This window comes from Mesorhizobium sp. M1348 (assembly GCF_040317925.1).
Lineage (GTDB): Bacteria > Pseudomonadota > Alphaproteobacteria > Rhizobiales > Rhizobiaceae > Mesorhizobium.
This window is the reverse complement of sequence record NZ_JAMYLH010000025.1, coordinates 1-57,062: the sequence shown is the minus strand read 5'-3', so window position 1 is coordinate 57,062 and position 57,062 is coordinate 1. Positions and strand designations below refer to the sequence as shown.

General features: G+C 62.6%; 51 protein-coding genes and 1 pseudogene (1 of these 52 running past the window's edge). 28 read left to right on the top strand and 24 right to left on the bottom strand.

The features are described from left to right. Positions 1 to 492, bottom strand: the 5' portion of a protein-coding gene (locus tag NKH13_RS28010; protein WP_352719331.1) for a phosphotransferase. 393 nt of this gene lie to the left of the window's left edge; 492 of the gene's 885 nt are visible here — the first part of the coding sequence; the start codon lies at positions 490 to 492; its stop codon lies off the left edge, out of view. A gap of 434 nt (positions 493 to 926) precedes the next feature. On the opposite strand from NKH13_RS28010, the gene NKH13_RS28005 reads away from it, so the two are divergent. The 7 genes from NKH13_RS28005 to NKH13_RS27975 all read left to right on the top strand — a co-directional run bounded on the left by NKH13_RS28005 (position 927) and on the right by NKH13_RS27975 (position 8,464). Next, positions 927 to 1,703, top strand: a complete 777-nt coding sequence (locus tag NKH13_RS28005) for a DeoR/GlpR family DNA-binding transcription regulator (RefSeq protein ID WP_352915847.1) — start codon at positions 927 to 929, stop codon at positions 1,701 to 1,703. A gap of 67 nt (positions 1,704 to 1,770) precedes the next feature. After that, complete coding sequence (locus tag NKH13_RS28000; protein ID WP_352719288.1) at positions 1,771 to 2,697, top strand: LysR family transcriptional regulator; 927 nt, start codon at positions 1,771 to 1,773, stop codon at positions 2,695 to 2,697. Between the two features lie 201 nt (positions 2,698 to 2,898). Next, positions 2,899 to 4,053 (top strand): ABC transporter substrate-binding protein, encoded by a 1,155-nt coding sequence (locus NKH13_RS27995; protein WP_352719287.1) that lies wholly within the window; start codon positions 2,899 to 2,901, stop codon positions 4,051 to 4,053. Between the two features lie 189 nt (positions 4,054 to 4,242). After that, positions 4,243 to 5,241, top strand: a complete 999-nt coding sequence (locus tag NKH13_RS27990; protein ID WP_352719286.1) for an ABC transporter ATP-binding protein — start codon at positions 4,243 to 4,245, stop codon at positions 5,239 to 5,241. 14 nt (positions 5,242 to 5,255) lie between these two features. After that, positions 5,256 to 6,206 carry an ABC transporter permease gene (locus NKH13_RS27985; RefSeq protein WP_352719330.1) on the top strand — a complete coding sequence of 317 codons (951 nt, stop codon included), beginning with the start codon at positions 5,256 to 5,258 and terminating at the stop codon, positions 6,204 to 6,206. Further along, positions 6,196 to 7,011, top strand: a complete 816-nt coding sequence (locus NKH13_RS27980; RefSeq protein ID WP_352719285.1) for an ABC transporter permease — start codon at positions 6,196 to 6,198, stop codon at positions 7,009 to 7,011. Before NKH13_RS27985 ends, NKH13_RS27980 begins: the two co-directional genes overlap by 11 nt. A gap of 25 nt (positions 7,012 to 7,036) precedes the next feature. After that, positions 7,037 to 8,464, top strand: a complete 1,428-nt coding sequence (locus NKH13_RS27975) for a gamma-aminobutyraldehyde dehydrogenase (protein ID WP_352719284.1) — start codon at positions 7,037 to 7,039, stop codon at positions 8,462 to 8,464. Positions 8,465 to 8,513: 49 nt separating this feature from the next. Here the strand turns inward: NKH13_RS27975 and nhaA are convergent, their stop codons facing one another. The 5 genes from nhaA to NKH13_RS27950 form a co-directional block, all read right to left on the bottom strand. Further along, positions 8,514 to 9,707, bottom strand: coding sequence for a Na+/H+ antiporter NhaA (nhaA, locus tag NKH13_RS27970; protein ID WP_352517237.1), 1,194 nt, complete (start codon positions 9,705 to 9,707; stop codon positions 8,514 to 8,516). Between the two features lie 87 nt (positions 9,708 to 9,794). Further along, positions 9,795 to 10,358, bottom strand: a complete 564-nt coding sequence (locus NKH13_RS27965; protein WP_023676342.1) for an ActR/PrrA/RegA family redox response regulator transcription factor — start codon at positions 10,356 to 10,358, stop codon at positions 9,795 to 9,797. A gap of 63 nt (positions 10,359 to 10,421) precedes the next feature. Further along, positions 10,422 to 11,747, bottom strand: coding sequence for an ActS/PrrB/RegB family redox-sensitive histidine kinase (locus tag NKH13_RS27960; protein WP_352719283.1), 1,326 nt, complete (start codon positions 11,745 to 11,747; stop codon positions 10,422 to 10,424). Between the two features lie 89 nt (positions 11,748 to 11,836). Continuing rightward, positions 11,837 to 14,455 carry an ATP-dependent helicase HrpB gene (gene hrpB / locus NKH13_RS27955; protein ID WP_352719282.1) on the bottom strand — a complete coding sequence of 873 codons (2,619 nt, stop codon included), beginning with the start codon at positions 14,453 to 14,455 and terminating at the stop codon, positions 11,837 to 11,839. A 76-nt stretch (positions 14,456 to 14,531) separates the two neighbouring features. Continuing rightward, on the bottom strand, positions 14,532 to 15,422 hold the full coding sequence (locus NKH13_RS27950; protein ID WP_352915844.1) for a DMT family transporter: 891 nt from the start codon (positions 15,420 to 15,422) through the stop codon (positions 14,532 to 14,534). A 27-nt stretch (positions 15,423 to 15,449) separates the two neighbouring features. Here NKH13_RS27950 and NKH13_RS27945 point away from each other — a divergent pair, with 27 nt between their 5' ends. From NKH13_RS27945 to dhaK, 14 genes are all read left to right on the top strand, one after another. After that, positions 15,450 to 16,139, top strand: coding sequence for a PIG-L deacetylase family protein (locus NKH13_RS27945; protein WP_352719280.1), 690 nt, complete (start codon positions 15,450 to 15,452; stop codon positions 16,137 to 16,139). Positions 16,140 to 16,351: 212 nt separating this feature from the next. Further along, positions 16,352 to 17,683, top strand: a complete 1,332-nt coding sequence (locus NKH13_RS27940; RefSeq protein ID WP_352719279.1) for an ABC transporter substrate-binding protein — start codon at positions 16,352 to 16,354, stop codon at positions 17,681 to 17,683. A gap of 112 nt (positions 17,684 to 17,795) precedes the next feature. Continuing rightward, entirely contained in the window at positions 17,796 to 18,743 is a 948-nt protein-coding gene (locus NKH13_RS27935; protein WP_302893612.1) for a carbohydrate ABC transporter permease, read from the top strand. Beyond that, positions 18,740 to 19,690, top strand: coding sequence for a carbohydrate ABC transporter permease (locus NKH13_RS27930; RefSeq protein WP_352719278.1), 951 nt, complete (start codon positions 18,740 to 18,742; stop codon positions 19,688 to 19,690). Before NKH13_RS27935 ends, NKH13_RS27930 begins: the two co-directional genes overlap by 4 nt. Continuing rightward, positions 19,687 to 19,887, top strand: a complete 201-nt coding sequence (locus tag NKH13_RS27925; RefSeq protein WP_352665425.1) for a hypothetical protein — start codon at positions 19,687 to 19,689, stop codon at positions 19,885 to 19,887. The genes NKH13_RS27930 and NKH13_RS27925 overlap by 4 nt, the downstream gene beginning before the upstream one ends. A gap of 3 nt (positions 19,888 to 19,890) precedes the next feature. Then, on the top strand, positions 19,891 to 21,003 hold the full coding sequence (locus NKH13_RS27920) for an ABC transporter ATP-binding protein (protein ID WP_352719277.1): 1,113 nt from the start codon (positions 19,891 to 19,893) through the stop codon (positions 21,001 to 21,003). Then, a complete protein-coding gene (locus tag NKH13_RS27915; RefSeq protein WP_023717962.1) occupies positions 20,996 to 22,009 on the top strand; it encodes an ABC transporter ATP-binding protein in 1,014 nt (337 codons plus the stop codon). Before NKH13_RS27920 ends, NKH13_RS27915 begins: the two co-directional genes overlap by 8 nt. Positions 22,010 to 22,076: 67 nt before the next feature. Next, the gene (locus NKH13_RS27910; protein ID WP_352719275.1) at positions 22,077 to 23,720 is read left to right on the top strand and encodes a dihydroxyacetone kinase subunit DhaK; all 1,644 of its coding nucleotides are present in this window, start codon (positions 22,077 to 22,079) and stop codon (positions 23,718 to 23,720) included. A gap of 81 nt (positions 23,721 to 23,801) precedes the next feature. Then, entirely contained in the window at positions 23,802 to 24,404 is a 603-nt protein-coding gene (gene dhaL, locus NKH13_RS27905; protein WP_352719274.1) for a dihydroxyacetone kinase subunit DhaL, read from the top strand. Beyond that, positions 24,401 to 24,790 (top strand): dihydroxyacetone kinase phosphoryl donor subunit DhaM, encoded by a 390-nt coding sequence (gene dhaM / locus NKH13_RS27900; protein ID WP_292659370.1) that lies wholly within the window; start codon positions 24,401 to 24,403, stop codon positions 24,788 to 24,790. Before dhaL ends, dhaM begins: the two co-directional genes overlap by 4 nt. Positions 24,791 to 24,812: 22 nt before the next feature. Beyond that, on the top strand, positions 24,813 to 25,115 hold the full coding sequence (locus tag NKH13_RS27895) for an HPr family phosphocarrier protein (RefSeq protein WP_352719273.1): 303 nt from the start codon (positions 24,813 to 24,815) through the stop codon (positions 25,113 to 25,115). Continuing rightward, entirely contained in the window at positions 25,099 to 26,715 is a 1,617-nt protein-coding gene (ptsP, locus tag NKH13_RS27890; RefSeq protein WP_352719272.1) for a phosphoenolpyruvate--protein phosphotransferase, read from the top strand. Before NKH13_RS27895 ends, ptsP begins: the two co-directional genes overlap by 17 nt. Positions 26,716 to 26,723: 8 nt before the next feature. Next, complete coding sequence (locus NKH13_RS27885) at positions 26,724 to 27,146, top strand: hypothetical protein (RefSeq protein ID WP_352719271.1); 423 nt, start codon at positions 26,724 to 26,726, stop codon at positions 27,144 to 27,146. 26 nt (positions 27,147 to 27,172) lie between these two features. Then, positions 27,173 to 28,159 carry a dihydroxyacetone kinase subunit DhaK gene (gene dhaK / locus NKH13_RS27880; RefSeq protein WP_352719270.1) on the top strand — a complete coding sequence of 329 codons (987 nt, stop codon included), beginning with the start codon at positions 27,173 to 27,175 and terminating at the stop codon, positions 28,157 to 28,159. A 283-nt stretch (positions 28,160 to 28,442) separates the two neighbouring features. Here the strand turns inward: dhaK and NKH13_RS27875 are convergent, their stop codons facing one another. Next, on the bottom strand, positions 28,443 to 29,240 hold the full coding sequence (locus NKH13_RS27875) for a DUF2259 domain-containing protein (protein WP_352915838.1): 798 nt from the start codon (positions 29,238 to 29,240) through the stop codon (positions 28,443 to 28,445). A 170-nt stretch (positions 29,241 to 29,410) separates the two neighbouring features. On the opposite strand from NKH13_RS27875, the gene NKH13_RS27870 reads away from it, so the two are divergent. Both NKH13_RS27870 and NKH13_RS27865 read left to right on the top strand, forming a co-directional pair. After that, the gene (locus NKH13_RS27870; protein WP_352719269.1) at positions 29,411 to 31,318 is read left to right on the top strand and encodes a propionyl-CoA synthetase; all 1,908 of its coding nucleotides are present in this window, start codon (positions 29,411 to 29,413) and stop codon (positions 31,316 to 31,318) included. Positions 31,319 to 31,510: 192 nt separating this feature from the next. After that, complete coding sequence (locus tag NKH13_RS27865) at positions 31,511 to 32,212, top strand: metallophosphoesterase family protein (protein ID WP_352719268.1); 702 nt, start codon at positions 31,511 to 31,513, stop codon at positions 32,210 to 32,212. 101 nt (positions 32,213 to 32,313) lie between these two features. Here the strand turns inward: NKH13_RS27865 and NKH13_RS27860 are convergent, their stop codons facing one another. Continuing rightward, positions 32,314 to 32,481 (bottom strand): Thivi_2564 family membrane protein, encoded by a 168-nt coding sequence (locus tag NKH13_RS27860; RefSeq protein ID WP_192356189.1) that lies wholly within the window; start codon positions 32,479 to 32,481, stop codon positions 32,314 to 32,316. Between the two features lie 212 nt (positions 32,482 to 32,693). Here NKH13_RS27860 and NKH13_RS27855 point away from each other — a divergent pair, with 212 nt between their 5' ends. After that, entirely contained in the window at positions 32,694 to 33,146 is a 453-nt protein-coding gene (locus NKH13_RS27855; protein ID WP_352719267.1) for a BA14K family protein, read from the top strand. Between the two features lie 110 nt (positions 33,147 to 33,256). Here the strand turns inward: NKH13_RS27855 and NKH13_RS27850 are convergent, their stop codons facing one another. After that, the gene (locus NKH13_RS27850; RefSeq protein ID WP_352665441.1) at positions 33,257 to 33,445 is read right to left on the bottom strand and encodes a hypothetical protein; all 189 of its coding nucleotides are present in this window, start codon (positions 33,443 to 33,445) and stop codon (positions 33,257 to 33,259) included. Positions 33,446 to 33,607: 162 nt separating this feature from the next. After that, entirely contained in the window at positions 33,608 to 34,678 is a 1,071-nt protein-coding gene (locus tag NKH13_RS27845) for a sensor histidine kinase (protein ID WP_352719329.1), read from the bottom strand. Positions 34,679 to 34,845: 167 nt separating this feature from the next. Here NKH13_RS27845 and NKH13_RS27840 point away from each other — a divergent pair, with 167 nt between their 5' ends. Next, positions 34,846 to 36,129: a glucoamylase family protein gene (locus NKH13_RS27840; protein ID WP_352915834.1), complete on the top strand. Its 1,284-nt coding sequence runs from the start codon at positions 34,846 to 34,848 to the stop codon at positions 36,127 to 36,129. A 61-nt stretch (positions 36,130 to 36,190) separates the two neighbouring features. On the opposite strand, the gene NKH13_RS27835 is transcribed toward NKH13_RS27840, so the two are convergent. From NKH13_RS27835 to NKH13_RS27810, 6 genes are all read right to left on the bottom strand, one after another. Continuing rightward, the gene (locus tag NKH13_RS27835) at positions 36,191 to 38,611 is read right to left on the bottom strand and encodes a polysaccharide biosynthesis tyrosine autokinase (RefSeq protein WP_352915832.1); all 2,421 of its coding nucleotides are present in this window, start codon (positions 38,609 to 38,611) and stop codon (positions 36,191 to 36,193) included. Positions 38,612 to 38,760: 149 nt separating this feature from the next. Then, positions 38,761 to 39,657 (bottom strand): UTP--glucose-1-phosphate uridylyltransferase, encoded by an 897-nt coding sequence (locus tag NKH13_RS27830; protein WP_352719264.1) that lies wholly within the window; start codon positions 39,655 to 39,657, stop codon positions 38,761 to 38,763. A gap of 79 nt (positions 39,658 to 39,736) precedes the next feature. After that, on the bottom strand, positions 39,737 to 40,687 hold the full coding sequence (locus NKH13_RS27825; RefSeq protein ID WP_352719263.1) for a glycosyltransferase family 2 protein: 951 nt from the start codon (positions 40,685 to 40,687) through the stop codon (positions 39,737 to 39,739). Further along, positions 40,677 to 41,627: a glycosyltransferase family 2 protein gene (locus tag NKH13_RS27820; RefSeq protein WP_352719262.1), complete on the bottom strand. Its 951-nt coding sequence runs from the start codon at positions 41,625 to 41,627 to the stop codon at positions 40,677 to 40,679. The genes NKH13_RS27825 and NKH13_RS27820 overlap by 11 nt, the downstream gene beginning before the upstream one ends. Then, positions 41,627 to 42,622 carry a glycosyltransferase family 2 protein gene (locus NKH13_RS27815; protein WP_352719261.1) on the bottom strand — a complete coding sequence of 332 codons (996 nt, stop codon included), beginning with the start codon at positions 42,620 to 42,622 and terminating at the stop codon, positions 41,627 to 41,629. Before NKH13_RS27815 ends, NKH13_RS27820 begins: the two co-directional genes overlap by 1 nt. A gap of 11 nt (positions 42,623 to 42,633) precedes the next feature. Further along, a complete protein-coding gene (locus NKH13_RS27810) occupies positions 42,634 to 43,806 on the bottom strand; it encodes a glycosyltransferase family protein (protein WP_352915828.1) in 1,173 nt (390 codons plus the stop codon). 290 nt (positions 43,807 to 44,096) lie between these two features. Between NKH13_RS27810 and NKH13_RS27805 the strand changes: the two are divergent. Beyond that, positions 44,097 to 45,149: pseudogene (locus NKH13_RS27805) on the top strand (polysaccharide pyruvyl transferase family protein); the annotation flags it as partial. 222 nt (positions 45,150 to 45,371) lie between these two features. Here NKH13_RS27805 and NKH13_RS27800 read toward each other — a convergent pair. The 8 genes from NKH13_RS27800 to NKH13_RS35715 form a co-directional block, all read right to left on the bottom strand. Then, positions 45,372 to 46,835, bottom strand: a complete 1,464-nt coding sequence (locus tag NKH13_RS27800) for a lipopolysaccharide biosynthesis protein (protein WP_352719259.1) — start codon at positions 46,833 to 46,835, stop codon at positions 45,372 to 45,374. Next, the gene (locus NKH13_RS27795) at positions 46,832 to 48,001 is read right to left on the bottom strand and encodes a glycosyltransferase (RefSeq protein ID WP_352719258.1); all 1,170 of its coding nucleotides are present in this window, start codon (positions 47,999 to 48,001) and stop codon (positions 46,832 to 46,834) included. The genes NKH13_RS27800 and NKH13_RS27795 overlap by 4 nt, the downstream gene beginning before the upstream one ends. A 184-nt stretch (positions 48,002 to 48,185) precedes the next feature. Continuing rightward, positions 48,186 to 49,265, bottom strand: a complete 1,080-nt coding sequence (locus NKH13_RS27790) for a glycosyltransferase (RefSeq protein ID WP_352719257.1) — start codon at positions 49,263 to 49,265, stop codon at positions 48,186 to 48,188. Positions 49,266 to 49,296: 31 nt separating this feature from the next. Beyond that, a complete protein-coding gene (locus NKH13_RS27785; protein ID WP_352719256.1) occupies positions 49,297 to 50,628 on the bottom strand; it encodes a UDP-glucose dehydrogenase family protein in 1,332 nt (443 codons plus the stop codon). A gap of 85 nt (positions 50,629 to 50,713) precedes the next feature. After that, entirely contained in the window at positions 50,714 to 51,580 is an 867-nt protein-coding gene (gene exoK, locus NKH13_RS27780; protein ID WP_352719255.1) for an endo-1,3-1,4-beta-glycanase ExoK, read from the bottom strand. 132 nt (positions 51,581 to 51,712) lie between these two features. Further along, positions 51,713 to 52,114, bottom strand: coding sequence for a hypothetical protein (locus tag NKH13_RS27775; RefSeq protein ID WP_352464384.1), 402 nt, complete (start codon positions 52,112 to 52,114; stop codon positions 51,713 to 51,715). Positions 52,115 to 52,383: 269 nt separating this feature from the next. Then, entirely contained in the window at positions 52,384 to 53,406 is a 1,023-nt protein-coding gene (locus tag NKH13_RS27770; protein ID WP_352719254.1) for a glycosyltransferase family 2 protein, read from the bottom strand. Between the two features lie 452 nt (positions 53,407 to 53,858). Then, positions 53,859 to 54,104 (bottom strand): exopolysaccharide production repressor protein, encoded by a 246-nt coding sequence (locus NKH13_RS35715; protein WP_502908415.1) that lies wholly within the window; start codon positions 54,102 to 54,104, stop codon positions 53,859 to 53,861. Between the two features lie 632 nt (positions 54,105 to 54,736). Between NKH13_RS35715 and NKH13_RS27760 the strand changes: the two genes are divergently transcribed. After that, positions 54,737 to 55,414 carry a sugar transferase gene (locus NKH13_RS27760; protein WP_292659405.1) on the top strand — a complete coding sequence of 226 codons (678 nt, stop codon included), beginning with the start codon at positions 54,737 to 54,739 and terminating at the stop codon, positions 55,412 to 55,414. Positions 55,415 to 55,621: 207 nt separating this feature from the next. Next, entirely contained in the window at positions 55,622 to 56,833 is a 1,212-nt protein-coding gene (locus NKH13_RS27755) for a polysaccharide biosynthesis/export family protein (protein WP_292659420.1), read from the top strand. The last annotated feature ends 229 nt before the right edge of the window (positions 56,834 to 57,062 follow it).

The window sequence follows — 57,062 nt, the reverse complement described above, 5'->3', positions numbered from 1 at the left end:
TTGCGCGCGCTCGAGCTCGTCCGCCAGCGTCAAAAGGCGTGGCAATTCGCTCAGCTTGCGGCTGCCGCCTTCCTCCAGCGTGCGCGCATAGTCGCGAATGACGTGGAATACCCAGAACATGAAGCCGGCGCCGGAGACATGACTGGGCATTTCCCGGTGGAAGCCGCGCAGCAACGCGGCGACGCGGCCGAGATCGGCGCGCACGTCTTGCGCGACATAGGCCTTGGCGCCGAGATACTCCGTCACCATGACGCCGGGTCCGGTGTAGTGGACGGCCGGAGCGAAGCCTGCCGCGTGCGCTGCCCGCGCGGTCATCATCTCGCGCTCGCGAAAGACATGGTGGAACGGATAGTCCTGGCCGATGCGCACGACATGCCGCCCGGCCGCGTCCTTGACCAGATAATTGGCATTGCTCAGCCCGCCCGGCAGCGGCGCAATGTCGATGCTGCCGGTCCAGCAAGGCAGCGCGCGGATGCGGTCTTCGACAGTCACGATCTCGTCCAACATTGGGTCAATTTTCCACGCATGTCACGGCTGGCCAGCGATGACAATCGGACCGAGGAATGGAGGCAACGCGAAGATCTCGTCGGTGCAGATCTCGGGATCGGTATCCCGCACCGCACCGACGAGCCCCTTTGTGCCGGGTTCTTCGACGCCGGCATCCGCCCCCGCGGATCCTGAATTTCGGCACCCTTGCACCCGACAGTTTCCCGGGCGTTCGGGCAGGCGATTTTTCGTGCGGCTCAGCCCCGTCCTCCGTTCCGAGCCTGTCACAGCGATAATGTCGCGCCACGCTGGAGACGTTGTCAACGCGAAATTGTGGTGTTTTCTGGTTTTTCGCCCGAATTTTGCTAAATTCCTTGGAGTTAGTGGCATTTATGCCGTAGAAACGGTCAACAGTGCAACAATCCGACCGGATGGAACCGATGGTCCACTCGAAGCGGCATGGCGAAATCCTGCGCCTCCTCAAGGAGGAAGGCACTGTCACCATTGCCAGCCTGGCCGACCGGCTGGGCGTCTCGCTGGAGACGGTACGCCGCGACGTCAAGCCACTGACCAACGACGGTTCCATCCTCAAGATGCACGGCGCCGTCGGCCTGCCGTCGATTGCCGGCGAAGCGCCGTTCGAGCGGCGCATGCGCGAGAACGCCGACGCCAAGCGGGCAATAGCGCGCATGGTCGCCGCCACCATCCGCGACGGCGAATCGATCATGCTCGACACCGGCACCACCACCTCTTTCCTGGCCCGGGAACTGCTCGGCCACCGGCGGCTGACGGTCGTCACCAACTCCTCCGACATCGCCCGCACACTGGCCACCGTCAACGGCAACAAGGTCTATATGGCCGGCGGCGAGCTGCGCAGCGATTCCGGTGCTGCCTTCGGCGTCTCGGCCATCGAATTCGTCAGCCGCTTTTCCGTCAGCCATGCGGTGATATCGACCGGTGCGGTCGATGCCGTCACCGGCGTCATGGACTATGATTTGGAAGAGGCCGAGTTCGCCCGCATGGTGCTGTCGCGGGGCCAGCGTTCGCTTGTCGTCACCGACCACAGCAAATTCGGCCGCCAGGGTCTGGTTCAGGTCTGCGGATTCGACGGCTTTTCCGAACTCGCCACCGACCGGCCGCCACCGCACGACATCGCCGCTGCCCTTGCCCAGGCCGGCGCGCGGCTCAGCATTGCCGATGGCGGGAGCGAGGGCTGAGTTCTATCGGCAGATCGGCACCAGCATCCCACTTCCCAGCGCCGCCTCTGCCGTGTTTAGTCCAGCCATGGCTTTCACCATCCGCCAATTGCAGTTCTTCATCGCCGTCGCCGAGCAGGGCACGGTATCGGGCGCCGCCCAGAACCTGTCGATCTCGCAATCCTCGGTCACCGAGGCGATCAAGGAGCTGGAGCACGATCTCGGCGTCGAGTTGTTCGAGCGCCACCCGCGCGGACTGAACATCACCCACAAGGGCCATCAGTTCCTGCGCCATGCGAGGAAGATCCTCGCCGACGTTTCCGATGCGCGCCGCGCCTTCTTCGGCGAACAGATCGCGGCAAGCGGGCGGCTGCAACTTGGCGTCACCTCGCTGGTCGCCGGCTATGTGCTGTCCGATCTTCTTGCCCGCTACCGCCGCGCCTATCCCGGTGTCGAGGTCTCGGCGATCGAGGACAATGGCGACTATCTCGAGCACCTGTTGATCGGCGGCAAGCTCGACATTGCCGTCATGGTCACCTCGAACCTGCGCGACCGCACGGCACTGCAGTCCGAAATCCTCGAAGTCTCGGCTTACCGGCTGTGGCTGCCGCTCGGCCATCCCTTGGCCGGCGCCGACATTATCGGCATCGGTGACATCGCCTCGGAACCGCTGATCATGCTGACCGTCGACGAGATCGAGGAGAACACCGGAAAGCTGCTGACGGCGATCGGCGCCAAGCCGCATGTCGCCTTCCGCACCCGCTCGGTCGAAGCGGTGCGCAGCCTCGTCGCCACCGGCGCCGGCGTGGCGCTGCTGCCCGACCTCGTCTACCGGCCATGGTCGCTGGAAGGCGATCGCATCGAATCGCGCGATATTTCGGGGTCGTTGCCGGTCGTCCAGGTCGGCATGGTCTGGCGGCGCGGCTCCAGTCTGCCGCAGGCGGCGCGCGACTTCATCGGGCTTGCCCAGTCGCAGCGCATGGTGCGCCAACGGCCCGAGAAGATCGGCCGCTGACGTATCGGAAAAACCGATATCGGCTTTCTGATAAATGAATTTGCGAAACCGGAAATTTCGCAGCACTTTTCGGTCAGGGAACAAAGCTGCCGCCGGAGCACGGCCCTTCAGAGCCGCGCATCCAACGTTTTTGAACGGGCGCATGATCTTCTTCCGAAAACCGAAACCGGTTTCGGGGTCATGCAAAATGGGAGATCGACGATGAATTCATTGCTGAAATCATGCACTGCCTTGACGGTCGCGCTGACCTTCTCCGGCCAGGCCATCGCCCAGGTCAAGGAGCTCGGCAAGAGTGAAGGCGAGGTCAATATCGTCGCCTGGCCCGGCTATATCGAGCGCGGCGAAACCGACAAAGGCTACGATTGGGTCACTTCGTTCGAGAAGGAGACCGGCTGCAAGGTCAACGTCAAGACCGCCAACACCTCCGACGAGATGGTCTCGTTGATGAACGAAGGCGGTTTCGACCTTGTCACCGCCTCGGGGGACGCCTCGCTGCGCCTGGTTGCCGGCAAGCGCGTCCAGCCGATCAACACCGACCTCATACCGAGCTGGAAGACGGTCGACGACCGGCTGAAGGATGCGCCCTGGTTCACCGTCGGCGGTGTCCATTACGGCGTCCCCTATCAGTGGGGGCCGAACGTGCTGATGTACAACACCGAAGTGTTCAAGGAGGCACCGAAGAGCTGGAACATCGTGTTCGAGGAAATGAAGCTGCCCGACGGCAAGTCGAACAAGGGCCGCGTCCAGGCCTATGACGGGCCGATCCACATCGCCGACGCCGCCAATTACCTGATGGCTCACAAGCCGGAGCTCGGCATCAAGGATCCGTACGAACTGACCGAGGACCAGTACAAGGCCGCGCTCGACCTGCTGCGGGTCCAGCGTACACTGGTCGGACGCTATTGGCATGACGCCGCCATCCAGGTTGACGATTTCCAGAACGAAGGCGTCGTCGCCTCCGGTTCTTGGCCCTACCAAGTCAACACGCTGATCGCGGCCAAGAAGCCGGTCGCCTCGACCATCCCCGAGGAGGGCGTTACCGGCTGGGCCGATACCACGATGATGGAGGCCGATGCTGCCCACCCGAACTGCGCCTACATGTGGATGGAGCATTCGCTGTCGCCGAAAGTGCAGGGCGACGTCTCCGCCTGGTTCGGGTCGCTGCCGGTGGTGCCCGCCGCCTGCAAGGGCAACGAACTGCTCGGTGAAGAAGGATGCAAGACCAACGGCTACGACAATTTCGACAAGATCAAGTTCTGGAAGACGCCGGTCTCGAAATGCGCCACCCAGAACGACCAGTGCGTGCCCTATTACCGCTGGGTGTCGGACTATATCGGCGTCATCGGCGGGCGGTGAGTTCGCCTCACCTACGAAGCTCGGCGCTGCCCCTCACCCTTACCCTCTCCCCGTGAAGAACGGGGGGTCGCCAGCGTTGGAGCGCCTCCCTTCTCCCCGTCCACTATACGGGGAGAAGGTGCCGGCAGGCGGATGAGGGGCGGCGCAACTGCCTGAAATTTAATGAGCCTGACAGATCAGGACAGCCCCATGACCTCCGCCGTTTCCTTCCAAAACGTCTCCCGCCATTTCGGCAGCGTGCGTGCCGTCGACGCGGTCGATCTCGACATCGTGCCGGGCGAGTTCTTCGCCATGCTCGGGCCTTCCGGCTCGGGCAAGACGACGTGCCTGCGCCTCATCGCCGGGTTCGAGCAGCCGACGGCTGGGTCGATCTCGATCTTCGGCGAACGCGCCGAGGGCGTGCCGCCCTATCGCCGCAACGTCAACACCGTGTTCCAGGATTATGCGCTGTTCCCGCATCTCAACGTGCTCGACAACGTCGCCTATGGGCTGATGGTCAAGGGCGTCGGCAGACCGGAGCGGCAAAAGGCGGCGGAAGAAGCGCTGTCGCTGGTGCGGCTTCCCGGCTACGGGGCCCGTCGCCCTGGCCAGCTTTCCGGCGGCCAGCGCCAGCGCGTCGCGCTCGCCCGTGCGCTGGTCAACCAGCCCAAGGTGCTGTTGCTCGACGAGCCGCTCGGCGCGCTCGACCTCAAGTTGCGCGAAAACATGCAGGAGGAGTTGAAATCGCTGCAGAAGGCGCTCGGCATCACCTTCGTGTTCGTCACCCACGACCAGGGCGAAGCGCTGTCGATGGCCGACCGCGTCGCCGTCTTCAACGACGGCAAGATCATGCAGATCGGCACGCCGGAAGACATCTACCAGCGCCCCAAGACCCGCTTCGTCGCCGATTTTGTTGGCTCGTCCAACGTGCTGCCACCGGACTTCGTCCAGCGCTATGCCGGCCAGCATCGCTGGGGCAGCCTGCGGCCCGAATCCATCCGCATTGGCAGGGCGGCCAAGGGCGAAGGCGTTGCCGCCCGCCTGGTCTCGACCAATTATCTCGGCGCCACGACAAGACTGGCGCTCGATGCAGAGGGCTTGCGGCTACATGCCATCGTGCCGGCGGGTGCTGCCTTGCCCCGGGAAGGCGAGGCGGTGGTGCTCACCTTCAACCGCGAGCATTTGCATTTGATGGATGAGCTGGGATGAGCCTTGACGCTGCCATGCCGCGGGCCACGGCCCCCGCCATCCTGCCGGGCAGCGGCGGCGTACGCGGCGCGCTCTCCGACATCTTCTGGCGCCGGCCGCAACTGCTGCTTCTGCTCATGCTGCTGCCGCCGGTTCTGTGGCTCGGCATCGTCTATATCGGCTCGCTGTTCGCGCTGCTTTTGCAGAGCTTCTTCTCGATCGATGAATTCTCCGGCCTGATCAACCGCGAGTTCACGCTGAAGACTTATGGCGATCTGCTGCAGGCCGCTAATCTCGACATCATCCTGCGCACGGTGACGATGGCGGCGCTGGTGACGCTCGCGTCGGCGGTCATCGCCTTTCCCATCGCCTATTACGCGGCGCGCTATCCGCGTGGCCGTTGGAAGGCGTTGTTTTATCTCGGCGTCATGCTGCCGCTGTGGTCGAGCTACCTGGTCAAGATCTATGCCTGGAAGCTGATCCTCGCCAAGGAAGGCATCCTGACGTGGCTGCTGGCCAAATTGCATCTTCTGTGGCTGCTTGATGCCTGGCTATCGCTGCCGATCGTCGGCGGCAACTCGCTGTCGGTCTCCTCAACCGGCACCTTCATCGTCTTCGTCTATGTCTGGCTGCCCTTCATGATCCTGCCGGTACAGGCCGCACTCGAGCGCGTGCCGGGCAATTTGGTCGAGGCCTCGTCCGATCTCGGAGCCTCGCCCGGCCAGACCTTTCGCAACGTGCTGTTCCCGCTGGCGCTGCCCGGCATCGTCGCCGGCTCGATCTTCACCTTCTCGCTGACGCTCGGCGACTACATCATCCCGCAGATCATCGGCACCTCGCGGCTGTTCATCGGGCAGGCCGTCTATTCGCAGCAAGGCACCGCCGGCAACATCCCGCTCGCCGCCGCCTTTACCGTGGTGCCCATTGTCATCATGGGCTTCTACCTCTGGGGCGCCAAGCGCATGGGGGCTTTCGATGCGCTCTGACCGTGGCCCATCCGCGCCGATCAGCCTGAAGCTCGCTGCCACCGGCGGCCTGCTTTTCCTGCATTTGCCGATCCTGCTGATCTTCGTCTATGCCTTCACCACCGAGGAGAAGAGCTTCGTCTGGCCGCCGCCGGGCCTGACGACGCAATGGTTCGCCATCACCTGGAACCGGCCCGACGTCTGGCAGGCGCTATCGCTGTCTGTACGGGTCGCGGCGATCTCGACCGCCATCGCGCTCGTCCTCGGCACGCTGTGCGCCGCCGCCGTGTCCCGCACAAAATTCTTCGGCCGCGAAACCATCTCGCTGCTGGTCATCCTACCGATCGCGTTGCCCGGCATCATCACCGGCATTGCGCTGCGCTCGGCCTTCGCGCTGGCCGAAATCCCGTTCTCGTTCTGGACGATCGTGCTCGGCCACGCCACCTTCTGCGTGGTCGTCGTCTACAACAATGCGGTCGCCCGTTTCCGCCGCACGTCCGGCTCGATGATCGAGGCGTCGATGGACCTCGGCGCCGACGGTTTCCAGACCTTTCGGCATGTCGTGCTGCCCAACATCGCAACCGCGCTGCTGGCCGGCGGCATGCTTGCCTTTGCGCTGTCCTTCGACGAGGTCATCGTCACCACCTTCACCGCCGGCCAGCAGCAAACGGTGCCGATCTGGATGCTCGAAGAGTTGATCCGTCCGCGCCAGCGTCCGGTCACCAATGTCGTGGCAATGGTCGTGGTGCTGGTGACGCTGCTTCCCATCCTCGCTGCCTATTACCTGACCCGCGACGGCGACCAGATCGCCGGTTCGGGCAAATGATCTCGTTCATAAGGGAGAGACTTCCATGGACACGCAGATGCTGATCGGCTCGAAATTCGAAAAAGGCACCGAGACCGAGGAACCGATCCTCAACCCGAAGACCGGGGCGACCATCCTCAATCTGCCCGAGGCCAGCCCGGCGCAGATCGAGGCGGCAGTGCTTGCCGCCGAAAATGCCTTCGTCACCTGGTCCCGCACAACACCGGCGCAGCGCGCCGGCTATCTCCTGAAGATCGCCGATCGCATCGAAGCTGCTGCACAGGATTTCGCGGCGCTCGAGGCACTGAACTGCGGCAAGCCGATCAATGCCGTGCTCAATGACGAGATCCCGGCGATCGTCGACTGTTACCGCTTCTTCGCCGGCGCGGTCCGCTCGATGCCCGGACAGGTCGCCGGCGAATATATTCCCGGCCACACCTCGATGGTCCGCCGCGACGCCATCGGCGTCGTGGCGTCGATTGCGCCGTGGAACTATCCGCTGATGATGATGGCCTGGAAGCTGGCGCCGGCGATTGCCGGCGGCAACACCGTCGTCTTCAAGCCGTCGGAGCAGACGCCGCTGACTGCGCTGAAGCTGGCAAAAATCCTTGCCGAGATCCTGCCGGAAGGCGTCGTCAACGTCGTGCTCGGCCGCGGCGACAGCGTCGGCAACACGCTGATCAACCATCCGAAGGTCAACATGATCTCGATCACCGGCGACGTCGCCACCGGCAAGAAGGTGCTGCAGGCCGCCGCCAAATCGGTCAAGCGCACGCATCTCGAGCTCGGCGGCAAGGCGCCTGTCATCGTCTTCGATGACGCCGATCTCGGTGCGGTGGTCAACGGCCTGCGCGCCTTTGGCTATTACAACGCCGGCCAGGACTGCACCGCCGCCTGCCGCATCTACGCCGGCAAGAAGATCTACGACAAGCTCGTCGCCGACCTCTCCGCTGCGGTCTCGACCATCAAGTATGATCGCCCCGACGACACCGAGAACGAGATCGGGCCGCTGATCTCGCGCCGCCAGCGCGACCGCGTCTCGAGCTTCGTCGAGCGCGCCTCGGAGCTCAAGCACATCGAGATCACCACTGGCGGCAAGCCCGGCGAAGGCTCCGGCTTTTTCTATCAGCCGACCGTCGTCGCCGGCGCGCTGCAGGAGGACGAGATCGTGCGCCGCGAAGTGTTCGGTCCGGTGGTCTCGGTCACCCGCTTTTCCGAAGTCGACGAGGCCGTTAACTGGGCCAATGACTCTGACTACGGCCTGGCGTCATCGGTGTGGACCAAGGACGTTTCGCGCGCCATGGCGACGGCGGCCCGGCTGCAATATGGCTGCACCTGGATCAACACCCATTTCATGCTGACCAACGAGATGCCGCATGGCGGGTTGAAACAATCCGGCTACGGCAAGGACATGTCGCTCTACGCGCTGGAGGACTATACCGCCGTCCGCCACGTCATGGTTGCGCACGGGTAGGGTCCAGATGCGGGGGAAGGTGGCCTGAAGGCCGGAAGTGTTGGCGCGACTATTCTTCGGCCTCGTCCGTCCCGTCCGCGGCCGGCGCCACCAGCAGTACGGCGGCGCCGAGGATCGCGGAGATGAAGGAGCCGGCGAGGATGCCGACCTTGACCGCGTCCTGCAGAGCGACGTCGCTGGCGAAGGCGAGCAGGCCGATGAACAGGCTCATGGTGAAGCCGATGCCGCAGAGCAGCGAAATGCCGACCATGTGCAGCCAGCCAGCATTGACCGGCAAATCGGCGAAGCCGAGCCGGATGGCGAGTGCGGAAGACCCGAAGACGCCGACCAGCTTGCCGGCGACGAGACCGGCGGCGACGCCGAGCGTCAGCGGCTCGGCCAGCGCGGCAGCGCTGAGACCGCCGAGCGAGACGCCGGCGTTGGCAAAGCCGAAAATCGGGATGACGAAAAAGGCGACGATTTTGTGCAGGCCGTGTTCGAGCCGGTGCAGCGGCGAATGGTCGAGATCGTGGCCGCTGCCCGGCGATATCTTCAATGGGATGGTGAGGGCCAGCGCAACGCCAGCGAGCGTCGCATGGACGCCCGATTTGAGCACCAAAACCCACAGAACGATGCCGAGCACGATATAGGGCAGCAGCGTCAGCACCCGCATGCGGTTGAGCACCACCAGCAGCGCGATGACGGCGAAGGCGGCGCCGAGATAGGCGAGCGACAGGCCGCTGGTATAGAACACCGCGATGATGAGCACGGCGCCGAGATCGTCGATGATGGCGAGCGCGGTGAGGAATATCTTCAGCGAGCCCGGCACGCGGCTGCCGAGCAGCGACAGCACGCCGAGCGCAAAGGCGATGTCGGTGGCGGTCGGAATCGCCCAGCCGGACAGAGCGGCTGGATTGTTGCGGTTGATGGCGACGTAGACCAGTGCCGGCACTGCCATGCCGCCGGCGGCGGCGATGCCGGGCAGCACGCGGCGCGGCCAGGTCGAGAGCTGGCCGTCGAGCATCTCGCGCTTGATCTCGAGGCCGACCAGCAGGAAGAACACCGCCATCAGGCCGTCATTGATCCAGTGCGAGACGCTGAGCGGTCCGAGATAGGCATGGAGGGCGGAGAAATAAGCCTCGCCCAGCGGCGAATTGGCGACGATCAGGGCCAAGGCCGCCGCAGCCATCAGGATGAGGCCGCCGGCCGCCTCGCTGTCGAGGAATTCGCGCAGCATGGAGACCAGCCGCTTTTCGTCCTGCATGTCGCCTCCGTCGTATCAGCGGCAAGGTCCGACACCGCCAAGCGATGATGCGCAAACAGCGCTGGCCGGGCAAGCCTGTAGTCACCTTTAGCGCGGCGCGCGCTTGGCGAGGATGCGTTGCAGCGTGCGGCGATGCATGTTCAGGCGGCGTGCGGTTTCCGAGACGTTGCGGTCGCACATTTCGTAGACGCGCTGGATGTGCTCCCAGCGCACGCGATCGGCCGACATTGGATTTTCGGGCGGCGCTGCGCGTTCGCCCGCGGTGCGGGTCAGAGCCGCAAAAATGTCGTCGGCATCGGCAGGCTTCGACAGATAGTCGATGGCGCCGAGCTTTACCGCCGTCACGGCAGTGGCGATGTTGCCGTAGCCGGTGAGGATGATGGCACGGGCATCGTCGCGCTTCTCGCGAATGGCAGCGACGACGTCGAGGCCGTTGCCGTCGGCCAGCCGCATGTCGACCACCGCATAAGCCGGCGGATTGGCGCGCGCCTTGGCAACCGCCTCCTCGACGCTCTCCGCCGTCTCGACCACGAAACCCCTGGTTTCCATGGCGCGGGCAAGCCGCGTCAGGAACGGCTTGTCGTCGTCGACGATCAGCAGCGAGGTGTCCTCGCCTTCGACCATTGCGCCAATCGTTTCGTCAGTACTCATCGTGCTGAAAATCCTGCTGCCTGATTTTTACGCAAATATAGTTTCGCAACGGTATTGTCCAATTTAGGCCGTGTCGAACATGGTGGCCGAAGCCTGCTCGGGATTGAGGAAGACGCTGCGCGGCCACGATATCTGCACGATAGCGCCCTCGCCGGGCTCGCTTGAATTGCGGAAATCGAGGGTCGCGCCGGAGCGTTCGAGCAAGGTCTTGGCGATGAACAGGCCGAGGCCGAGGCCGCCGCCGGCTTCGGTGCCCTGGCGCGTCGACATATAAGGTTCGCCGATGCGGTCGATGATCTCCGGCGGAAAGCCCGGCCCGTCGTCGATGATCGAGAAGCTGACGGCGGCCTCATTCCATTTCCAGCGTATGGTGACGTTTTTGCGGGCAAAGTCGACGGCGTTCTCGACCAGATTGCCGAGGCCGTAAATGACGCCGGGATTGCGCCGGCCCACCGGTTCCGGGCCAATGCGCTCGCCCGGCCGAAGCTTGATCGAAATGCCGAAATCGCGGTGCGGCGCCGTCACTTCCTCGACCAGCGAGGTCAGCGGCAGACGCGAGAGGTGCACCTCGCTCTCGGAGGAAAGGCTGGTCAGGCGCTTCAGGATTTCGCGGCAGCGCTCGCTCTGCGAACGCAGCAGCTTCACGTCCTCGCCGTATTTCGGATCTTCGCCAAGCGCCTTCTCCATCTCCTTGGCGACAAGCGTGATGGTGGCGAGCGGCGTGCCGAGCTCGTGCGCGGCGGCCGCGGCGAGGCCGTCGAGGGCCGAGAGATGCTGCTCTCGCTGCAACACCAATTCCGTGGCGGCAAGCGCGTTGGCAAGCAGCCGCGCCTCCTCGGCCACCCGGAAGGCATAGATCGCGGTAAAGGCGATGGAGCAGAACACCGCCATCCACATGCCGGCGACATAGACGAACGGCATCGCCAATGGCGCGCCCTCATGCCAGGGCAGCGGCAGGTGGTAAAAAACCAGCAGCGTCGCCGCCACGATCACCAGCGCGCCGAGCATGGCGGTCAGCCGCAGCGGCAGCGACGTCGCCGAGACGACGACGGGCACGGTCATCAGCAGCGAAAACGGATTGGTGAGGCCGCCGGTCATGTAGAGCAGGCCGGCAAGCTGCAGGCTGTCGAAGGTCAGGATGGCGAAGGCCGAGAACGGTGTAAGCCGATGCGCCGCCGGATAGCGGAAGGTCAGCAAAAGGTTCATCCAGGCCGAACAGGCGATCAGCGCAAAACACATGCTGACCGGCAGCGGAAATTTCAGCCCGTAAGCGACGACAAGCACGGTCAGGCTCTGGCCGACGATGGCAAGCCAGCGCAACCTGATCAGCGTGTTGAGGCGCAGCCGCTGGCTTTGCTGGAAGTCGGGTGCGTGCAGGATGTTTATCATGGCCGACGATTATAGAGGGGAAACAGCCGGAGGTCTTTTCCGAAAACCGCCGAAGCTGGCCCTCGGTTCAGGATGACAGTCTGGAAGCATCAGGTACCGCGCGGCTTGGCTCGGCTGGTGGCGGCGGCGAGAAGCGGGTTCTCCGGCCATACGTGCCTGGGATAGCGGCCGCGCATCTCTGCCCGGACATCGGCCCAGGAGCCGCGCCAGAAGCCGGGCAGGTCGCGCGTCGTCTGGATCGGCCGATGTGCCGGCGACAGCAATTCGAGCGTCAGCGGCACAGTGCCGTTGGCGATCGCCGGATGCCGGTCGAGGCCGAACAGTTCCTGCACGCGGATCGCCAGCACCGGCCATTCACCGTCATAACGGATCGGCAGCCGGCTGCCCGACGGAGCGTCGAAGTGGGTCGGCGCCAATATGTCGATCTTGCGTTGCAATTCGTGCGGTACCAGCGTCATCAGGCCTTGCGAAAGCACGCTGGGATCGATTGCCGCAAAGGATTTGGCACCGGAAAGGAATGGCAGCAGCCAGTCGTCGAGGCGCTCGACGAGCGCGGCATCGGAGACATTGGGCCATGGTGCGCCAAGGCCGCGATGCAGCCAGCCGAGCCGCTGCCGCAACGTCTCCGCCTCCCTGTTCCACGGCAACAGGGACAGGCCGTGTTCGCGCAAGGCGCCGAGAATGGCGCTGTCTGCGTCGGCACCGGTCGGCGCCGGCAGCATGCGTTCGGACAACATGATGGCGCCGAGGCGAACCGTTTCGCGCACCCGCACCGCGCGCCTGTCGCGGTCGAAGCTCACCTCCCGGCGGGTCTCGATCTTTTCCGCCAGCGCGGCACGGATATCCGTCTCATCGATGGCTGCCGCTGCGGTGATGCGGGCGTTCTGCGCCTTGCCCTGCAGGTCGGCGACGACGAGCCAGATCTCGCCGGCCAGCGGATCGGAGGCGTCGAGCATGGCGCCCGAGCCGTTGGCAAGCACGAAGCGACCACGCTCGCCGCGCGCTTTGGCGACCCGATCCGGCCAGGCATGGATGAGGAGCGCCCCGGCGGTGCTGCCCTCCCCCTTGAGGGGGTCCGAAGGACGGGCGAGACCCGCGGCTCGCCCCGGCGCGTCGATGCGCGTAGCGGATCGGGGTGGGGTCGGTCCGGGCACGCCATCGGCGACCCCGCCCCGTCTCCCTCGCTTCGCTGCGCTCAACTCACTCGCCGACCCTCCCCTCGAGGGGGAGGGTGAAGCCTGCTTTGCCAACCTCTCGGCCAGCTGCCGGGCAGCGGTGGCACGCGGCGATTTTTCGGCGTGAAAGCGCATCAGTCGCCGTTCGAGATCGGCGCCGTCGCCGCCAAGGCCACGCTCAGTGAGCAGCACGGCGAGCATCGCCGCCTCGAGCGCCTGGCCGGTCCTTGCCGCCTCGGCGACCATGTGGGCGAGCCGAACCGGTAGCGCCAGCCTGCGCATCGCGGCACCGGCATCCGTCAGGCGTCCTGCCGCATCGACAGCATCGAGGGCGCGCAGCAGCGCCCTCGCCTCGGTGAGCGCCGGAGCCGGCGGGGGGTCGAGGAAGGACAGGCTGGTCGGATCGGCGACGCCGAAAGCGGCGCAATCGAGCAACAGGCCGGAAAGATCGGCCTCGAGGATTTCCGGCGGCGTGAAGGCCGGCAGGGCCGCCGTCTGCTCGGCCCGCCATAGCCGGATGGCGACGCCCGGCTGTGTGCGCCCGGCACGGCCGGCGCGCTGGTCGGCGGAAGCGCGGGAAGCACGCACCGTCTCCAGCCGCGTCAGGCCGCTCGCCGGCTCATAGCGCGGCAGCCGCGACAGGCCGGAATCGATGACGACGCGCACGCCGTCGATGGTGATGGAGGTTTCGGCGATCGATGTCGCCAGCACCACCTTGCGGCGGCCGGGCGGCGCCGGCTTGATCGCCGCGTCCTGCGCCTTGTTGTCGAGCATGCCGTAGAGCGGCACGATGTCGGTGTCGGCGCCTACCTTGCCCGCCAGCCGCTCGGCGGTGCGCTCGATCTCGCGCTGGCCGGGCAGGAAAGCGAGCACGCTGCCCTCCTCCCCGGCAAGCGCCGAGCGGATCGCCCTGGCCATCGCATCCTCGATGGTGACGCCGGCCGGCCGCTCGTCATAGCGGATGTCGACCGGGAAGGCGCGGCCTGCGCTCTCGATCACCGGCGCGCCGGACAGCAATTTTGCGACACGCGCGCCATCGAGCGTCGCCGACATCACCAGCAATCTGAGGTCGGGCCTCAGCGCACTTTGCACGTCGAGGGCCAGCGCCAGCCCGAAATCGCCGTCGAGCGAGCGCTCGTGGAACTCGTCGAATAGCACCGCCGAAACACCGGGCAGCTCGGGATCGTCGAGGATCATGCGGGACAGCACGCCTTCGGTGACGACGAGAATCCTGGTCTTTGCGGAAGTGCGGTTTTCCATGCGCATGGCATAGCCGACGGTTTCGCCGGGCTCTTGGCCAAGCAATTCGGCCATGCGGCGGGCGGCAGCGCGGGCGGCGAGGCGGCGCGGCTCGAGCAGAATGATTTTTCCGGCGCCGAGCCATTCAGCGTGGAGCAGCACCAGTGGAACCAGCGTCGTCTTGCCGGCACCGGGCGGCGCCACCAGCACGGCGCTATTGCCATGGCCGAGCGCTTCATTGAGCGCCGGCAAGACAGCGGAGACCGGCAGTTCCGGCAAAGGTTTTGTGGTCATTGTCCCAAGGATGTGCAGCCAGTTGGCAGCGACCGCATATCAGCGGTGGCGGTCGCGGCGCAACCTCCGCGCCGACTCAAAGCCTGGTCCGCGAAAACGGGTTCCAGCGCACGGTGCCGAGCCGCACCTCCTCGCGCACCATCGTCAGCAGACCGGAACCACCGACCACGGCCAAGCCGACCAGCGACAGAAAATCGGGATATTCCCTGAAGAACAGCGCACCTAGAATCACCGCCCAGACGATCTGCGAATAATGCGTTGGCGCGATGCGGTTGGCCGGTGCGTATTTGATCGCCAGCAGATGCAGCAGCTGACCGCCGGCGGTAAAGGCGCCGGCGAGCACCAGCCACGCCCATTGCCTGCCATCCGGCAGCGAGAACGAGGTGGCCGCCGCACCGACGCCGTTGAAGAGCAGGCCGTAGCCGATCAGCACGCCGAGCATCGTCGTGCGCTTTTCCTGCGCGGCCAGCGAACGCATCAGGATGACATTGGTGGCGGCCAGGAAGGCGATGATGAACGCCGCCAGATGACCAAGCTGCAACTCGCGAAACCCAGGCCTGACGACCAGCATGACCCCGGCAAAGCCGGCGACGACCGCCAGCCATCGCCATGGGCCGACCTTCTCCTTGAGGACCAGCGTAGCCAGGATGGTGACGAACAGCGGCGCCAGGAAGATGAGCGCATAGACTTCTGCCAGCGGGATGGTGGTGAAGGCATAGACGCTGAGCACGCCCGAGGCGATGCCGGCCCAGGCGCGGGCCTGTACCGCCCACGGCCGGGTCGTGCGCCAGAAATCGCGCCAGCGCTCGCTTGGCGGCCTGGCAAAGAGCAGAAAGCAGCCGGCAAACAATGTCGAGAAGAAGCCGATCTCGAAGACGTTGAACTGCCCGCCCAGGCTTTTGACAACGGCGTCGCTGCACGAATAGCTTGCATAGGCGATGAGAGCGAGCAGAATTCCGTTGGGCACGTTTTTCCGTTTCCGGGAGAGATGAGAGTGAAGATACTGGCGCTTGGCGCGCATCCGGACGACATCGAGATCTTCATGTTCGGTACGATGGCGGCCTATGCCGCGCAAGGCGCAGAACTCTTTTTTGCCATAGCCACGGATGGCGCCAGGGGCGGCTACGGCGATCCGGCCGCGCTTGCCCGCACGCGCCGCAAAGAGGCGACGGCGGCGGCCGGCCTGCTTGGCGTGACGCCGCGCTTCCTCGACTTTCCCGATGGCGCGCTGGTGGCGGATGCCGCGCTGATCGGGGCGCTGAAAGCACTGATTGGCGAGATGGGGCCGGATCTGGCGATCACCCATGCGCCGAACGATTATCATGGCGACCACCGCGCGCTGTCGGATGGCATGCGCATCGCGGCATCATTTTCCGTGCCGGTGCTGCATGCCGACACGTTCGCCGGCACCGGGTTTTCGCCAACGCACTACGTCGATACCTCCAGGTATTTCGATCTCAAGGCGGAGGCGATCCGGGCGCACCAGTCGCAGGATCCCGAGCGTTTCGTCGACGCGGCGCGCACGCAGAACGCCTTTCGCGCCGGCCAGTGCAACGGCCCAGCCGGATCGTTCGCCGAGGCCTTCCGCTTCGAGCCGGTCTTCCCCTTCGCCGATATCCGCGCGCTGGTGCCGCTGGCCCCGGTGATCCGTCCGGTGGCGGTCAGCAACAAGACGGTGACCTAGGCAGGTCGCCGCAACTTCTCACGTTGCTTTCCTATCCAGCATGCTGCGATGCAGCAACGAATTCGCTTGCCTTGTTTAGTAAAAATTGCATCACTAAACAAATTACTAAACATCCGGTGCGCCGCCGCGTCGTTGTGTTTGGGCCCCGGAGGAGGGGTTTAGCGGGCTCTTGAAACCGTCATCCGGACGCGTTTCGCAAATGGGAGGAAGGCATGAAATCGACCTTGAAACTGACGTTGGGACTGGCCTCGACACTCTTTGCGTCGACAGCCGTTTCGAACGTCGCGCAGGCAGAAGATCTGACGCTTTGCTGGGCAGCCTGGGACCCAGCCAACGCGCTTGTGGAATTGTCCAAGGACTTCACCAAGGAAACCGGCATCGGCATGAAATTCGAATTCGTGCCGTGGACCAACTATGCCGACCGCTTTCTCAACGAGCTGAATTCGCACGGCAAGCTGTGCGACCTCATCATCGGCGACAGCCAGTGGATCGGCGGTGCCGCCGAGAACGGCCATTACGTCAAGCTGAACGACTTCTTCGACAAGGAGAAGATCAGCATGGACGATTTCGTGCCGGCGACCGTCGTCGGCTACTCGGAATGGCCGAAGAACTCGCCGAATTACTGGGCGCTGCCGGCCATGGGCGACGTCGTCGGCTGGACTTACCGCAAGGACTGGTTCTCTAAGCCGGAGCTGCAGAAGGAATTCAAGGAAAAGTACGGCTGGGATCTTGGCCCGCCGACGACCTTCGACCAGCTGAAGCAGATCGCCGAATTCTTCCAGAAGCGCGACATCGACGGCAAGACCGTCTATGGCGCGTCGATCTACACCGAGCGCGGCTCGGAAGGCATCACCATGGGCGCCATGGACGTGCTCTACAGCTTCGGCTTCCAGTACGAAAACCCGAAAAAGCCCTACGAGATGGAAGGCTTCGTCAACTCCGATAAATCGGTGAAGGGCCTGGAGTTCTACAAAGCCCTCTACGATTGCTGCACCCCTCCCGGCGCCTCGAACAGCTACATGGGCGAAGGCGTCGATGCCTTCAAATCCGGCCAGGTGGCAATGCACATGAACTTCGCCTTCACCTGGCCAGGCCTGCAGAAGGACGAGAATGTCGGCGGCGACAAGATCGGCTATTTCGTCAATCCCAAAGGTCCGGACGGCGACCAGTTCGCCCAGCTCGGCGGCCAGGGCATCTCGGTGGTCTCCTATTCCGACAAGCAGGAAGCCGCGCTCAAATACATCAAATGGTTCGCCAACAAGGACGTGCAGTCCAAATGGTGGTCGCTCGGCGGCTATTCCTGCCTCAACGCGGTTGTCAAGGACCCGGGCTTCCCGGCCAGCCAGCCCTATGCGCAGACCTTCCTCGACTCGATGGCAATCGTGAAGGACTTCTGGGCCGAGCCGAGCTACGCGCCGCTGCTGCAGGCGTCGCAGAAGCGCTTCCACGACTATGTCGTCGCCGGGCAAGGCTCGGCCAAGGATGCCCTCGACGGCCTCGTCAAGGACTGGACCGAGGTCTTCCAGGACGACGGCAAAATGTAACCGGCTCCTCCCGAGCCCATGACCGAACCGTCCCGTGCCACCCTTGGCACGGGACACAGTTCAGATAAATTCCATTGTCGAGACGAACCAAGTGACCGAAGCGGGACTGACCATGCTCAATCGGACGGCGGACAGCGTTGCCCGGGCTACGCCCGAGCCGTTGGCCCGCAAGGTCCGGGGCATCAGCGACAAGGGCCTCGCCTGGCTGTTCATCTCGCCGACGATCCTGTTGCTTCTAGCCATCAACATCTTTCCGCTGTTCTGGGCAATCTATCTGTCCTTCACCAATTTTCGCGCCAATCGCCCCAACGAGGTTGTGAAGAATCTCGGGCTGGCCAACTACAAGCGCATCCTCGCCGACCAGGACATCTGGATCGCCATGCAGACGACGGCGCATTTCGTGTTCTGGACCATCCTGCTGCAGACGCTGATCGGCTTCACGCTGGCCTGGCTGATCGACCGTAAGTTTCGTGGCCACGCCTTCTGGACGACAATCATCCTGGTGCCGATGATGCTGTCGCCGGCGGTGGTCGGTAATTTCTGGCGCTTCCTCTACGAGCCGCAGATCGGGCTGTTCGCCTACGCCGTTTCGTTCGTCACCGGCATCCCGGCAACGCAGATCAGCATGCTCTCCAACGTGTCACTGGCGCCATGGTCGATCATCATCGTCGACACCTGGATGTGGACGCCTTACGTGATGCTGATCTGCCTCGCCGGCCTGCGCTCGATCCCCGAATACATCTACGAAGCGGCCGAGGTCGACCGCGCCTCCAACTGGCGGCAGTTCTGGTCGATCACACTGCCGATGGCGCTGCCCTTCATCATGCTGGCGGTGCTGTTTCGCGGCATCGAGAACTTCAAGATGTTCGACATGGTCAATTTGCTCACCGGCGGCGGGCCGGGATCGACCACCGAAGTGGCCTCGATCACGCTGAAGCGGCAGGCCTTCGAAAGCTGGCGGACGGGCTATTCCTCGGCCTTCGCAATCATCCTGTTCGTCGCGGTGTTCGGGCTGGCCAACATCTACGTCAAGGCGCTGAACAAGGTGAAGCAGAGATGAGCCTGACGTCAGCCCACTCCGTTGTCGCACCGTCGGCCACGTCGAAGCGCGTCGCCGGCACGATCATCGTCGTCTACGCGCTGATCTCGATCGTGCCGCTGCTGTGGATCTTCGCCACCAGCTTCAAGACGCCGCCGGATTCGATCGCCTACCCGCCGAAGATCCTGTTCCAGCCCAGCCTCGAAGGCTATTGCAACCTGTTCACGACGCGGACCAGGCAGACGCCGGAATACATCAACTCGCTGGGGCCAGCGGCCGGCCTCTGCGATGCGACGGTGCGCAAGCGCAATATGGTCATCGCCGGCCCGTCGAACTTCATGCCGCGCTTCGTCAATTCGCTGATCATCGCCTTCGGCTCGACCTTCTGCGCGGTGTTCCTCGGCACGCTGTCGGCCTACGGTTTTTCGCGCTTCAAAGTGCCGCTCGCCGACGACCTTTTGTTCTTCATCCTGTCGACGCGCATGATGCCGCCGATCGCGGTCGCGATTCCCATCTACCTGATGTATCGCGAGCTTGGCCTGTCGGACACGGCGCTCGGCATGATCCTGCTCTATACGGCCGTCAACGTGTCCTTGGCGGTGTGGCTGCTGAAAGGCTTCATCGACGAGATCCCGCGCGAATACGAAGAAGCGGCGATGATCGACGGCTACACCAGGCTGCAGGCGTTCTGGCGGACCGTGCTGCCGCAGGCGACCACCGGCATTGCCGCAACAGCCATCTTCTGCCTGATCTTTGCCTGGAACGAATATGCCTTCGCCGCGCTGCTGACTTCGGGCACGGCGCAGACCGCGCCGCCCTTCATCCCGACCATCATTGGCGAAGGCGGCCAGGACTGGCCGGCGGTAGCTGCCGGCACGACGATCTTCCTGGTGCCGATCCTGGTCTTCACCATCCTGCTTCGCAAGCAATTGTTGCGCGGCATCACCTTCGGCGCGGTGCGCAAATGAACCTGACCACTAAACGCAAATCGCGCTGGCCCGTCTGGGCCAGGCGCGGGCTGATGGAAAACGTCGCCACCGCGATCATCGCCATCGGCTTCCTGATGCTGTTCCAACCCTTCGCGCTGGCGCTCTACACCTATTCCTTCATCACCATGCTGGCCGGCACGGCGATGTTCATCATCGTCTCGAAATTTCCGGAGTAGACGATGGCCGAGATCAGGGTGGAACATCTGAGGAAGGCATTCGGCGATTTCGTCGCCGTGCAAGATTCCAACTTCGTCGTCGAGGACGGCGAATTCTTCGTCATGCTGGGGCCGTCGGGCTGCGGCAAGACGACGACGCTTCGCATGATCGCCGGGCTCGAACTGCCGACCGGCGGCAAGATCCTGCTTGGCGGCGAGGACGTCACCATGCGGCGTGCCCGCGAGCGCGACATCGCCTTCGTCTTCCAGCTGTTCGCGCTCTATCCGCACATGAATGTGCGGAAGAACATCGGCTTTCCACTGCTGGCGCAAGGCATGCCAGGCGCCGAAATCCGGGCCAGGGTGGAAGAGACGGCGAAGCTTTTGCGGATCGACCATCTGCTTAACAAATCCGTCTCCGGGCTTGCCGGCGGCGACCGCCAGCGCGTTGCGCTCGGCCGCGCCATCGTGCGGCGGCCAAAGTGTTTCCTGATGGACGAGCCGCTCGGCACGCTCGACACCGAATTCCGCGACCTGATGGTCCATGAGCTGCGCGAACTGCACAACCGCATCCACGCCACCACCGTCTATGTCACGCATGACCAGATGGAAGCGATGTCGATGGCCGACAAGATCGCGGTGATGAACCATGGCGTCATCGAGCAGTTCGGCACGCCGCGTGAGATCTACGATCGGCCGGCAACGATGTTCGTCGCCGACTTCATCGGCTCGCCGCCGATGAATTTCCTCAGCTTCGGCGGCGGGCTTTCAAAGGGTACCAGGGAAATTGTTGTGCAAGGCGCGAAGGTGGCCGTGCCGGAGGTGCGCGAGGATGTTGCGCCGGCCGAGATGGCGCTTGGCATCCGGCCGGAGCACATCCGTTTCGACGACGCTTCGAAGCTGCGCGGCGCCATTTATGGCACCGAATATCTCGGCACCACGCAGATTGTGGCGGTGGAGACGGCAGACGGCATCATCAAGGCCAGGGTGCCGGCCGAAATCCGGCTCAATCCGGGCGATCATGTCGGCCTGGCGCTGAGCAGCGCGCGGCTGTCGCTGTTCGCAAAAGGATCCGGCCGTGCGGTGCGCACCGAAATCCATGACTCGGCCTCCCAGGGGAGAGCGCATCATGGCTGACGTTCACATCAAAGGCGTGACCAAGGTTTTTGGCGAGCATGTCGCCGTCGACAATCTCGACCTGCATATCGCCGACGGCGAATTCGTCGTGCTGCTCGGGCCGACCGGCGCCGGCAAGACGACGACGCTCAGGCTGATCGCCGGGCTGGAGCGGCCCGAAGCGGGCTCGATCCATATTGCCGGCCACGACACGACGACGCTGTCGCCGGCCGAGCGCGACACCGCTTTCGTGTTCCAGCAATATTCGCTCTATCCGCATCTGTCGGTCTACGACAACCTCGCCTTTCCGCTGCGCTCGCCGGCGCGGAAAATGCCGGAGGACCAGATCCGCCGCCGCGTCGAGGATGTGGCCAAGATGGTGCGCATCCACCACAAGCTGAATAATCGCTCGACCAAACTCTCGGGCGGCGAGATGCAGCGCGTCGCCATCGGCCGCGCTTTGGTGCGCAAGCCGTCGATCTACCTGATGGACGAGCCGCTGTCGTCGCTCGACGCCAAGCTGCGCGCCGATCTCAGGCTCGAGCTGAAGCGCATCCAGGCCGAACTCGGCGCTACAATGCTCTACGTCACACACGACCAGATCGAAGCGATGACCATGGCCGACCGCATCGGCATCCTCGCCGACGGCGTGCTGGTGCAGATTGGTTCCCCGCGCACGATCTATTCTGAGCCGGCAAACCTTCACGTCGCGGCAAGGCTCGGCCAACCGGCCATCAATTTGTTGCCGGTCGGCTTGCTGCCGGATGGCGGCGCGCCGGCGGGAACCAAGACAATCGGTGCGCGTACCGAACATCTTTCGATCGAGAAGGCCGCGAACGGCCATGCCGACGGCGTCGTCGATTGGGTCGAGCATCTCGGCGACCAGAACCATCTGCACGTGACGGTGGGGACCAAGAAGCTGGTGACGCTGACCGACCCCGACACCGACCTGGCGCAGGGCGACAAGATCATGATCCGCTATCGCTCGCCGCTGTATTTCGGCGCCGATGGGCGACGGCTGATGTGAGCGCTGCGCGAGTGTTTTCCTGGCACCTTTCAACCGGCAATTTCGGGCACCGGACTGGACCAATTCGATGAAGCATTTTTTCAATCGCAGGGATACGATCGTAACTGAGGCCCTGGACGGCTTTCTCGGCACGACCGGCGCCGGCGATCTCGCTCGCCTCGACGGCTATCCCGAGATCAAGGTCATTCTCCGCGCGGACTGGGATAAGACCAAGGTCGCGGTCATTTCCGGCGGCGGGGCCGGGCACGAACCCGCGCATGCCGGTTTCGTCGGCATGGGCATGCTGACGGCGGCGGTTTCGGGCGAGATCTTTGCTTCGCCGAGCGTGGAAGCGGTATTGGCCGCCATCCGCACGGTGACCGGTCCCGCCGGATGCCTGCTGATCGTCAAGAACTATACCGGCGATCGCCTCAACTTCGGCTTGGCCGCCGAGAAGGCGCGCGCCGAAGGCTTCCGCGTCGAGATGGTGATCGTCGCCGACGACATTGCCCTCCCTGACATTGCCCAGCCGCGTGGCGTTGCCGGCACCTTGTTCGTTCACAAGATCGCCGGCCATCTGTCGGAAGCAGGCGTTGATCTGGCGGGGGTTGCCGCGGCGGCGCGGGCCGCGGCGGCGGACATCGTTTCCCTCGGCATATCGCTGTCATCCTGCTCGATCCCCGGCCAGAGCCATGACGAAAGATTTGGCGCCGAGGACGCTGAACTCGGCCTCGGCATCCATGGCGAACCGGGCGTTGAGCGGATTGCGGTGCAAAGTGCCGAAGCGCTGGTTGCGATCATGTCGGAGCGCCTTGCCGCGCGGCTCGATCCCGCCAGCGACTACGCCTTGCTGATCAATAATCTCGGTTCGGTGCCACCGCTGGAAATGTTGCTTGTCGCCAATGCGGTGTTGGCTTCACCGCTGGCACGAAAGGTGACGCTGACGATCGGGCCCGGGCAGCTTATGACCGCGCTCAACATGAACGGCTTTTCTCTGTCGCTGATCCGGCTCGATGCGCCGCGCGAAGCAGCCTTGCGGGCGCCGGTCGGCCCTCACGCCTGGCTGCCGGCAAGAGCCGTTCGCCCAACGAGCGTCGTGCCGGTGGCCAAAGCTGCCGGCCCGGACAACGCGTCGAAAGCCAGCCAGGACGCGCGCACCGAGCGGCTGGTGGTCGCGGTCTGCGAACGGCTGATCTCGCTTGAAGGCGCGTTGAACGGACTGGACGCCAAGGCTGGAGACGGCGACACCGGATCGACTGTGGCGGCCGGTGCGCGCAGCGTGCTTGGCCGCGTTGCGACACTGCCGCTCGCCGACCCTGCCGCAACGCTCGCCGCCGTCGGCGACATCCTGAGCGCCAGCATGGGCGGCTCTAGCGGCGTGCTGTTGTCGATCTTCTTCACCGCCGCCGCGCAGGCGCTGCAGTCTGGCGAAACGCCTCCCAAGGCACTTCTCGCCGGCCTGGATCGGATGTCCTTCTATGGCGGAGCGAGGATCGGCGATCGCACGATGATCGATGCCCTGGAACCCGCCTTGAGGGCGCTGGATAGGGGGAGTCTGGAAGATGCGGCGGTCGCGGCGCAACGCGGAGCCGAGGCCACCGCGGCCATGCGCAAGGCCAAGGCCGGGCGGTCCGCCTATATTGGCAGCCAGCTCGACGGCGTGGTCGACCCCGGCGCCTTTGCCGTCGCCGAGGTCTTCACTGCCCTCGCCGCGTTGCTCGAACCCGCTTGACTGGGGAAAAGAATGCTTCAATTGCCGGATATGCAATTTTCTCGTACTGCCGGCGGCGCAGGGGCCAGGAGCATGGGTGACATGGCGGTAGCGGATCTCTCCAGGCTGATCGAGGCGTCGGCAAACACCATCGCCGCCCATGCCGAAGAGCTGACCAGGCTCGACCAGGCGATCGGCGACGGCGACCATGGGCTCAACATGAAACGCGGCTTCGAGGCCGTGCGAGCCGAGGCCGGTGCGTTCGCGGCAAAGCCGTTGCCCGAGGCGCTGAAGGCGATCGGCACCAAGCTGGTGATGACCGTCGGCGGAGCCTCCGGTCCCTTGTTCGGCACGCTGTTCATGGCGCTCGGCAACGAGATTTCCGCCGCGCCGGATCGCGCCAATCTGGCGGCGGCCTTCGGCAAGGCTATCGAAGCGGTGGCCGCCAGAGGCAAGTCGCAGGCCGGGCAAAAGACCATGCTCGACGTGCTGCAGCCGGTGCATGAGGCCCTCCTGCAGGGAAAGACGGCAGCGGACATCGTCAACATTGCCGACAGTGCAGCCGAGGCGACCGTGCCGATGAAGGCGTTGCGTGGGCGCGCCTCATTCCTTGGCGACCGTTCGATCGGTCATATGGATGCCGGCGCACGCTCGACCGCGCTTCTGGTGCGGGCCGTAGCCGAAGCAATCGAGAGGCGCGCATGAGCAATGTCGGCATCGTCATCGTATCGCATTCGCCGCTGGTCGCCGAAGGCACCGCCGACATGGTGCGGCAGATGGTTGGCAACGAAGTGCCGCTTGCATGGTGCGGCGGAAACGGCCATGGCGGGCTGGGAACCAACGTCGAGGCGATCATGGGCGCCATCGACAAGGCTTGGTCGGAGGCGGGTGTCGCGATCCTCGTCGATCTCGGCGGTGCCGAGACCAATAGCGAGATGGCGGTCGAGATGATCGGCGAACCACGCGCCCAGAAGATCATCGTCTGCAATGCGCCGATCGTCGAAGGCGCGGTGATGGCGGCGACCGAGGCTTCCGGCGGCGCCTCGCTCAAGGAAGTGGTGGCGACGGCGCACGAATTGTCGCCGTCGTGAATGAACGGGAATTTTGACAAGCATGTCCGCAGCAGCCGAAGCCAGCGTCCTGATCACCCATGAGGTGGGACTGCATGCGCGTCCTTCGGTGAAGTTCACCAAGCTTGCCAAGACGTTTTCGGCCGACATCGAGATTGCGCTCGCCGCCAACGGACCGTGGCTCGACGCCAAGAGCATCGTTAAGGTAATGGCTGCGAAAGCGCCGAAAGGTACTGTCCTGCATATCAGAGCCAGAGGGGACGGCGCCGGTGAGGCGGTCGGCGCGCTGGTCGAGCTGGTGCGGCGCGATTTCGACGAAGGCAAGGACCATGCCCGAACCGCTTAGGCTGCAGGGCATTTCGGCATCGGCCGGCTATGCCGAGGGGCCGCTGTTCGATCTGGACCAGGCTACTGTGCGTTATGTCCGCAAGGCGACTGCCGCGGACGAGAAAGCGGCGCTTGAGGCCGCCATCTCCATTGCCGCAGGCCGGCTCGCGACATTGATCGAAACCAGCGACAGCGAGGCGGCCGGGATCCTCGAATTCCAGCTCGCCATACTGGAGGACGACGCGCTGACCGGCCCGGCTTTTTCGCACATCGCCGAGGGCATGGCTGCTGATGTGGCTTGGCGAACAGCGCTCGACGCCGAGATCGCCGGCTATGAAACATCCGACCAGGACTATTTCCGGGCGCGTGCGGCCGATATGCGCGATATACGCGACCAGGTGCTGCGCGCGCTGACCGGGGGCGGCGACATTGCCGCACCGGCGGGTGCGATCTTCTACGGCGAGGATATCGCACCGACGCGCTTCCTCGAAACCGACTGGAGTGCCGGCGGCGGCATAGCACTTACAGCCGGAAGTGCCGCAAGTCATGTCGCAATGCTGGCACGCTCGCGCGGCGTGCCAATGGTGGTGGGGCTTGGACTCGTGGCGCATGGGGTGGCCGGGCCCGGTGCTTCGCCGGCTCACCTTACCGGAATCGCACTGCTCGATGCCGAACATGGCGGCATCGTGTTGGCGCCTTCGAAAGCGGAGATCGCCATATTCCGGCGATCGTCGTTGTCTTTCGCAGCGCATCGCGGCAAAGCGGCAGCCTATCTGACAAGGCCGGCGGCAACGAAGACCGGCATAGCGGTCCGGATGCAGGTGAATATTGCCGATCCGTCCGATGTCGACACCATCGATGTCGCGACCTGCGACGGTGTCGGGCTGATGCGGACCGAATTCCTGTTCGGCAAGACACTGCCGGACGAGGAGACGCAATATCGCGCCTACCGCAAAGTGCTGGAATGGGCAGGCGACAGGCCGGTAACGATCCGTACCGTCGATGCGGGCGGCGATAAGCCTGTGCCGGGCCTGACCGTCGAGGAAGGTAATCCATTCCTTGGCCTGCGCGGGATCAGGCTGTCGCTGGCGCGCCCAGAGGTCTTTCGCGTGCAGATCCGCGCCTTGCTACGCGCCGCCATGCACGGCAATCTGAAGGTGATGTTCCCGATGATCGCCGTCCCGGAAGAGTATGGACGCGCCACCGCGCTGTTCGCAGAGGAGCAGGCTGACCTTTTGGCGTGCGGCATCGCGCAAAAAATGCCGCCGCTTGGTATCATGGTCGAGGTGCCGTCGGTGGCGATTGCGCCGGAGGCATTCGCCAGGGCCGCCTTCTTCTCGATCGGTTCGAATGATTTGACCCAATACGTGATGGCCGCCGCTCGCGACAACATTTCTGTCGCACATCTGAATTCCGTCAGGCACCCGGCCGTGCTCCGGCTGATCGCCTCCGTTGCCGCCTTCGGCCGCGAGCATAATATCCCGGTCAGCCTGTGTGGCGATGCCGGCGGCGACCCCGCCTCGATCCCGGCGCTGCTCGAAGCCGGCCTGCGTGACCTCTCCGTCGCTCCCGCCCAACTCGCGATGGCTAAGGCGGCCATCGCGGACGTTTCGATCTAGGCCCCGGCATGGCAGACAAGGCGTCGCAATCCGGCCCCGAAGAGGCGATCCGCGCCTACAAGACGATCCTGTCGCAGGTGATCGACCAGCGCCCATCCGGCATGCGCCAGCGCCTCGCCGACGCGCTGGGCAAGCACCGCAGCTTCGTCACGCAGATTTCCAGCCCGGCCTATTCGACGCCGATACCATCGAAGCATTTGCCGGCTATCTTCTCGGTCTGCCATTTCAGCTCGGCCGAACGCGATCATTTCCTTGACGCATATCATCGGGCGCATCCGGGAAAGATGTCGCTGGCTGCAGGCATGCGCAAGACACGCCATGTCTCGCTGATCGTTCCCGATTTCGGCGACGACAAGCAGAACGCGGCGCTCGACCGGGCGGTCAACGATTTCATCCAGAAGATCACCAGCATCGCCGGCAAGGGCAGCTGACGCTGGGCTATTTCGGGAGGACAGCCATGAAGAAATTTCTGAATTCGGTCGATACGGTGCTGACCGAGAGCCTCGACGGCTTCGTTGCCGCGCATGCCGACATCCTGGCGCTTGGCGAGGAGCACAAATTTGTCCGCCGCAAGGTGCTCAAGCCGGGCAAGGTGGCGCTGATCTCCGGTGGCGGCTCGGGTCACGAGCCGCTGCATGGCGGGTTCGTCGGGCATGGCATGCTGGATGCCGCCTGCCCCGGCCAGGTATTCACCTCGCCGACGCCTGACCAGATGATGGCGGCGGCCGAAGCCGTCAATACGGGCGCCGGCTGCCTGTTCATCGTCAAGAACTACGAGGGCGACGTGATGAATTTCGACATGGCCGCTGAAATGACGGAAGGCGTGATGCAAATCGTGACCAATGACGACGTCGCGGTCGAAAACTCGTCCTACACCACCGGCCGGCGCGGCGTCGCCGGTACGCTGGTGGTCGAGAAAATCGTCGGCGCGGCAGCCGAACAAGGCATGCCACTGGAGCCGTTGAAGGCGCTGGGCGAGCGCGTCAACGGCGCGACGCGCTCGATGGGCGTGGCGCTGACCAGTTGCACCGTGCCGGCGGCGGGCAAGCCGACCTTCGATATCGGCGACGGCGAGATGGAGTTCGGGGTTGGCATCCATGGCGAGCCCGGAAGGCGGCGCGACACATTGAAGAGCGCCGATGCTATCGCCGAGGAGATCTGTACCGCAATCCTGGGTGACCTGGGCGACGGTGCCAGAGGCCAGGCGCTACTCTTCGTCAACGGCTTTGGCGGCACACCGTTGATGGAGCTCTATCTGATGTACAACAGCGCCCGCAAAATCTTCGAGAAGCACGGCGTGACGGTGGCCCGTTCGCTGGTCGGATCCTATGTGACCTCGCTCGACATGGCCGGCTGTTCGATCACGCTGAGCATGCTCGACGACGAGGCGGCTGTTTGGTGGGATGCACCGGTACATACGGCCGCGCTGCGCTGGGGCATGTAGCGGCGCAGGATGTCCCAGAAATAGTCGGTGATAGGACCGACATCGGCAACGCCGCGCATCGTCAGACAGTTGCCCTCCTCACCCTGCGTAAGATAAAGGATCTGCGGGTTTGGGGAGTTCGAGGATGCGTTACAATTGGGATCGGGCGCCGACGGGTTTCGAGCGCCATGGAAAGATGCTGGCAGCCGCCTTGCTGATCGCCGGTGGGGTCGGCCTTATGCTCGCTGCCCTCCCGCTCTAGGGACAACAACTCGGGTAGCGGACTACTTCTCAGCGCGTTGCCTCAGCGCGCCTGGCCAGTCACGGCGATGAAACGGCGGTCGCGCCCTTCAAATCCCTGACTGAAGCGCTGCACGAGCACGACAAGCACGCCCGGTTTTCCATCCGGGGTGAATGCGTAAGATTCCGACAGGCTGTAGGAAGTCGGGCAATTCCTCGAACCGGGCACCGCCTTGTCCTCATGGAGCAGCTTGATCGGCTTGCCGTCCTGACCCTGCAGCGTCAGGCGAAAGCCGAGCGCCTTGCCGATCGTCTCGCCTTGCTGCGTCCCGTCGAAACTCGCTGAACAATCCGCAGTACTATCGGCAAGGATCTGCTCGAGCTGGATGGTCGAAATGCCAAGCTCGTCATAAGCCGGCGAAAGCCATTTCTGCGAAACCTGCTCGAGGCGCGCAATGTCGTTGTAGGCGACCAAGTCGTCGGGAAAGGTGAATTTGTCTAAGCCCGTCCGCTCGCCGCGCGGCGCTATGGCATATTTGGCCAGCAAGGGCGCCGCCTGCGCCGCGGCACGCTCCCGCGCCTGCGCAAGCGTCAGTGTCGCATCCTCCGTCTCGTCGACGATGACGATCGGCTTGCCGCCGACGAACTCATCGGTGCGCGTGTCGATGATGTCGATCTCCGACCAGCCCGAATCCGAAGCACCGGCATCGAGCGTGCCGTACTGTTCGAAGGCGAAGTAGTTGCCGTCGGGCGAAAAGCCGATGACGCGCCGGGCCGCCGCGTCGCCGGCCTGAGCAGATGAAGCGAGCACCAACGCCAGCATCGCAACCACGGAAAACCCAAGCTCGCATCGCAATTTCATCGCGCCCTGCCCCTAATGCCGAAAATTCGGCCGATACCGGCCCCCAGACCACCATGACCCGCACTTGCGGCCAAGTTAGAACGACGGCAAACGAAACGCACAAATACATGGTTACACAAACCAGCATACGCTATTTCAAGGACAGCAAACATTCCTGGGGAGGAAGCTGGATGGCGTCACGCTACCATGAGGTCTATGACGACTGGAAACGCGACCCGGAAAAATTCTGGGCCGATGCAGCGAGTGCAATCGCCTGGTTCTCGCCCTTCGAGACCGTGTTCGACGCCAATGCCGGCGTCTATGGCCGATGGTTCAATGGCGCCTCGTGCAACACCTGCTTCAATGCCGTCGATCGTCATGTGACGGGCGGTCGCGCCGACCAGATCGCGTTGATCCATGACAGCGCGATTTCCGGCACAATCACGAAATTCACCTACGCCGAGCTGAAGCGCGAGGTGGTCGCGCTGACCTCGGTGCTCAAGAACCGCGGCATCCAAAAAGGCGATCGCGTCATCATCTACATGCCGATGGTGCCGGAAGCAGCCTTCGCCATGCTTGCCTGCGCGCGGATCGGCGCCGTGCACTCGGTTGTCTTCGGCGGCTTTGCCTCGCATGAGCTCGCCACGCGCATCGACGATGCCAAGCCGAAGCTGATCATCTCTGCGTCCTGCGGCCTGGAGCCCGGGCGTGTCGTTGCCTATAAGCCGCTGCTCGACAAGGCGATCGAGATGTCGCGGCACAAGCCCGAAAGGTGCCTCATCCTGCAGCGCGACCAGCTGCGCTGCGAGCTCAGGGAAAATTACGACATCGACTATGCCGACGCCGTGGCGCGTGAGCGGGCCGCCGGCGCCAATGTCGACTGTGTTCCGGTGCTTGCCACCGATCCGCTCTACATCATCTACACGTCGGGCACGACCGGCCAGCCGAAGGGCATCGTGCGCGACAATGGCGGCCATATGGTCGCGCTGAAATGGTCGATGGAAAACGAGTTCGGCGTCAAGCCGGGCGAAGTGTTCTGGGCGGCTTCCGATGTCGGCTGGGTAGTCGGCCATTCCTATATCGTCTACGGCCCGCTGCTGCATGGCTGCACGACCGTGCTGTTCGAGGGCAAGCCGGTCGGCACGCCCGACGCCGGCACCTATTGGCGCGTGATCGCCGAGCATGGGGTGGTTGCGCTGTTCACCGCACCAACCGCCTTTCGCGCCATCAAAGGACAGGACCCGAAAGGCGAATTCGCCCCGAAATACGACCTGTCCAAATTCCGCACGCTGTTCCTCGCCGGCGAGCGCGCCGATCCGGAAACCATCAAATGGGCGGAGCAGAAATTGAACGTGCCGGTGGTCGACCATTGGTGGCAGACGGAGACCGGCTCGCCGATGACCATCAACCCCGCCGGACTGGGCCTTTTGCCGGTCAAATACGGCTCGCCCGGCGTGCCGATGCCTGGCTACGACATTCGCGTGCTGGACGATGCCGGGCATGAGGTCAAGCGCGGCACGCTTGGCAATGTCGTGGTGAAATTGCCGTTGCCCCCCGGCTGCCTGCCGACGCTGTGGAATGCCGACGAGCGGTTTCGCCAAGCCTATCTCGAGGAGTTCCCCGGCTTCTACAAAACCGCGGATGCCGGCATGATGGACGATGACGATTATCTCTATGTCATGGCCCGCACCGACGACATCATCAATGTCGCCGGCCACCGGCTGTCGACCGGCGCCATGGAGGAGGTGCTGGCCGCGCATCCCGATGTTGCCGAATGCGCCGTCGTCGGCATTGCCGATGCGATGAAAGGCCAGGTTCCACTCGGCTTCGTCGTGCTGAATGCCGGCGTCGACCGCGACGCCGGCATCATCGAAAACGAGGCGGTCACGCTGGTGCGCGAACGGATCGGCCCGGTCGCTGCCTTCAAGACGGTGGTGACGATCAAGCGCCTGCCGAAGACGCGCTCCGGCAAGATCCTGCGCGGCACCATGCAGAAGATTGCCGACAAGGAGGAATGGGCCATGCCGGCAACGATCGACGACCCGGCCATCCTCGACGAGATCACCGCCGCGCTGAACCGCCGCGGCATCGGCCTGTAGGGACGCCGAAGCCGAGTTGCGTCCGAAGCTCCGGTATGGAACGACCGGCGCCGGACATGGTATCCACGCGGTGTGTCGCCATGTTGTTCCGAAATCGAGGCGCACCCACAGCCATGCGAGATGCCATACGTGACCCTGTTCCAGCGATCGAGAAAGCCCCAGGCCGCGGCACGCCAGCGGCTGGAGATCGATATGCGGGGCACAGTCGTCTATGCGATCGGCGACGTGCATGGCTGCTACAAGGAACTCCGCGCGCTGGAGCAGAAGATCCTGCTCGATTCGGCATCCTTCGAAGGGCGCAAGCTCATCATCATGCTCGGCGACTACGTCGATCGCGGGCCTCAGTCGGCGCGTGTGCTCGATCATCTGCTGGCGCCGCCACTCCAAGGCTTCCAGCGCATCTGCCTTGCCGGCAACCACGAAGTCGTGATGCTGAACTACGTCGACGGGATCATTTCGCGAGAGTCGTGGCTGGCGATAGGCGGCCTGCAAACGCTGTTTTCCTACGGCGTCGATCCGTCGCGCATGGCCGATCTCTACGGTTCAAGCGAGGAGGTCGACCGGCGCATTCGGGAGATCATTCCCGCCGGCCATATCAGCTTCATGCGCGCGCTGCCGGTCATGGTCTGTTCGGCGAAATTCGTGTTCGTTCATGCCGGCATCAGGCCGGGCATCGAGCTGGCCGCGCAGGACGAGAACGACCTGCTCAACATCCGCTCGGAATTTTTCGAAGCCGCGCATCTTCTCGACCGCTACGTCGTGCATGGGCATACGCCCGTCGACATTCCGCAGCTCGAGGGGCGCCGGCTTGGCATCGACACCGGCGCGTTCCAAAGCGGCCGGCTAACCGCCCTCAGGATCATCGACAAGCGCGCCAGGCTGATATTTTCCTGAGCGGGAAGGTCTCGAGCCTACTACGCACGAGTAGGCCCAAAGCGCTGGGTTGTCCTGCTCAGTCGGACGCCAGCAGCGTCGCATATCGCAATCATGGTGGCTTAAAACACTGCGAGGTACTTCAGCAGCGAAATGATGCCGATAATGATCACGATAATTTGGGCAATCTGACGAGTACGACCATCAAGCGGCAGCCGGTTGACCAGATACAGCACCAGAATGATTACAAGGAAAGTGATCAGAATGCTGATCAAAGGAGTGCCGGCCATTGTCCCTCACTGTATGAAACGTAGAAAAACAAGCCAGCAACACCGCGCTGCGTGAAGATTGCCCATGCTTGCTCGAGCCGTAGCACCTGGCGAGTGATTCGAACAGCCTGGCTGGCGGTGTCGAAAGCTGTCTGACACGCCATGCAACCTTGACCTCTTTAAATCGTTTTAAATTCGAAGAGGGATATCAACCATCCCTTCAAAGGAGATTTATGAACAAGATATTATCGGGTTTGCTCGCGGCCACGTTGTCAGTTTCATTCGTGACGGCAGCCGGGTCAGCCGGCGCAGCTCAACTGTTCCTGCCGCAAACACCTTCCGTTTCGTCCGATGTGGCGACGGTCGACTACAAGCCGTGGATGAAGCGGAAATTCAACCGCAATCGCAATTTTTCGCGCAACGATGGCGTGAACTGGAACGGTCATCGCGGCTATCGTGAATACCATCGCGGCTATCGCCGCCATGGTGACTACTGGTTTCCGCTGGCGGCCTTCGCTGCCGGCGCGGTGATCAGCGGCGTGATCATCAACAACAACCAGAACCGGGTCAGTCGCGGCGATTCGCATGTACAGTGGTGCTATGACCGATACCGGAGCTATCGAGCTTCAGACGATACATTCCAGCCTAGCTATGGCCCTCGGCAGCTGTGTAATTCGCCGTACTGAGACGTAAGGTTTTTTACCGCATCAAAAACCCCGCATCGCGCGGGGTTTTTCGTAGCGGCGCCAAGGCGGCGAAGGAAAGGCGAACGTAGCGTGGATCTCGGCTTGAGTGTCTATTCCAGACGGAATTCGACAGCGTGCGCTTCAGCCTCCGTAATAAGGCCGCCGTCGACGGCGGCTTCGAATGCTTTGGCAAAATACTGATCATCGGAAGTCTGGTGATCCTGGCCCGAAAGATCGACCGGATACGCGCCGATCACCCGGCCCGTAATTTTCTCGATTACCGTCACGGTCCGCTGCATCGGTTTTTCTCCAATTAAACAGAACCTATAGCACACAGAATAGGAACATCAGCGGCAGCCGCTCGCGAGCGGCTTCGAAACATTCGAGCTACACCCACATGATGGGACGATCTTCGAGGCACTATTCGGATAACCGCTTAAAGCCTACGCCAAGCGACCAAGCTATGCTGCTTTCGGCATCCGCGACGTGAATGTCGCTCTGGTAACGGCGATCGTCGTGCCAGTGTTGCCCGTGACGGTGTCAATGCGTGCTTCAAGCTGTTTGACAAGTGCCTCCACGATCGCTGTCCCCAGTCCCGCACATGGAATGTCGCCAACGGGTTTGCCCCACCCGTTGTCCGATACGGTCAACTTCCAATCCTCAGCATCGGTCTCATAGGTCACCAAGATCAGCGCATCGACCTTTTCTGTCGAGAATGCATACTTGATGGCGTTGAGAACGAGCTCGGTTACGATCAGGCCAAGGCTCACCGCCTTCTGGGAATCTATCCTTCCATTTTCCGCCATGACGTTGACGGCAATAGCCTGTGTTTCCCCGATCATCGAAGCGGCCAAACTGCTGCAAAGCTTCGACAGATAAGAACCAACCTCGATTTCGTCGGCACCGGTTGAGGCATGGAGATGCCGTTGCACTTCGGCCACCGACAGCACGCGTTGATGGGCATCCTTCAGGTGCTGCCGCGTTTCATCTGAGGTGACGGACCGAGCCTTCAGCAGCAAAATGCTGGCGATGATCTGTAGGCTGTTGGCGACCCGGTGCTCCATTTCGCGCAGCAGCACATCTTTCTGGCGCAGCAAGTCTTCGGTGCGGCCGAGAAGCTCTTCCTTTTCCCTTTCGATGGCGCGGCGCGCCGTGATGTCATTGAAGGCGAGCAGGATGGTCGCGGCTGAACTGTGGTCGTAAAGGACCTTTCGCGCGTTGAGCAGCATCGTGCGCCGGCCGATATCGGGGAAATCATGCTCGACCTCGAAGCCGTCCATGGCGGTCTTCTCGGGAATGATCGTCTCCAAGAGCAGGTGAAGCGCTGGAATGTCCCACTGGCCGTCGCCCAGCGCGTAGAGCAGCGAGCCGTGCGTCTGCTCGGGGTCGACCCTGAAGGTCTGATAGAAGGAGCGGTTGGCCGCCAGCACGCGAAAGTTCTCATCGAGAACGAGGAAGGGTTCGACGATCGTATTGACGATGGCCTGCGCCAGCGTCTGCGCGTCTTCGATATTCGCAATGGGGTGGAACATAGGCTTCGAGGCCAATCCAGGGGCCGTGTCCCCTTGATTTTCTTTCTACCGGTTTGCCAGCCACCTGTCGCGAAATGAATCGGCCAAACGCAGCAGTGAGTGGCGGTCCGTGTGCCCAATTGTTTTAGGAATGGCCTTGGGGCACCCGAGGCACTAACACCGGCTCGATGATTCCAGCACTCGACCTTCCGGAAGATACTTTCGAATTCGACGATGATGCGCTGTTGGATGCTGTGCAGCGGCAGACGGTGCGCTATTTTTGGGAAGGCGCGCATCCCGTCAGCGGTCTTGCCCGCGACCGGCAGAAGACCACAGGTGATCCTGCCAACGATCTGGTGACGATCGGGGGGTCCGGTTTTGGCATTGCAGCTATCATCGTTGCGGTCGAACGGGAATGGATCGACCGCGCTGCGGCTTTACCGCGACTGCATGGCATGCTCGATTTCCTGGAAAACTCGCCGCGCTACCACGGCGTTTTTCCGCATTTCGTCAATGGCCGTACCGGTGCGACAATTCCATTCGGTCGCAAGGATGACGGCGCTGATCTGGTCGAAACCACTTTCCTGTTTCAAGGTCTGATCTGCGCCCGTGAGTACTTCGCCGAGATGGCAACCGAGGAAGTTCTCCTTCGCCAGCGCGTGAACGCGCTGTTGCTGCCGGCCGAATGGAATTGGTTCGCACGCGGGGCCCGGCAACTGATGTGGCACTGGAGCCCGAACCACGGCTGGGCGATGGACAGCCCGATCAGGGGTTGGAACGAATGCATGCTCACCTTCGTGCTGGCGGCGGGATCAACTCGCCACCCCATTGATCCGGGCATCTATCACGAAGGCTTTGCTGGTGGATCCGACTTTCGAAACGGGCGCGATCATTACGGGATCGTCCTGCCATTGGGAATGGATTCTGGTGGTCCGCTCTTCTTTTCGCAATATTCCTTCTGCGGGCTCGATCCACGAGGCCTAAGCGACCGATACGCCGACTACTGGCAACAGAACCTCCGTCATACGCAGATCAATTATCGGCACTGCGTTCGCAATCCCCATAGCCATCTGGGATACGGCCCTGACTGCTGGGGTCTGACCGCGAGCCATGGGCCGCGAGGATACGTCGCGCATGCACCCGACAGGGACTTTGGCGTAATCACTCCGTCTGCTGCCCTGTCGAGCTTCCCTTATGCACCGGCGGAGGCGATGCGCGCACTGCGTGGCTTCCTGACCAAGCCTCGGAAACGCATATGGGGCCGCTTCGGCTTTGTCGACGCGTTTTGCGAAAGCCGCAACTGGTACTCCCGAACCTATCTGGCCATCAATCAGGGGCCAATCATCGCGATGATCGAGAACCATCGTACAGGGCTGTTGTGGCGGCTTTTCATGCGGGCGCCGGAAGTGCGCAGAGGCTTGGAGAAGCTTGGCTTCATCAGCAAGCATCTCAGAACGTCAACACCCCAATAAATATTTGCGACGCCGGGTGATTCCGCTGGGGTGCAAAATGGTCGAAACGCGCGGACTGCACTCAGGCAGCCGCCTTGGTGCGCGCTTCCGATTTTTCCAGATAGTAGCTCGAATATTTGTCGAAGAATTTTTCCGAGCCGCCGATCGCGCCATACTTGGCCAGCTTCTTCAGTTCGACCTTGTTCAGCACCGCGCCAATGATCTTCTTGGCGATGTAGGGCTCCGAGCTGAGCACGGATTGCACCATCGCACGCGGCGTGCGTCCCCACTCGGTGACCAGCACGAAGCCGTCGACAAGCGGAGCGAAGGCCTTGGCGTCGACGACAGGCCCGAGCGGCGGCAGATCGACGATAATGTATTCGAAGGTTTCCTTGGCGTTATCGATGAAACGCCGCATGCCGGCTGAAGACAGAAGCTCGCTGGTATGCGAAAACTGGCCACGCAGGACGGCCGGGATGATCGCCAGCTTAGTCTGCCGGTCGATCTTGCCGACCGACTGCCACGTCTGCCCGCTCACCACCGCTTCCATCAGGCCCTGTTCGGCCTCCATACCGAGGCTGCGGCTGAGGCCGGGATTGCGCAGGTCGCCGTCGATCAGCAGCGTTCTCGATCCATTGACGGCAAGCAGCCCGGCAAGATTGGCCGCCACCGTCGACTTGCCTTCGCCGGGAAGCACCGAGACCACGCCGATGACCCGGCTGCCCTGGCCCTCCATCACGACGTCGAAGGCGATCTTTGCGTTGCGCAGCGTCTCGGAGAACATCGATGCCGGTGCATCGACGGTTACCCGCATCCGCGCACGTTTTTCGGCTGCCGACAATGTTTTGGAGGGCTGGGATTTGGAGGACTTGGCGGTCTTGGATTCAACGACTTTGACGTCAGGCTGACCGCCATTGCGCTGGTCATCCTTGCCAGCCTTGCCGATGACCGGGAGATAGCCGAGGAATTTGAGGCCGACACGGTCGCGCACATCCTCGCCGGTCCTGAAGAAGCGTTCCCTGAATTCATTCAGACCACCAACCCCTGCCCCCATCATTACGCCAAGCGCCAGCGAAAGCCCCAGCACGATGGCCGTTCGCGGGGTTGCGGCCGACTGCGGCATCGTCGCGTCCGAGATGACCCGGATCTTGCCGACCGGGAAGGATTGCTGCTGGGCGGCCTCCTCATAGCGGTTCAGGAACGTCTGGTAGAGCGTCGACAGCGCCGTCGCCTTCTGGTCCAGCTCACGCAGCTTGACCTGCGACTGGTTGTCGATGGAGCTCTTGCCAGCCGCCAAGGCGACATTTGCGCGGAGCGCGGTTTCGCGCGCCAGAGCGACCTCGTATTCGTTTCGGTAGCTTTCGGTCAGTTGCTTCAGCTCGCCGAAAATCTGCGCCGATATGTCGGCCTTCTCCTTGGCGAGCGCGACGGCCTGCGGATGTTGCGGGCCGAAATTCGCTTCGACGTCCTGCTGCCGCTTGGCGACGGTGAGATAGCGGTTCTTCAGCGTCGTGATGACGGAGCTGCTCGGCTGGTCGTTCGATATCGCGGCGTCCTTGAACGCATTATCCGAGCCGCTTTCGACGATCGACTTGTACTGCTGATAGCGGGCGCCGGCACGTGCGGTATCGGCCTGCGCGACGATCAGCTGGGTGTTGAGATCGGACAATTGCTTGTCGCTGATCAACTGGCCGTCATTGACCGCCAATCCATGTTCGGCCCTGAACTTTTCGACCGCCAGTGCGGCCGCCTGGGAGCTCTCACGAAGCTCGGTCAGCCGGCCTTGCAGCCAGACCGCCGCCCGCTCGGTCGCGTCGAAGCTGGCATCGAGCTGATCGGCGAGATAGGCGTCGGCATAGGCTTTGGTGATGGCGGTCGCGAGCGCCGGATCCGTCGCCTGAAAGGAGATGCTGATGACAAAGCTTCGGCCGATCCGCTCGGCGTCGAGTTGGTTCTGCAGTTTGAAGATTGCATAGTCGCGGGGCGACGAGGATGCGGTGATCGCGTCACGCGTCGCAGCATCAAGCTGAGTGACATCGGTTGTGCCAGCGGCGCGCTTGGGGCGGACCGACTGGATGATACCGCGTACAAAGCCTGACACTTTCGACATGGCCGATGTCGGAGGGTTCATAAAAGCGTCGTTCTGATCGAGCTTCAGCTTGTCGACGACCACCCCCGCCAGCCTGGCCGACTGCAGAATTTCGATCTGGCTCAGAACGGCGGAGTCGGTCTGCATGCTGACCGACGCCGCCGAAATGTCGTCGACGACCTTGTTCAAGCCTTCGTCGATCAGCACGCTGCTCGTCGCCACATAAGTAGGAGGCGTCGTCTGCAAGTAGAGCACGCCGAGAAAGAGACCGATGACGGCGCAGGCGGCAACCACTTTCGCCTGCCGCGCGGCCATGCCAAGCAGGCGCTCGATGTCGATGAAGTCTTCGGCGTTTGCCGCATTTGAAGCCGGCAATGGCGTCCTCTTGTCGACAGGAAAATTGGCATAGTTCATCTTCGGTCCAATTCTAGTTTGCAGGCGCTACCGCCTCGAAGGTCGGGACATAGGGTGCAAACCTTGCGCCGGACAGTGCGCGTTACGCGCGGCGCAACGGCCTGTCCTGCGTCATCAGCCGCACCCACAATGCCTCAAAAAAATGGACATTATGCGGCTTCTTCCCGACGCTGATGCGACCGGACGAATTCCTGCAGCATCTCGAAGATCGGACCCTTCATGTCCTCCCGCGCCAGCGCGAAAGCGACATTGGCCTGGATGAAGCCCTCCTTCGAACCGCAGTCGAACATGCGGCCGTTGAAAGGCTGGGCGAAGAAGGCCTGCGTCTGTGCGAGGCGCACCATTGCGTCGGTCAGCTGGATCTCGTTGCCGGCGCCGCGCTGCTGGCTGGCCAGCAGCGAGAATATCTCGGGCTGCAGGATGTAGCGGCCGTTGATGTAGAAGTTCGACGGTGCGTTGGCAGGAGCCGGCTTTTCGACCATGGCCGTCACCTCGAAGCCCGTGCCGACATCCGCGCCGCGCCCGACAATGCCGTATTTGCTGGTCTCGGTCGGATCGCAACGCTCGACGGCGATAACGTTTGCGCCAGTTTGCGCATAAAGATCGGCGACCTCGGCGAGACAACCGCGCCCGCCGAAGGACACCATGTCCGGCAAAAGCAATGCGAAGGGCTCGTCACCGATGACTTCGCGCGCGCACCAGACGGCATGGCCGAGGCCTTGCGGCGACTGCTGGCGGATGAAGCTCGTCGCGCCGGCGACGGGAAGCAGGGTTTCAAGCGATTCGAGTTGCGCCTTCTTGCCGCTCTGCTCCAGGGTTCCGATCAGTTCAGGATGCAGGTCGAAATAGTCCTCGATCACCGCCTTGTTGCGGCCGGTGACGAAGACGATGTGCTCGATGCCGGCCTCGAACGCCTCGTCAACCGCATATTGCACGACAGGCCTGTCGACCACCGGCAGCATTTCCTTCGGCATGGACTTGGTCGCCGGCAGGAACCGCGTTCCAAGCCCCGCCACCGGTATGACTGCCTTCCTGACTTTTTTCATTGCATGTTCCTTCTGAGGAGATCGATTTCAACCTGTCGCAGGCGGCGAAAACTGTCTTCATTCATTCGCCTGCAGCCCTTCACCTCCCCGCCACCACGGCAAACTGTGCCGCTACCCTTCGCAGCCGGACGGCGATCGGCATGCTCATATGCCGAACCGCCGCCGGATCGCTGAGCGCCGTCCATATCGCCTTGAGCGGGGACCGCGCCTTGATGTGCTGGACCAGCGACAGGAATGATGCCGCCCGCCGCAGGCTGCGAGCGCGCCTGACGAAGGCCGCCGCGGCCGCAGCATCCATGGAATGGGTCCCGGCGAAGGTGGCATCGGCCCTGCGCATCGCCTCGACGTGATGAAGTTCGAGCACCCGGGAGATGGAACCGGTGCGGATGTGATAGACATAGCCTGTCGTCGGCTCGACCACGCATTTGCCGCCCTTGGCCAGAGCACTGGCCAGGAGGATATAGTCTTCGCCAATGATCAGGCTTTCATCGTAGCGAAGCCCGTTCTCGTTCAGGAACCGGCGCTGGAAGATCGGCTTGAGATAGCCGAGATTGAACCTCGATTCGAAGAGGACATTGCCGCCGATGTAATCCGCCAGCGAGATTTCACTGAGCCCTTCCAGATAGTCGGCCGGGAACATCGTCTCTTCGGCAACGCCATCCTCGCGAACGACCTGCAGATTATCGACTGCGATCTCGGCGCCCGCTTTCTCCGCGCGTTCGATCATGGTGCAGATTCGCCCGGGATAGACCGCGTCGTCGGAATCGAGGACCGCGACCCATCTGCCGCGGGCAAGCTCAAGGCCGGCGTTCCTGGCGCCGCCGGGGCCACGGTTTTGCTCAAGCGCGACAACGCGCACGATGTCTTCGGGGTAGGATCTCGCCAGGTCGAGCGTCCGGTCGCGCGACTTGTCGTCGACGACGATGACCTCGACGCGGACATTGCGCTGGGCGACGGCGCTGGCAATCGCCCGATCGATGGTCGCCTCGGCATTGTAGGCGGCAATCACGAAGCTCACGTCAGGCTGCACGCTTGCCCCCTTGCTGCGGCGAAGACAGGCCGTATTGGCGGATTTCACGAACCCCGACGAGGCCGCTGACGACGCCGGCATGCATAATGCCGCGAAGCACGCTGCGGTTCCGGCGTACGGGGTCGATGGCGACCGGAATTGCCGACAGGAAACTGTAGGCGGCCTTTGCCGTGGCAATGCCGACCTGCTTGAGCCGGGCAAGGCCGTGTGCGTTGCGCCCCAGAAGATGACCGTGCGTCTGCCCGACGCGGAACCGGCGCCGGCCGAGCCAGTCGAATGCCGCCCTGGCAGATGGCACCGCTTCGTCGACCCAAGCCTCCGGCGAAAAGGCGATGCGGCCGCCGGCCTTGACCATCTGGTCGAAGAATTCCGTATCTTCGCCGCCGGTCTGGCCACGTGCCAGGCTGAAGCGCCGGCCGCGCAGGCTCTCAGTGCCCATCCTGAGCACGACGTTGCAGGTGTAGCCGGTGCGGATCTCGCCGCGCACCCAGACCGGCGAGGTCGAGTGGAAATCGCCTTTGCGCATCCAGGCGGGCGCATCCGGCTGGTAACGGGCTTGCACCGGCCCAAGCACCGCCGCAGCACCAGTTGCTTCCGCCGTCGCCACCAGTTCGGCAAGCCAGCCAGCGGTGGCCGTCTCGTCGTCGTCGATAAAGGCGACGAAATCCGACGCACTGGCATCGAGGCAAGCGTTGCGCGCGATCGAGATGTTGCGGGCCGGGGCGTGCCGGTAGGTCACCGGCAGCTTCAGCTCCCCTGCCAGCTTGGCGACCAGCGGTTCGGCCGTCGGCGTATCGTCGTTGTCGGCAATGACGATACCGACATTGTATCCCGCAGGAATATCCATGGCTGCTACGGAGCGAAGCGTGTCGGCAAGCTCCGGCCGGCGAAATGTGCAGACGCAGATATCGATGCTTAGATTTTTCCTGACCGGGTCCATCACGCTACCCCGCGCTGCGGTCGCGGTGCGAGCAGTTGCAGCCAGAAACCGACCGACCAACCGAAATGCATGACCATTGCCGAGACCCCAGCAAGTGCAATGTCGGGTTTGCGCTGACTGAGGGCGGTCCAAAAGCCGTAGCCGAGGCAGACCGACGCCCATAGCAAAAGCGGCACGGCCGCCAGCCAGTGGACGAAGGAAAAGGCGGCGAGAAGAACCACGGGGAACACCAGAAGCGGCACCATCTGCCGGATCTTCGGGATCATGCGGTGCTTGAGAACGTTCTTCGCCCGGCCACGGCCATAGCCGAGATACTGAAAATAGAGGCCCTTCAGCGAGGAGCGCGGGTAGTAGACCATTTGCGTCTTGCCGGTCATCCAGATGCGGTAGCCGGCCTGGCGGAGCCGATAGTCGAGCTCGGCATCCTCATTGTGACTGAACGTTTCGTCATAGCCGCCGACCGCGGTGAAGGCCGAGATCCGCATCAGTGCGTGGTGGCCATGATCGACCCATTCCCCCGCCGAAAGGTGCCGGTGCTTGGAGCCGCCGGTGCCGAGCCTGGAGTTCTGCGCCGCTGCCGCTGCTTTCTGCACCATGCCGCTGCCACTGGTCAGCATCGAGACGACGACCGAATCTGCGCCGGTAGCCTGCGCTTCTTCGACCAGCCGGTCGCAATAATCCGCGGGATAGCCGCCGTGCGCGTCGATGCGAATGAGATAGTCGACGCCGTCCCCGAATCTGGCGACGGCGAGATTGATCGCCGCGCTCTGCAAGCGCTTTTCATTGTGGAGCAGGATCACCCGCCGATCTTTTGCGGCGATATCTGCGACGATCGTTCTGGTGCTGTCCGTACTGCCGCCATCGGCAACGATGATCACGGCGCCCAGCCTCTCGGCCGCAGGGCGGAGCTCTCGAAGCAACGCGCCGATATGGGCCGCTTCGTTCAGGCACGGAACCACGATCATGCAGGATGGGAGCGTTTCGGTTTGCCTCATCGGTAGTCTTCCTATGCCAATGCTTCGGCAGCATATGGACCGGGAGCCGCGACCAGGCCGCGGAGTTTTTCGACCAGCGCCCGGCAATCGGCGCGGTCGTGGCTCCAGGTGCGCGGATTGCGGGCGAGAACACGCGCCCTCAATGTCTCGAACCGATGCTGCTCCATCGTGCCGACGGCAGCTTCAAGCGCCTCGGGCGTGGCTTCTGGCAAAAGAACGCCGATGCCTTGTCGGTCGAGGAACCGGCCGGTTTCGGTGTTGCCCATTGAAATCGGCACGGCTCCGAAGCGGCAGCCTTCATAGAGCCGGTTGGGCAGCAGCCATTCGGAATTCAGGCCCTGCTCAAAAAAGTCGATGGCCCAGGAAAAGTGAACCTCGCGGTAGATCGCCGCCATATCCTCGGGATTGCGGTAGGGCCCGCCAAACGACAGCCAGGGTTCCGATTCAACGAAACCATGGAAATCGGGAAATTCGGACAGCGCCGGCCGGCCCCTGAGGACGATTTCAAAGCGGCCGTCGAGGCGGCGCGAAAAGTCGGCCAGAAGTTCCAGGGATCGGCGGCAGCGGAGCGCACCGAACCAGCCGATCCGCCATGGCGGCGCAACGGGATTCTCCGCCGTAATGCGGTCATCCAGCGAAGCCGCGGCCGGCTCGAAATACTTGTTTTCGAGCAGCTCGACCGGCGCGGCAATCTGTCCGAACGGCTTGAAATAGTTGGCGATGAAGGCCGGAGAGCTGGTCACCAGAAGCTTCACATCCCTGGCCAGGAAGCGTTCTGCGCCGCGCATCGCCCAGCCCAGCGGATCGTCGCGAAGCAGCAGGCGATGGATGTCCAGGCACTCGTAGACGATCGGCACTGTTGCCTGGAAGGCCGACCTGGCGCGGCGGGCAAGCGCCAGCATTTCCAGATTGCGCGCGATAATGAGGTCGGGCCGTGGCATTGAGCCCAGCTTCGAGCCGGTCGAGACCACCGCCTTCATGATCGCCGCCAGACGCTGGGCGAATCGGCCATCACGAGTCGGGCCGAGATCGATCGGCTGCAAGCCCTCGACATCAGCAACTGCGCTTGCCGTACGACGAAAGCCCGCCAGCGTAACCTGGGCGCCGCCTGCCTTGAGCATTATGATCCGCCGGCGCACTGCCGGGTCGGAGACGTCGTGTACCAAGTACAAGACATGCAGCATGAAAACTCGACCGCTGTTGGCCCGCCCGCGACGATGCTAGTACAGCTCTTGCTGCATCGCAACATTTTTGGTTGCAGCGTAGCAAAGTTCCACATTTTTTGTTGCACTGCAAAATCGATGGGTTAATCTCGCTCTGCTTGGGCCGCATGGACCGCGCGTTGGCCTGCCATCGGGCTGCGCGCCAATAATCACGACGCGAGGACCATCCTGGCGTGCAGCATTTTCGGCCAACCCGCCCCTCGGCATCCGTCGACCGAACCGCGGGACTACTCACGAAATGAGGTCATTCCATGAAGATCGCGGTTGAAAACACCGTCTGCCTGAATACCGGGGATGCAGCGATTCTCCTGGCGATCCGCCATGTTTTCAAGACGATCGTCCGGGACGACATCCAGTTCTACGTCTTCGACAGCCAGCCGGAGGTAGCGGCGAGGCTCTACACGAAGAAGGACTATCCTGATCTCGAATTCCACAAGCTGCTGTCGGAATCGCTGTTCCGCTACAAATACGGCAGCGGCCTGAAGAACCTGTTCAAGCCGATCTACAATCGGCTCGTCCTCAATGCCCTGCGGCGGTTCGGCATCCGCGGCGTTCTCGGGCGTTTGTTCAGCTCAAGCAATCGCCGTGGTCTCGAGATCTACAGAGATGCCGACCTCGTGGTCACGACAGGCGGAACCTATCTCGTCGAGACCTACAATCTGGAGCGGCGCCTCAATCAATTCAGGATCGACGCGATTCTGGGCAAGGACCCGGTCTTCTTCACGCAATCGCTCGGCCCGTTCAACAAAAGTTACAATCGCCAGGAGTTGAGCCCGATCTTCGATCGGAGCCCGCTTATCCTGCTGCGCGACGAACGTTCGAGAGGCCACATTGCGGACATGGTGAAAGACCCCGGCAAATGCCACGTCGTGGCCGATGCCGTCTTTGCCCTGGCCGACACCGACAGAATCGGAAAAATTCTGGCCTCTGGCCAGTCGGCGACCGTCACCGGCCGCGTCGCCATTTCCGTCCGTCACTGGAACTATGTCAGCGACGGCGAGGGCGGCATGCGCCGCTACATCGACTCGATCCGCGAGATCGCGACCATCCTGGTCAGGGACCACGCCAAGGAGGTCACCTTCGTCTCCACCTGCCAGGGCGTGCCGGAATACGCCCATGACGATTCCAAGACGGCGCGGGCGATCGTTGCCGAGCTCGATCCTGAGATCGCCAAGCATGTAAGCGTGGACGCTTCGTTCCACACGCCGGAGCAACTGATGGCCCTGGTGAAAGGCTTCGACTTCGTCGTCGCAACGCGCATGCACATGATGATCATGTCGCTCTGCGTCGGCACGCCGGTGCTGCCGATCGCCTATGAATTCAAGACCAAGGAACTTGCCAAGCGGATCGGCGTCGCCGACCTGCTGCTCGACATCGACACGGTGACGCCCGAGGAAGCGAGCGAGAAGCTCGGCAGACTTACCGCCAATCTCGACCTCTATCGCAGGACGAGCCTTGAGGCAGTGCTTGAGGAGCATGCGTCGGCGATGTCGGCAGGTGAGCTTTTGAGGCCGGTGATTGCCGGCCTAGCGGGCGTTGCGCATGGCGCTGGAAAGCGTGGTGAACAGGGCGCTGCGCGACTGGCGAAGGGCAAGCATGAGTACCAGTCCGATCGAATAATTGAGGGCAACCGCCAGGACCACCGCGAGCAGGTCTGACTGGCCGGTCAGCGATGCCGGCAACTCCCGGTACACGGACCAGGCAAGCAGCGACGACGCGATGAAAAGCCCCTGCATGATCAGGAAGTCGGCTGCGGTCACCGGGCCGACCCTGTGGACAAGAACGGCGAGTACCGGGACGCGTAGCACATAGCCGCTGATCGCGTAGGCCGCCGCGACACCGACGGCGCCCCAGTGCAATCCGATGATGAAGGCGGCGACCGTCGTCAGCGACGAGTAGATGCCCCAGTGGAACATGGTCTTGGTCTTGCCCTGGCAGATGAAGATCCAGCCTGTGGTGCTCGAGACGGACTGGATCAGGCTGGCGATGCCCAGCCAGGCGAAAATCGGCGCCACCGCCGTCCAGCGCCCGCCGAAGAGAAGCCCGACGACCTGGTCCGACGTCAGCGTCAGCGCCGCGATCCCGGGCATAGTGATGGCCGCTAGCATCCAGTTGGTTCGCACATAGATGTCGCGAAACCGCGCCTTGTCCTCATGGATGCGGCTCAGCAGCGGCACCATCACGCGTGTCAGCGGCTGGTTGATGTTCTGCAGCGGAAAAAGCAGGAGCTTATAGGCGCGGTCATAGTAGCCGAGTTCGATCGCGCCCGAATATTTTCCGATCAGGATGTTGTCGAGATTGCGCGAGAAGAAGTTGGCCAGATTGAAGCCGGTCAGATTGGCGCCGAAGGACAATATGTCGGTATCGACCTTCAGGTCCGGCCGCGACGGCGTCCAGCGCGCCACCTGCCACGCCGCCGCCAGCGCGACAACAGCCGAAACCGCCGGGCCGATGACCAGCGACCAGTAGCCCAGTCCCGCATAGGCGGCGATTGCTGTGGTCGCAAGTCCGGCAGCGGCGGTAATCACATCGTTCATTGCGAGCTGGCCAAAGCGCAAATGGCGGTTCATCAGCGCCAGCGGCACCGCGGCGAGACTGCCAAGAAGCAGCGGCAAGGCAGAGCCGATGGTGATCCCGACCATGCGTTGATCGCCATAGAAGGCAGCGATGGCGGGCGCCAGGCATGCAACCACCACGGCACTGCCCATCCCCACCAGCGCACTGATCCAGAATACCTGGTTGAGCTGCTCGGTGCTGATGTCCTTGCGCTGGACCACAGCCTGTTGCAGGCCAAGATTTTGAAGCAGCCCGACAAAGGCCACGATCGGCCCGACGGAAGCCACCAAGCCGAAATCCTCGGGCACGAGCAGACGGGCAAGTATGATGACCGAGAGAAACTGGATCGCCATCTTGAAGCCTTGCGCGCCGATCGTCACCACGCCGCCGCGCAGGGCGACGCGACCGAACTGGGGGGGCGGGTTGGCGTTCATGCCGGGCGCCTGGCTTCGGCCAGTTGAGCAACGATCTGCGCAAAACGTTCGTTGAGTACGTCCGCGTTGAAATCCTGCTCGATCTTGCGGCGCGCCGCACGTGCGATGCGCTCGCATCTGTCCGGGTTCTCGGCCACCCAGACAAGCTTGCGGGCCAACGCCGCAACGTCTCGCTCCGGTGCGAGGAAGCCTGTCTCCTGATCCTCGATCAACTCGGGAATGCCCGAGTGATAGGTGCTGACCACGATCAGCCCGGCGGCCATAGCCTCCATCAGCGCCACCGGAATACCCTCGAGATCGCCGTCCTGTGCGGCAACGCTGGGCAGGAGGAATACGTGGGCATTGCGCAGGCGCTGCTTGACCTCGGCGTGCGGGCGCGGCCCGAGGAAAGTCACCCGGTCGGCAATGCCGAGACTTGCGGCGAGCTTCTTCAACTCCTCCAGCAATTCGCCGCCGCCAATCACCGAATAGACCCAGTCGCGCCGCGGTAGGCTGGCGAGGGCGCGAAGGGCGAATTCGATGCCCTTCTTTTCGGTCAGCCGGCAGACCGAGATGAAGGACAGCGTGTCCCGGTCCCAGGAACGCCAATGGTAGCCGATCTCACCGGGCCGCACGCCCATATGGTGAACCATGACTTGCGCGGGGGGTGCGCCGACGCCGATCAGGGCGTCGCGGAAAAACGCGTTCACCGGCAGCTGGAGTACGCCCTTGTCGAAGACAACCTTGTAGCGCGTGAGCGTGTTATCATGCAGCGGTTCGCCGACATCGCGGCCGTGGAATATGGTCACCAAAGGAGCCGAAATCCGGCCTCGTTTCATGGCACGGGCGACGCGCATGCCGTTATTGCCGAAATGCGCGACAATCACGTCGGCGTTCTGCAATTTGCGTGCAAAGGCGATGTCGATTGCGGTCGAGAGCTTATCCCAGAACCTGCCCGACCATCTCCTGAGCGTCGGGCGAAAGCGCCCCAGTCTGCCCCACCAGCAGACGACCTTGCCAGGCAGCGCCTGCCAGCGGCGATCGTCGATGTTGCTGTCCTTGCCGAAGGACGTCTCGTTGCAGACGACGCCGACTTGCATGCCGCGCTCGAGGCACCCTTCTATCTGGTCGAGGACGAAGGTCTCCGACAAAGAGGGGAACTTATCAACTACGAAGCAAATCTTCATCGAATGGACGATCTTTCGAGGCCGGTCGGCGATCTGCTCGCGCGGATGAGGGCTGACGCCAGTCGCCGTAGTGCGAGGCGCTTCAAGCGTCCGGTGTTGTGCGCGATGTTGTCCCAAGCCATCCACTCGGGTCAGGCGCGAAGGCTGGCTTTTGGGCGACATGCATGGCTTTGGGCGAAATGCATCAGGCGGCACGCTCCAGTGCGCCTTGCCTGGCGTTGTCGAGAACGCCGAGAAAGGTCGCGAACTGAATGTCGGGATTCATCTGCGGCCGCTCCGAAAACAGCTGCGCCGCCGCCGACAGCCGGTCGTACTCGGCCTTGTCGCTCCATAGCCGCCTGACCGCGGCGACCCAGTCGTCGACCGGTGCGTCGTAGTCGAGCACCACGCCGCCGGCGCCAATCGCTTCCGGCAGGCCGCCGCGGCGGGACCCGACGACCGGAATACCGCTGCAATGGGCCTCGGATGCCACCCGCCCCCAAGCTTCTTCCCATTTGCTGGGCGCCAGCAGGATCTTGGTGCGGCCATAGACGGTCTTCATGTCGCTGGTGCGGCTTTCCAGCCTGACGTTGCGCAGCGGCGCGATGATCCGTTCGATCTGCGCCCGGTGGTCGTCGTCGAGCTTCCAGCTTTCGACGAACAGGAACGGAATTTCGGGGCATTGGCCGGCGATGCGCACGGCGAGTTCGAACCCTTTTTCATTGTAAGGATTGATCAGTGTGACGAATTCACCGGTCGTCGGCGTGCTGTAGAGCCCGGGATTGATGGTCGGCGGGATCACGGTCGAATCGATGCCGAACTTTTCCTTATAGGTGCGCGCGGTGAATTCGGAGTTGGCGATATAAAGTGCCGAATGCAATTCGCGCAGGTCGCCGGCCAATTCGTGGAATTCGACGTTCCGCAGATAGACCACCAGCGGCACGCCGAGCGCCTGCAGCGCCTTTCCGATCGGCACCGATTTGTGGCACTGCACGACGGCGACATCGGGATCGAGCCGTTCGACGGCGAAGCGCGCCGCCTCCCAGGGAAACCATGCCCGCACGACCGGATAGCCGGGATAGCTGTCGATGACCGCACGCTGACGAAGCAGCTTCATTTTGGCACGCGCCTTGAAGCCGAACATGCCGTCACCGAACAGCGCCGCCAGAACCGAGGCGTCATGACCGTGCTCGCGCAGCTGCTCGACCAGATGGTGCGTGCTCGACTGAACGCCACCGCTGAACTGCGGCGTGTAGCCGTTGCCGCCTGCAAACAGAACTTTCATGGACCTGGCTCCTTGCTGGACCGCCCTAGCGTCACGCCGCCATTCTGCCGATGCTGTGGTATTCGATGCCGTGGCGGGCGATGACCTTGGGGTCGTAGAGATTGCGTCCGTCGAAGATGACGGGCGTGGTCAGCGCGTTCTTCAGCGCATCGAAGGACGGCGCGCTGAAGCTTTTCCACTCAGTCACGATCAAAAGCGCGTCGGCGCCTCGCACCGCAGCCTCCTTGGTGCCGCACAGTTGCAGGTCGTCGCGCAGCCCGTAGATCGCCTGGCATTCCTGCATCGCCTCGGGATCGTAGGCCTGCACATTGGCACCGGCGGCCCAGAGCGCTTCCATCAGCGTGCGGGACGGGGCCTCGCGCATGTCGTCGGTATTGGGTTTGAAGGCCAAGCCCCACAGCGCAAAGGTCTTGCCTTTGAGATTGCCCTTGAAATAGCGGTCCACCTTCTCGAACAGGACCGACTTCTGCTGGTTGTTGCGCTCCTCGACGGCACGCAGCAGCTTGGCGTCGAACTTGACGGCCTCGGCGGTCTTGATCAGGGCACGCACATCCTTCGGGAAGCACGAGCCGCCATAGCCGAGGCCCGGATAGATGAAGTGGTAGCCGATCCGCGGGTCGCTGCCGATGCCCTTGCGGACCTCCTCGATGTCGGCACCCAGTTGCTCGGCCAAATTGGCCATTTCGTTCATGAAGCTGATCTTGGTCGCCAGCATGCAATTGGCCGCGTATTTGGTGAACTCGGCACTGCGCACGTCCATCACGATCATCTTTTCGTGGTTGCGGTTGAACGGCGCGTAGAGCTCGCGCATCACCGCCTCGGTGTCCTCGTTGCTGGTGCCGACGATGATGCGGTCGGGCTTCATGCAGTCGCTCACAGCGGACCCTTCCTTGAGGAATTCCGGATTGGAGGCGACGTCGAAAGCCAGATCCTCGCGCCCGCGCGCCTTCAGCGTCTCGGCGATCCTGGCCTTTATCCTTTCGCAGGTGCCGACCGGCACGGTCGACTTGCCGACGACGATCTTTGGCGCGTCCATCTCACGACCGATGGCCTCGGCGACGGCCAGCACATATTTGAGGTCTGCCGAACCATCCTCGCCCGGAGGCGTGCCGACGGCGATCATCTGAATCTGGCCATGCTTGATCGCCGCGGCGGCGTCGGTGGTGAACTTGATGCGGCCGGCGGCATGGTTCTCCTTGACCATGTTTTCGAGCCCGGGCTCGAAGATCGGGACATGACCCTGGTTGAGCCGCTCGACCTTTTTTGCATCGATGTCGACGCAGACCACCTGATGGCCGACTTCGGCAAGCACCGCCGCCTGTACAAGACCGACATAGCCGATTCCAAAGACAGTCAAATTCATTCGGTTTCATTCCTGTTCAAGGCTTCGGGCCTGTTCGAGCTTCGGTTTTCGGACCACCTTCGACCCGGCCGGTTCAGATGCGCTTCTAGTTTGTGTTGCATGCCAGCGATTCGGGGAATTGGCAGGGCTGGCCGAGTGCGGTGAATGCGACGCGATCCACCTGCATGGTGAGCTTGCGGCCGGGATCCGAGAACGGCCCCATCCAGCCCTTCATCGTATCGCTGCCCCACAGGCTGAAATAGATCCTTTGCGAATGGGTGGGCAGCTTCGCCGGATCGGTGATCTCGTGGACAAGCTTGCCGTTGACGTACCAGCGCAGCCGGTCCTTTTCCCAGACGAAGGCGTAGTCGTTGAAGGCCTTGTCGGTGCCGCCGGCGACGTCGACCAGTTTCTCGTTCTTGCCTTTGCCGGCTATGTAGGCGTTGACCTGAACCTTGGACGTGTCCTTGGTCAGCACCTCGAAGTCGATTTCATCATGCGGCTGCTTGTCGGCATCGCCGACGAAGCTGAAGAATGCCGCGTTGACGCCGGAGCCCGTGTCGGTCTTCATCCGCGCCTCGTAGGTGCCGTAGCCGAAGCGCTGCTTGGTCTGGATCTCGGCGCAGGCGAATTCGCGATCCTTCAGCTTGCGCTTCTCGAAACCGAGCGTCAGCATGCCGTCGGAAAGCCCGATCAGGCTTTTGGACCAGGTACAGTTCTGATGCTTGCCGTTCGTCCAGCCGTCGGAAACATACCAGCGCGCGCGACTGAGGCTGGTGAAATCATCGACAAAGGACGGCGCGGTTGGGAGATCCTGGGCACGGACGGGCACCAGGCCCGCAACCAGGCTGACGAGAACGAGCAGCAGAAACGCGCCGTCTGAACGGAGCCGTCGCAGCTTGCCCGGGATCGGGCGCGTGAACCGGGTGCCGCGGGTTGCCGGGGCGGACGTGCTTTTAGGATCTGCGTTCATATCAAACTCACCTTTGTGCTGTGCGCCCCCAAAGCGATCGTTCGAACCGTGACGAAACAACCTGATCTTGACCTTGTCGCTCCCAAGCTCCGTGTTGTGCCTAAAACCATTGCGCCGACCCGGGGTGTTCGCTCAGCCTGTGCCGGAATCGGCGGGCTTCACAAAATCGGTCCTTATGTCGGGACCGTTCTGCCGCTTCTCCTCGAAGATTTCATCCAGCGAATGACGGAGATCCTTCATCATCTGCATCTGGCGCGACAGCGCTGCGATCCGCCGCTCGCAATTCAGGATCGACCTGGTCAGTTCGCCGACTTCGGAAGACCTGCGAGAGGAGACCGCTCCGTTCTCCATGGCCTCGACCAGAAAGGCGGCATTGGTAGCCGTTGTCCTGTAGCGGTTCTCAAGTCCGCTCTTCTCCGCCTCGACTTCGGCCGCGATCTGGTCCAGCAGCTTTGCCAACCGATCGAGGCGCGAGGTGTCGGTCTGCGTGTCGCGCGCCGGATCTCTCGACCGGAAGCGAAAGATCGAGGCCATGTCGTCAGCGCCCCATCATCGTCGAGCTGGTGACCGGCCTTGGCGCCAATCCACATTCAAAAGACATTTCTTGCATCGTCCAGCTCCTCCGACAGGGGATGTCTCGGGCCAGTTCGGTTGGCCGTCCAAAATTGCTGCACCGCAACATAGATTGCCATTCCCTGCGCGCATAGGCAACCACCTAGATCGTAAACTCATGAATCTCGTTGAAATGGTGCGAGCCGGCCGAAGGGTAAGGGCGCGGCTACCGCGATCGCACGTTGACGGGCCTAGCTTTCGCTGGCCGTGCTGGTTCCGGCCATGAGGAAGCGCAGCGGCGGCACATGCTGACGCTTCGCGGCGAGGCCAGCGCGGCGAAACAGCGCATCCAGCTTGTCGGAGGCAACGCCGCGGACGACGGCTGTGAGGTTGGACGAGCCGGCCAAGGCGTAGGCCGCGGCCGACGCCAGCCCGCGCTCAGCCTTCACGTCTAAAAACTTCCGCAACCGGTATTTGTCGCGGATGTGCCGCTCGTGCCTTCTCAGCGCAGCCTTCGATGCCTCCGGCAAACTGTCGATCGCAAGCAGTGCTAGGTCGGCATCGGCCAGATGCTTCAGGTCCTGGGTCTTGTGCCGTCCGCTAAGCGAATCGGCGCGCACGATCGCGCCGTAGCCACAGGATTTGATGACCTTGAAGCGCGCGCCATGGGCAACCGCGCGCGCATAGAGTTCATAGTCTTCACCCAGGCGCAGCTTCTCGTCGTAGCGCAGCCCATGCCGATCAAGAAAGGCGCGGCTGATCACTGGCTTGAGGAAGCCCAGTTCCCCGCGTTGCACACGGCGCCTGGAGATGTTGGCGTCGATGAAACCCTCGAAATCGAGGAATTCCGGTTCGGGCGAGAACGGCGGAGCAACGATTTTCGAAACGTCGGTTGCCGCGTCATCCCTGACAAGCATGATGTTGTCTGCGGCGAAATCCCAATCGGTGCTGGCGAACAGTCTGTGAAACCTGCCTTCGAAAAAGAAATCATCAGCGTCCAGAATGCTGATAAACGGCGATCTGGAACCGGCTATCGCGGCGTTGCGGGCAAAAGAGGGGCCGCGATTGACGTCGAAGCGGATGACGGAAAGGCGGCCCGTGCCGTCGTCGGACGCGCGGGCGACTTTCGCGGTATCGTCGGTGGACGCGTCGTCGACGACGACAACTTCCGCAACCTCCGGCTCGCGTAATGCCGATGCAATGGCAGCCGGAATTGTCCGCGCCGCATTGCGGGCGGCGATGATCACGCAGACCTGGGATGATGTCATGGACATGCCTCTCGATTGCAGAAGTCGTTGCTGATTTCTTTGCCCTCCCCGCTCAATGCGTCATCGCCCGTCTGAAATGCATCGGCCCAAACGCCTATGCTGCAAATGCGAAGCAAGCATCGCCAAAATCATCGGCGCAGTCCAGTTTTTCATTTGCTGGTGTCATGGCGCGGGTGGGCGGGCGGCGAGTCTCAATCGGGATGGCTCCAGAAATGCGCCGCTTGGCAGAGCCGTTCCTACACGCTCCATCAGAGCGTTCGATTGGCGGAAACCAGTTGCTGGTCCTCGCCGACCGGATGGCGGCGACGCAGAGCGAGCGCGTCGAGGCCGGCAGTGTCAAGCAATTGAAAGAACAGGAATGCCGACAGCCGGTGTTGTTGAGGCGGGGAATCCGTCAGAGGACCGGCAAGCTTAGCCACAGGTCACATGGACATCGCAGACCGCGGCCAGGCCTGAAATCAGTGAAGGCCCCTTCTGGCGCTGAATTTCTCGCCTTCGGCCGCTTCGTTCGAACTCAGCTTTCGTTCAGCGTCGCGAATTTTGTCGGCCGGGGTCGGGGCATTTCTGGCGATCATGGCAAAGACCAGCAGAAAATAACCCAGTTGGATGACTATAGCGCAGCCGATGACGCGAAAAACCGTCGTACCGAGCGAGGCGCCGCCCAAATACGACCAGACGATCACGATCGCCAGCGCAAAACACATTCCGATAATGAACTTTGGCAGTGACATACCCGATAGCCCATCAACCGGCTCGGGAAAAAATGTCGACAAGCCCACCCCGAGCACCTCCCTTAAACTCTGCGAGCTTATTTAGGTTGCCCGCATCTGGCCGGTTGCTTCCGGCCTAGCCCAATCTGTCCATAGTCCGACAGCAACAATTTGCAACTCTATTGACCCGAGCAATAGGCGGCAAGGGCAGCTGCGGAATAATTTTAAACGAATCCTCGGGATCGACTCTGCCATGGTGCAATGCACACGTCGGCATCACCACTGATTGCCGGATATCGACTCGCTCCAGTAAGATTTATAATATTGGCCAGTATTTTAGCATAACATCAGTCGATATTTTGAAATTCTGAATGATGGCAAAGCTCCACAGCAGGGTATAAAGAGCGATTCGCCTAAAATCAGCCCCAAAATTGGACTAGCTTTTCCAAAATTGCCCATAATCTGTCTCTTTTGCGACATAAAGGCGAAATTTTGTGCAGGACGAGTTTATTATTTAGTCAGTTCATGACGCGACTATTACAGCCGTCTGGGAAATTGTGTGTTGCGCTGCAACATTTTTTTGGTATCGTGCGGTAAACCATCCGTTCAACGTATGGAGTTTACGCATGAGGGACGTAGCCAAGCCGGCCGATGCGGATTTTTCGCAGGCCGGCGTCGATTTTCCGCCACCGATCGGCGGCCTGCTCAAACGCAGCTTCGATATTGCCGGTTCGCTGATCGGCCTGATCGCTCTCAGCCCGCTGTTCGTGATGATAGCGCTGCTTGTCAGGTTTTCCGATGGCGGGCCGATTTTCTATGGCCACAGCCGGATCGGCCGCGGAGGACGGATTTTTCCGTGCCTCAAGTTCCGCACCATGGTTCCAGACGGCGAGCGGGTGCTTGCTGCCTATCTCGCCGCGAATCCGGAGGCCAACGCCGAATGGATAGCGACCCGCAAGTTGAAGAACGACCCGCGGATCACGCGCGTCGGAGCGGTGCTGAGGAAGCTCAGCCTCGATGAGCTGCCGCAGATCATCAACATCCTGCAGGGGGATATGAGCCTGGTGGGGCCCCGTCCCGTGGTGCGCGATGAGCTGGAGATCTATGGCAATTCGGCCGTCTATTACCTGAAATCGCGCCCCGGCCTGACCGGGCTCTGGCAGGTCAGCGGACGCAACGATGTTTCCTACGACAGCCGCGTCGCATTCGACAGGCACTATGTCGAGAACTGGTCGATGTTCGAAGACATTCGCATCATCATCAAGACCGTACCTGCGGTCTGGATGTCGCGAGGCTGCTACTGACGGCCGCTTGCTGGCCGTGCATCGAGGAGCGACTGTCCAGAATTCGGGCCTAGAACTCAGGCCCCTAACTCAGGCATCGGCAGCTCATCGGGCGGGGCAAACCAGATCGGAAACGCTCAGTTGAAAGCAGATATAATCGATATCTTTTGCACCGGCATTCTCTCCAGACGCATGCGGCGAGTACGGCTTTTGACGACTTGCCTCACAATGGCGACCGGCCTGACGCTGTCGCTAGCCCTGCCACAGTTTGCCTTCGCCGACGACTATCGGCTTGGAGCACAGGACAAGCTGACCATCCGCGTGGCGGAATGGCAGACCGTCGAAGGCACGTTCCGTGACTGGTCGGCCATCAATGGAGAATACACAGTCGGCCCCGCTGGAACCTTGTCGGTTCCCTTCGTCGGCGAGATGCCCGCATCCGGCAAGACGACTTCGGAGATCGCGGCATCGCTCGGCGAGGCACTGCAGCGCAAGCTCGCTCTGGCCGACAAGCCGGAGGCTTCCGTCGAAATGGCGCAGTACCGGCCATTCTACATCTCTGGCGAGGTGCAATCGCCCGGCCAGTACCCTTGTGTGCCTGGGTTGTCCGTGCTGAAAGCGATGAGCATTGCCGGCGGAGCCCGGCGGAACCCGGAGAGCGGGCAGCGCTTCGACCGCGACCTGATCAATGCCAAGGGCAATTTCGACGTACTACAAGACCAATTGGTCAGGCTGACCGTCAAGCGCGCCCGCGTCGAAGCGGAACTAGCGGACAAGCCGACATTCGCGGTGCCGAAAGAGGTGGCCGACGATCCGAAACTGCCCAGCATCGTTGCCGATGAGACGGCGATCCTGGCGGCCGACCAGAAGAAACTCAAGCTGCGCTTGCAGGCGCTCGACGATTTGAAGGCGCTGCTGCAGAGCGAGATCGATTCGCTGCAGAAAAAGATCGTCAACCAGCAGAAGCAGGTCGATCTTGCGAAGGAGCAACTCAACGGCATCGGCTCGCTGGCGCAAAAGGGCCTGGTCGTCAACACGCGGGTTTTGAACTCGCAGCAAACCATCGCCGACCTTGAAGGCCAGATCCTGGATTACGAAACGGCGATTCTCACGGCCAAGCAGTCGATCAGCAAGGCCACCCAGGACGCCATCGATCTGGAGAACACGCAGAACTCCAGCCTCGCGACCGACCGGCAACAGACGGAAGCCGATCTCAACGAGGTGACGCTGAAGCTGAATATGGAAAAGGCCTTGATGTCCGAAGCCTTGTCGGGCAGCCCCATGCCGCAATTCTATGGCAACAACGAACCAGCGGCCTTGTCATTTTCCCTGGTGCGGGTGGTCGACGGCAAGACCAGCGAAATCACCGCCGATGAAGACACGCCGGTGCTGCCAGGGGACGTGATCAAGGTCAAACCGGCGCCCCTGGCCATCCAGTAGCTTCTTTCCACCGGAGCGAAGCACCAACCCCGCAGGCAGCGGTCTGCGGGTTTTTGGGCTTGGTATCCTATGGATCAGAAAACAAGGCAGCCTTCGGGCAACGAACCGCCTGGATCCGCCCGCTCTGATGTTTAGTCCCGGCATTTGCTGGAGCGGATTGAGAGTGAAGCGCTCGGGCTGGGAAGCCCATGCCTTGCAGATGAACTCGTAGGGCGTGAAGCCCTTGAGG

Excerpts from the sequence above, each read along its gene's own strand:
- NKH13_RS27810 (WP_352915828.1), bottom strand. The coding sequence starts at position 43,806 with ATGCTGCATGTCTTGTACTTGGTACACGACGTCTCCGACCCGGCAGTG.
- dhaL (WP_352719274.1), top strand. The coding sequence starts at position 23,802 with ATGGCGGTAGCGGATCTCTCCAGGCTGATCGAGGCGTCGGCAAACACC.
- NKH13_RS27845 (WP_352719329.1), bottom strand. The coding sequence starts at position 34,678 with ATGTTCCACCCCATTGCGAATATCGAAGACGCGCAGACGCTGGCGCAG.
- hrpB (WP_352719282.1), bottom strand. The coding sequence starts at position 14,455 with ATGACCACAAAACCTTTGCCGGAACTGCCGGTCTCCGCTGTCTTGCCG.
- NKH13_RS27960 (WP_352719283.1), bottom strand. The coding sequence starts at position 11,747 with ATGATAAACATCCTGCACGCACCCGACTTCCAGCAAAGCCAGCGGCTG.
- NKH13_RS35715 (WP_502908415.1), bottom strand. The coding sequence starts at position 54,104 with ATGTGTTTTGCGCTGGCGATCGTGATCGTCTGGTCGTATTTGGGCGGC.
- exoK (WP_352719255.1), bottom strand. The coding sequence starts at position 51,580 with ATGAACGCAGATCCTAAAAGCACGTCCGCCCCGGCAACCCGCGGCACC.
- nhaA (WP_352517237.1), bottom strand. The coding sequence starts at position 9,707 with ATGCAGGACGAAAAGCGGCTGGTCTCCATGCTGCGCGAATTCCTCGAC.
- NKH13_RS27940 (WP_352719279.1), top strand. The coding sequence starts at position 16,352 with ATGAAATCGACCTTGAAACTGACGTTGGGACTGGCCTCGACACTCTTT.
- NKH13_RS27760 (WP_292659405.1), top strand. The coding sequence starts at position 54,737 with ATGAGGGACGTAGCCAAGCCGGCCGATGCGGATTTTTCGCAGGCCGGC.
- NKH13_RS27985 (WP_352719330.1), top strand. The coding sequence starts at position 5,256 with ATGCCGCGGGCCACGGCCCCCGCCATCCTGCCGGGCAGCGGCGGCGTA.
- NKH13_RS27820 (WP_352719262.1), bottom strand. The coding sequence starts at position 41,627 with ATGGACCCGGTCAGGAAAAATCTAAGCATCGATATCTGCGTCTGCACA.
- NKH13_RS27770 (WP_352719254.1), bottom strand. The coding sequence starts at position 53,406 with ATGTCCATGACATCATCCCAGGTCTGCGTGATCATCGCCGCCCGCAAT.
- NKH13_RS27815 (WP_352719261.1), bottom strand. The coding sequence starts at position 42,622 with ATGAGGCAAACCGAAACGCTCCCATCCTGCATGATCGTGGTTCCGTGC.
- dhaM (WP_292659370.1), top strand. The coding sequence starts at position 24,401 with ATGAGCAATGTCGGCATCGTCATCGTATCGCATTCGCCGCTGGTCGCC.
- NKH13_RS27925 (WP_352665425.1), top strand. The coding sequence starts at position 19,687 with ATGAACCTGACCACTAAACGCAAATCGCGCTGGCCCGTCTGGGCCAGG.
- NKH13_RS27980 (WP_352719285.1), top strand. The coding sequence starts at position 6,196 with ATGCGCTCTGACCGTGGCCCATCCGCGCCGATCAGCCTGAAGCTCGCT.
- NKH13_RS27865 (WP_352719268.1), top strand. The coding sequence starts at position 31,511 with ATGCGGGGCACAGTCGTCTATGCGATCGGCGACGTGCATGGCTGCTAC.
- NKH13_RS27835 (WP_352915832.1), bottom strand. The coding sequence starts at position 38,611 with ATGAACTATGCCAATTTTCCTGTCGACAAGAGGACGCCATTGCCGGCT.
- NKH13_RS27915 (WP_023717962.1), top strand. The coding sequence starts at position 20,996 with ATGGCTGACGTTCACATCAAAGGCGTGACCAAGGTTTTTGGCGAGCAT.
- dhaK (WP_352719270.1), top strand. The coding sequence starts at position 27,173 with ATGAAGAAATTTCTGAATTCGGTCGATACGGTGCTGACCGAGAGCCTC.
- NKH13_RS27800 (WP_352719259.1), bottom strand. The coding sequence starts at position 46,835 with ATGAACGCCAACCCGCCCCCCCAGTTCGGTCGCGTCGCCCTGCGCGGC.
- NKH13_RS27920 (WP_352719277.1), top strand. The coding sequence starts at position 19,891 with ATGGCCGAGATCAGGGTGGAACATCTGAGGAAGGCATTCGGCGATTTC.
- NKH13_RS27785 (WP_352719256.1), bottom strand. The coding sequence starts at position 50,628 with ATGAATTTGACTGTCTTTGGAATCGGCTATGTCGGTCTTGTACAGGCG.
- NKH13_RS27860 (WP_192356189.1), bottom strand. The coding sequence starts at position 32,481 with ATGGCCGGCACTCCTTTGATCAGCATTCTGATCACTTTCCTTGTAATC.
- NKH13_RS27775 (WP_352464384.1), bottom strand. The coding sequence starts at position 52,114 with ATGGCCTCGATCTTTCGCTTCCGGTCGAGAGATCCGGCGCGCGACACG.
- NKH13_RS27840 (WP_352915834.1), top strand. The coding sequence starts at position 34,846 with ATGATTCCAGCACTCGACCTTCCGGAAGATACTTTCGAATTCGACGAT.
- NKH13_RS27990 (WP_352719286.1), top strand. The coding sequence starts at position 4,243 with ATGACCTCCGCCGTTTCCTTCCAAAACGTCTCCCGCCATTTCGGCAGC.
- NKH13_RS27965 (WP_023676342.1), bottom strand. The coding sequence starts at position 10,358 with ATGAGTACTGACGAAACGATTGGCGCAATGGTCGAAGGCGAGGACACC.
- NKH13_RS28000 (WP_352719288.1), top strand. The coding sequence starts at position 1,771 with ATGGCTTTCACCATCCGCCAATTGCAGTTCTTCATCGCCGTCGCCGAG.
- NKH13_RS27935 (WP_302893612.1), top strand. The coding sequence starts at position 17,796 with ATGCTCAATCGGACGGCGGACAGCGTTGCCCGGGCTACGCCCGAGCCG.
- NKH13_RS27870 (WP_352719269.1), top strand. The coding sequence starts at position 29,411 with ATGGCGTCACGCTACCATGAGGTCTATGACGACTGGAAACGCGACCCG.
- NKH13_RS27895 (WP_352719273.1), top strand. The coding sequence starts at position 24,813 with ATGTCCGCAGCAGCCGAAGCCAGCGTCCTGATCACCCATGAGGTGGGA.
- NKH13_RS27830 (WP_352719264.1), bottom strand. The coding sequence starts at position 39,657 with ATGAAAAAAGTCAGGAAGGCAGTCATACCGGTGGCGGGGCTTGGAACG.
- NKH13_RS27885 (WP_352719271.1), top strand. The coding sequence starts at position 26,724 with ATGGCAGACAAGGCGTCGCAATCCGGCCCCGAAGAGGCGATCCGCGCC.
- NKH13_RS27795 (WP_352719258.1), bottom strand. The coding sequence starts at position 48,001 with ATGAAGATTTGCTTCGTAGTTGATAAGTTCCCCTCTTTGTCGGAGACC.
- NKH13_RS27850 (WP_352665441.1), bottom strand. The coding sequence starts at position 33,445 with ATGCAGCGGACCGTGACGGTAATCGAGAAAATTACGGGCCGGGTGATC.
- NKH13_RS27755 (WP_292659420.1), top strand. The coding sequence starts at position 55,622 with ATGGCGACCGGCCTGACGCTGTCGCTAGCCCTGCCACAGTTTGCCTTC.
- ptsP (WP_352719272.1), top strand. The coding sequence starts at position 25,099 with ATGCCCGAACCGCTTAGGCTGCAGGGCATTTCGGCATCGGCCGGCTAT.
- NKH13_RS27875 (WP_352915838.1), bottom strand. The coding sequence starts at position 29,240 with ATGAAATTGCGATGCGAGCTTGGGTTTTCCGTGGTTGCGATGCTGGCG.
- NKH13_RS27930 (WP_352719278.1), top strand. The coding sequence starts at position 18,740 with ATGAGCCTGACGTCAGCCCACTCCGTTGTCGCACCGTCGGCCACGTCG.
- NKH13_RS28005 (WP_352915847.1), top strand. The coding sequence starts at position 927 with ATGGTCCACTCGAAGCGGCATGGCGAAATCCTGCGCCTCCTCAAGGAG.
- NKH13_RS27790 (WP_352719257.1), bottom strand. The coding sequence starts at position 49,265 with ATGAAAGTTCTGTTTGCAGGCGGCAACGGCTACACGCCGCAGTTCAGC.
- NKH13_RS27855 (WP_352719267.1), top strand. The coding sequence starts at position 32,694 with ATGAACAAGATATTATCGGGTTTGCTCGCGGCCACGTTGTCAGTTTCA.
- NKH13_RS27995 (WP_352719287.1), top strand. The coding sequence starts at position 2,899 with ATGAATTCATTGCTGAAATCATGCACTGCCTTGACGGTCGCGCTGACC.
- NKH13_RS27910 (WP_352719275.1), top strand. The coding sequence starts at position 22,077 with ATGAAGCATTTTTTCAATCGCAGGGATACGATCGTAACTGAGGCCCTG.
- NKH13_RS27975 (WP_352719284.1), top strand. The coding sequence starts at position 7,037 with ATGGACACGCAGATGCTGATCGGCTCGAAATTCGAAAAAGGCACCGAG.